Annotated in this window: 44 protein-coding genes; 39 read left to right on the forward strand and 5 right to left on the reverse strand. The window is 43.2% G+C overall.

Going from position 1 to position 54,799, the window contains the following annotated elements:
- The first annotated feature begins 16 nt into the window (after positions 1-16).
- The gene (locus HZC34_06945) at positions 17-271 is read left to right on the forward strand and encodes a hypothetical protein (protein MBI5701555.1); all 255 of its coding nucleotides are present in this window, start codon (positions 17-19) and stop codon (positions 269-271) included.
- 202 nt (positions 272-473) lie between these two features.
- On the opposite strand, the gene HZC34_06950 is transcribed toward HZC34_06945, so the two are convergent.
- From HZC34_06950 to HZC34_06960, 3 genes are read right to left on the reverse strand one after another with little or no spacing between them, the layout of a single operon-like run.
- Positions 474-800 carry a hypothetical protein gene (locus tag HZC34_06950; protein MBI5701556.1) on the reverse strand — a complete coding sequence of 109 codons (327 nt, stop codon included), beginning with the start codon at positions 798-800 and terminating at the stop codon, positions 474-476.
- 52 nt (positions 801-852) lie between these two features.
- Positions 853-1,404 (reverse strand): hypothetical protein, encoded by a 552-nt coding sequence (locus tag HZC34_06955; protein ID MBI5701557.1) that lies wholly within the window; start codon positions 1,402-1,404, stop codon positions 853-855.
- Between the two features lie 2 nt (positions 1,405-1,406).
- A complete protein-coding gene (locus HZC34_06960; GenBank protein ID MBI5701558.1) occupies positions 1,407-1,568 on the reverse strand; it encodes a hypothetical protein in 162 nt (53 codons plus the stop codon).
- Positions 1,569-1,829: 261 nt separating this feature from the next.
- Between HZC34_06960 and HZC34_06965 the strand changes: the two genes are divergently transcribed.
- Together HZC34_06965 and HZC34_06970 are read left to right on the forward strand one after the other, a co-directional pair.
- On the forward strand, positions 1,830-4,109 hold the full coding sequence (locus tag HZC34_06965) for a hypothetical protein (GenBank protein ID MBI5701559.1): 2,280 nt from the start codon (positions 1,830-1,832) through the stop codon (positions 4,107-4,109).
- Positions 4,110-4,294: 185 nt separating this feature from the next.
- Positions 4,295-19,651, forward strand: coding sequence for a hypothetical protein (locus tag HZC34_06970; GenBank protein ID MBI5701560.1), 15,357 nt, complete (start codon positions 4,295-4,297; stop codon positions 19,649-19,651).
- Between the two features lie 110 nt (positions 19,652-19,761).
- Here HZC34_06970 and HZC34_06975 read toward each other — a convergent pair whose 3' ends face one another.
- Positions 19,762-20,925 carry an ATP-binding protein gene (locus tag HZC34_06975; GenBank protein ID MBI5701561.1) on the reverse strand — a complete coding sequence of 388 codons (1,164 nt, stop codon included), beginning with the start codon at positions 20,923-20,925 and terminating at the stop codon, positions 19,762-19,764.
- 213 nt (positions 20,926-21,138) lie between these two features.
- Between HZC34_06975 and argF the strand changes: the two genes are divergently transcribed.
- The 36 genes from argF (at position 21,139) to HZC34_07155 (ending at position 53,620) form a co-directional block, all read left to right on the forward strand.
- A complete protein-coding gene (argF, locus tag HZC34_06980; protein ID MBI5701562.1) occupies positions 21,139-22,080 on the forward strand; it encodes an ornithine carbamoyltransferase in 942 nt (313 codons plus the stop codon).
- Positions 22,073-23,284, forward strand: a complete 1,212-nt coding sequence (locus HZC34_06985) for an argininosuccinate synthase (protein MBI5701563.1) — start codon at positions 22,073-22,075, stop codon at positions 23,282-23,284. The genes argF and HZC34_06985 overlap by 8 nt, the downstream gene beginning before the upstream one ends.
- Entirely contained in the window at positions 23,285-24,676 is a 1,392-nt protein-coding gene (argH, locus tag HZC34_06990) for an argininosuccinate lyase (GenBank protein MBI5701564.1), read from the forward strand.
- Complete coding sequence (locus tag HZC34_06995; protein MBI5701565.1) at positions 24,663-25,064, forward strand: nucleoside-diphosphate kinase; 402 nt, start codon at positions 24,663-24,665, stop codon at positions 25,062-25,064. Before argH ends, HZC34_06995 begins: the two co-directional genes overlap by 14 nt.
- The gene (locus HZC34_07000) at positions 25,039-25,914 is read left to right on the forward strand and encodes a TPM domain-containing protein (protein MBI5701566.1); all 876 of its coding nucleotides are present in this window, start codon (positions 25,039-25,041) and stop codon (positions 25,912-25,914) included. Before HZC34_06995 ends, HZC34_07000 begins: the two co-directional genes overlap by 26 nt.
- Complete coding sequence (locus HZC34_07005) at positions 25,914-26,285, forward strand: hypothetical protein (GenBank protein MBI5701567.1); 372 nt, start codon at positions 25,914-25,916, stop codon at positions 26,283-26,285. The genes HZC34_07000 and HZC34_07005 overlap by 1 nt, the downstream gene beginning before the upstream one ends.
- 30 nt (positions 26,286-26,315) lie before the next feature.
- Positions 26,316-26,882: a LemA family protein gene (locus tag HZC34_07010; protein MBI5701568.1), complete on the forward strand. Its 567-nt coding sequence runs from the start codon at positions 26,316-26,318 to the stop codon at positions 26,880-26,882.
- Positions 26,882-28,315, forward strand: coding sequence for a leucyl aminopeptidase (locus HZC34_07015; GenBank protein MBI5701569.1), 1,434 nt, complete (start codon positions 26,882-26,884; stop codon positions 28,313-28,315). The genes HZC34_07010 and HZC34_07015 overlap by 1 nt, the downstream gene beginning before the upstream one ends.
- Positions 28,300-28,974 (forward strand): response regulator, encoded by a 675-nt coding sequence (locus HZC34_07020; protein ID MBI5701570.1) that lies wholly within the window; start codon positions 28,300-28,302, stop codon positions 28,972-28,974. The genes HZC34_07015 and HZC34_07020 overlap by 16 nt, the downstream gene beginning before the upstream one ends.
- A complete protein-coding gene (locus tag HZC34_07025) occupies positions 28,967-30,109 on the forward strand; it encodes a PAS domain S-box protein (GenBank protein MBI5701571.1) in 1,143 nt (380 codons plus the stop codon). The genes HZC34_07020 and HZC34_07025 overlap by 8 nt, the downstream gene beginning before the upstream one ends.
- A gap of 87 nt (positions 30,110-30,196) precedes the next feature.
- Complete coding sequence (locus HZC34_07030; GenBank protein ID MBI5701572.1) at positions 30,197-31,009, forward strand: hypothetical protein; 813 nt, start codon at positions 30,197-30,199, stop codon at positions 31,007-31,009.
- 15 nt (positions 31,010-31,024) lie between these two features.
- Complete coding sequence (gene pstS / locus HZC34_07035) at positions 31,025-32,041, forward strand: phosphate ABC transporter substrate-binding protein PstS (protein MBI5701573.1); 1,017 nt, start codon at positions 31,025-31,027, stop codon at positions 32,039-32,041.
- Positions 32,042-32,962: a phosphate ABC transporter permease subunit PstC gene (gene pstC, locus HZC34_07040; protein MBI5701574.1), complete on the forward strand. Its 921-nt coding sequence runs from the start codon at positions 32,042-32,044 to the stop codon at positions 32,960-32,962.
- Positions 32,941-33,798 (forward strand): phosphate ABC transporter permease PstA, encoded by an 858-nt coding sequence (gene pstA / locus HZC34_07045; GenBank protein MBI5701575.1) that lies wholly within the window; start codon positions 32,941-32,943, stop codon positions 33,796-33,798. Before pstC (HZC34_07040) ends, pstA (HZC34_07045) begins: the two co-directional genes overlap by 22 nt.
- Positions 33,791-34,555: a phosphate ABC transporter ATP-binding protein gene (pstB, locus tag HZC34_07050; GenBank protein MBI5701576.1), complete on the forward strand. Its 765-nt coding sequence runs from the start codon at positions 33,791-33,793 to the stop codon at positions 34,553-34,555. Before pstA (HZC34_07045) ends, pstB (HZC34_07050) begins: the two co-directional genes overlap by 8 nt.
- Before the next feature lies 1 nt (position 34,556).
- Positions 34,557-35,225, forward strand: a complete 669-nt coding sequence (phoU, locus tag HZC34_07055) for a phosphate signaling complex protein PhoU (protein ID MBI5701577.1) — start codon at positions 34,557-34,559, stop codon at positions 35,223-35,225.
- Positions 35,226-35,356: 131 nt separating this feature from the next.
- Positions 35,357-36,235 carry a phosphate ABC transporter substrate-binding protein gene (locus tag HZC34_07060; GenBank protein MBI5701578.1) on the forward strand — a complete coding sequence of 293 codons (879 nt, stop codon included), beginning with the start codon at positions 35,357-35,359 and terminating at the stop codon, positions 36,233-36,235.
- Complete coding sequence (pstC, locus tag HZC34_07065; GenBank protein ID MBI5701579.1) at positions 36,235-37,101, forward strand: phosphate ABC transporter permease subunit PstC; 867 nt, start codon at positions 36,235-36,237, stop codon at positions 37,099-37,101. Before HZC34_07060 ends, pstC (HZC34_07065) begins: the two co-directional genes overlap by 1 nt.
- Entirely contained in the window at positions 37,098-37,946 is an 849-nt protein-coding gene (gene pstA / locus HZC34_07070; GenBank protein MBI5701580.1) for a phosphate ABC transporter permease PstA, read from the forward strand. Before pstC (HZC34_07065) ends, pstA (HZC34_07070) begins: the two co-directional genes overlap by 4 nt.
- On the forward strand, positions 37,940-38,686 hold the full coding sequence (pstB, locus tag HZC34_07075; protein ID MBI5701581.1) for a phosphate ABC transporter ATP-binding protein: 747 nt from the start codon (positions 37,940-37,942) through the stop codon (positions 38,684-38,686). Before pstA (HZC34_07070) ends, pstB (HZC34_07075) begins: the two co-directional genes overlap by 7 nt.
- The gene (pstB, locus tag HZC34_07080) at positions 38,686-39,438 is read left to right on the forward strand and encodes a phosphate ABC transporter ATP-binding protein (protein ID MBI5701582.1); all 753 of its coding nucleotides are present in this window, start codon (positions 38,686-38,688) and stop codon (positions 39,436-39,438) included. The genes pstB (HZC34_07075) and pstB (HZC34_07080) overlap by 1 nt, the downstream gene beginning before the upstream one ends.
- Positions 39,439-39,448: 10 nt before the next feature.
- The gene (gene phoU, locus HZC34_07085; protein MBI5701583.1) at positions 39,449-40,114 is read left to right on the forward strand and encodes a phosphate signaling complex protein PhoU; all 666 of its coding nucleotides are present in this window, start codon (positions 39,449-39,451) and stop codon (positions 40,112-40,114) included.
- The gene (locus HZC34_07090) at positions 40,114-41,226 is read left to right on the forward strand and encodes a hypothetical protein (GenBank protein MBI5701584.1); all 1,113 of its coding nucleotides are present in this window, start codon (positions 40,114-40,116) and stop codon (positions 41,224-41,226) included. Before phoU (HZC34_07085) ends, HZC34_07090 begins: the two co-directional genes overlap by 1 nt.
- 26 nt (positions 41,227-41,252) lie before the next feature.
- A complete protein-coding gene (gene metG, locus HZC34_07095; GenBank protein MBI5701585.1) occupies positions 41,253-42,791 on the forward strand; it encodes a methionine--tRNA ligase in 1,539 nt (512 codons plus the stop codon).
- Positions 42,792-43,016: 225 nt separating this feature from the next.
- Entirely contained in the window at positions 43,017-43,778 is a 762-nt protein-coding gene (locus tag HZC34_07100; GenBank protein ID MBI5701586.1) for a TatD family hydrolase, read from the forward strand.
- The gene (locus HZC34_07105; GenBank protein MBI5701587.1) at positions 43,775-44,758 is read left to right on the forward strand and encodes a type II secretion system F family protein; all 984 of its coding nucleotides are present in this window, start codon (positions 43,775-43,777) and stop codon (positions 44,756-44,758) included. Before HZC34_07100 ends, HZC34_07105 begins: the two co-directional genes overlap by 4 nt.
- Before the next feature lie 14 nt (positions 44,759-44,772).
- Positions 44,773-45,210: a prepilin-type N-terminal cleavage/methylation domain-containing protein gene (locus HZC34_07110; GenBank protein MBI5701588.1), complete on the forward strand. Its 438-nt coding sequence runs from the start codon at positions 44,773-44,775 to the stop codon at positions 45,208-45,210.
- 34 nt (positions 45,211-45,244) lie between these two features.
- Positions 45,245-46,285, forward strand: a complete 1,041-nt coding sequence (locus HZC34_07115) for a DUF1016 domain-containing protein (GenBank protein MBI5701589.1) — start codon at positions 45,245-45,247, stop codon at positions 46,283-46,285.
- A 16-nt stretch (positions 46,286-46,301) separates the two neighbouring features.
- Entirely contained in the window at positions 46,302-47,855 is a 1,554-nt protein-coding gene (locus HZC34_07120; protein ID MBI5701590.1) for a peptide-binding protein, read from the forward strand.
- Positions 47,852-48,769, forward strand: a complete 918-nt coding sequence (locus HZC34_07125) for an ABC transporter permease (protein MBI5701591.1) — start codon at positions 47,852-47,854, stop codon at positions 48,767-48,769. Before HZC34_07120 ends, HZC34_07125 begins: the two co-directional genes overlap by 4 nt.
- Positions 48,750-49,565: an ABC transporter permease gene (locus HZC34_07130; protein ID MBI5701592.1), complete on the forward strand. Its 816-nt coding sequence runs from the start codon at positions 48,750-48,752 to the stop codon at positions 49,563-49,565. Before HZC34_07125 ends, HZC34_07130 begins: the two co-directional genes overlap by 20 nt.
- Positions 49,552-50,340 carry an ABC transporter ATP-binding protein gene (locus HZC34_07135; protein MBI5701593.1) on the forward strand — a complete coding sequence of 263 codons (789 nt, stop codon included), beginning with the start codon at positions 49,552-49,554 and terminating at the stop codon, positions 50,338-50,340. The genes HZC34_07130 and HZC34_07135 overlap by 14 nt, the downstream gene beginning before the upstream one ends.
- Entirely contained in the window at positions 50,333-51,034 is a 702-nt protein-coding gene (locus tag HZC34_07140; GenBank protein MBI5701594.1) for an ABC transporter ATP-binding protein, read from the forward strand. Before HZC34_07135 ends, HZC34_07140 begins: the two co-directional genes overlap by 8 nt.
- Positions 50,994-52,217 (forward strand): hypothetical protein, encoded by a 1,224-nt coding sequence (locus HZC34_07145; protein ID MBI5701595.1) that lies wholly within the window; start codon positions 50,994-50,996, stop codon positions 52,215-52,217. The genes HZC34_07140 and HZC34_07145 overlap by 41 nt, the downstream gene beginning before the upstream one ends.
- Before the next feature lie 353 nt (positions 52,218-52,570).
- Positions 52,571-53,362, forward strand: coding sequence for a hypothetical protein (locus HZC34_07150; protein MBI5701596.1), 792 nt, complete (start codon positions 52,571-52,573; stop codon positions 53,360-53,362).
- Between the two features lie 54 nt (positions 53,363-53,416).
- Positions 53,417-53,620 (forward strand): Com family DNA-binding transcriptional regulator, encoded by a 204-nt coding sequence (locus HZC34_07155; GenBank protein ID MBI5701597.1) that lies wholly within the window; start codon positions 53,417-53,419, stop codon positions 53,618-53,620.
- A 219-nt stretch (positions 53,621-53,839) separates the two neighbouring features.
- Here the strand turns inward: HZC34_07155 and HZC34_07160 are convergent, their stop codons facing one another.
- Entirely contained in the window at positions 53,840-54,685 is an 846-nt protein-coding gene (locus HZC34_07160; GenBank protein MBI5701598.1) for a helix-turn-helix domain containing protein, read from the reverse strand.
- Positions 54,686-54,799 lie beyond the last annotated feature (114 nt).

Raw genomic sequence — 54,799 nt, forward strand, 5'->3', positions numbered from 1 at the left:
TTATAAATCTTTTTATTTGGCAAAGTGCCACGAAAAGCTCGCCGAAGCCGAAAGATCGAAAAAAGATAGGGATAAATTTGTTGAGATCGGGCATTTAAGATCGGCTCTTTCATCTTATACAGAAGCGGCCCAAAGGAACGGCCATAAGTTTATCGATGAAATCAAGGCTTTAAAAGAAAGAATTGTGGTTGTTCAAAAGGAAATAGATGATTCGGGCGACTTGGGAACAGAAAAAATTAAGGTTGATGTGCCCAGTGCGAAAAAGAAATAACTAGAGACCAGTTAGCAACTCGGAAACCAGCGACTAAATCCCGATGTGGGAATCGGGACAAGCGTCGCGGTTCCTAACTAGTCTCATATTTATTATCCGCCGAAGGCGTACATTGTTGGGATCCGGGATCTGGGGAATTGGGATCTAAAGAATTGTCCATATAATCAAATAAGCAATTATCATGCCAAAGTTTGCTACTAAACTAATCGACTAACTGATACACATCAAACGCCGGTTCTTCATAAGGATGGGCTTTCTTCATAGCGGCGATCGCTTTCTTGAGGTCTTTTTTGGGGACTATGGTTTCTAGCCTCGCTTCTCCGACTCTTTCGATTTGCCCGACCTTGCCGATGAATGGCTTAGCACCCTTTAGCGGCCTAAAAGTGCCTATCCCTGGAGACATGAAGGCACAGTTGTCGTAATTCTTGCCGATCTTGCCCGCGCCCGCAAAGCATACTGCAACTCTAACTTGCTCGACGTGGGTTGGGGGGACGAAGACGACGAGTTTGTAAAGGGTGTCTTTCTTCACATGGGAATTATATCATGGTAATCGCGAATGGGAGCGGCGTCGCTATAATCATCTACAGTGAGGAGAAAATATCGAAAATCTTTAATTTGATAGCCCATTTTTTTATATAATCAATATCCAGCTTGCCTTTCTGTATTTCCAATATTCCGCGAATGTCGGATAATTGTTTTAGGGATTCCGAAGCTTTGTACCAGATCAATTTGTTGAGCACCAAGTCCTCTGGTGAGAGAAAATAGAAAGATTTTCCGTCAAATTCTTCTTTTCTTCTTCTCTTGAATGATTCTCGGCTGAAAGCATCCTCTTTTAATATCCAGCAATCAATCTTTATCCCCGTATCATGGTTAATGAGATTAAACATTGTTTTGTGTGCGAGGGATTCTACTATGGCTTCTTCGCTCACATAATAGTCCTTAATGAAATTGTCATATATCTTTTTAACTTGTCCTTTGCCGGCAATAAGGTTGATGACGATGTCAAAATCATGCGTTGATCGCGGTTGTCCGTAGAAGCTAGATCCTAATGCACCGGTAATTGCATATGGGATTTCCAAGTCGTCAAGCTTTGACGTTACCTCTTTTAGGAGTTCCTGAAGGCCGATGTTCATTATTATGTCCTAATGGAAGAGTGTTTGTTCTTTTCGTTTTTTAGGTGGGTTAGGTGCAGTTTTGTTGTAAGCTCTGTTAGCGCAAACCCTAGCTTTAGCCTTTTGGAATTAGTGAAACCTCGAAGGATCTCTTTTTGTTTTTTTTCTGCTTCAGCTGGATTCATGGGCAAATAATACCATATAACGGGCTCGAATGGGAGCGGCGTCGCTAATTGATCGAATTTCCGGAGTTATCACGAATTACTCTAATATTTGAGCAATTTGAGACATTCCGAAATATTCGAAGAATTCGAGACGCAAGTCCCATTCGAATATTCGAGATATTTTATTTTTTGCATGCAAGTTCCATTGAAGTTGTAACGATATATTAAACGAGAGAGAAACCTGTCAGCGGACGGGTGTAAATTTTTGTAAGGGAGAAGAAAATGGCAGATGCGCCAGGAGTAGAAAAAACAGGGACTCCAACAGTAAGACCGCCGGTTATTGCACCGGGGCCTGCCTCTGCAGATACAACTACAAAACCTGCAGCTCCTAAGCCGGCTGCTGATATTCCAGCCAAACCATATACTGCACCCGAAGCAAACACATGGAGAGACGCGCTCAAGCTTTTAGGTATTAAAATTGTAAACGATGATGTCAACAAAGACGGCCAAATAAACGATGCCGATCTTGACAAACAATTTGAAAAAGACGGAATTAATGTCACTGTTGCGGACGGTCTAAAATGGGACGAAGTCCAGGCACTGGCCAAAAAATACGGCGTAACTATCACCCGAGTCGCTTTTAATTTCATTTCTGTCGGCGGAGCAGCAGGCTCCGTGAATACCGCGACCGGAGGAGCTTCCGGTGATGAACTCGTCACAAAAGAAGACATCCAGAAATTCCTAAAAGATGTCATAGGCAAGATCGCGGTTGGCGACGAAGATGCGGTTAAATTGGCCATAAGCCGGTATGTATCTGCCGAAAAGATGAAGCTTGTAGATGAAGCGCAAGCGGTCAAGATGTTCTCCGACAAGTATATAACTACCGGCAATACGATCTCATACCAAAACCTGAAACTTCATGCAAGCGATAAGCTAAAAGCGGTAGTCGATGCCGTGCTTACTAAAGTCATAGGGCGAACGCTTCAGGATACTGACGAAATAACCAAAGAACAGCTAGGCAAGCTGTTTGTGACTTTGAGCTTTTTGGGGCAGATCGATTCGCCTGAAAAAGTGTTCTCGCCGGCTAGCGGCATACCAAAGATCAACAAAGAAGGCGCCCAGAATTTCTTGGCTTGGTTTACGGGCGGGACAAAAGATCCTGTGAAGGCCGAAGAGAAGACGGCGGATGGGGCTAGCGCGGCGGGGGTAGCAAAAATAAAACATCAATTTACTAAATTTAAGGATGAATATTTTAATATTGTAAAAGACACCGATACAGGGGAAGCAAAAAGCTTAACATTAAAAGATCCTGATAAAAGAGGAGCCGCTCAATCTGCGCTTAGCGATTTGTTTGATGAATGTTTGCAATTTGTTGCTTCGGCCGCTGATGAAAACGACAGAGAAACTGCAAGCCAATATATGCAACTGCTGTATGGTTTAGTGCAAAACATAAACCAAGGAGAAAAAAGCGCTATTCAAGCTAAATTATTGGTAAAAACACAAGCAAAATGGGAGACAAATAAAGATAACACTGAATTAGGCAAGTTTATGTTGATTGCTTTATCCGGCCAATATCAGGACATACAAATCGCACTAAAATCCGCGGCAGATGCAATAAAAGCGCCACTGTGGATAAAACAAAAAGAAATAGGACAAAAAATAGCTGAACTTGGCAAATCACTGATCGAAGCGTATGGCAAAAAAGAGACTGCGGCCGGCACAGATGCTTCAAAATTGGCGGATATCGGATCAAAAAAACAAATAATATTTGACAGCGCAAAACAAATTCTCTTGAGCCTTATTGAAAGCGAAGCGGTAGACACAAAAACGGTCGAAGAAATAAAGCAAAAATTAAAAGAATTATCTCACCTTGCGTCAAAAGACAACAAAAAGAAACTTATATTAGATCTGTATGTATCCGCGACAAGGCTCAAAGAGCCCAAAGATGGGGAAGCTGTTTCTCGAGAAAAGCTTAGTAAGGCCATAATGCTTCTGGCTTTAGCAATTGATACATTTGAGGTTGGGAAAGAAGAAATAACAATAGAAACCGACCAAAAAGTCCCAAGTGACGTAAAGAAAGCGAAACCCGCAAAGAAGGGTAAGCGTGGTAAAGTGCCGGCGAAAGATGCTGAAGCTGAAGCGCCAAAAGGCCCAATCCAAAAGACTATAACCAAGGATGAAGTAAAAACGGCAAAAAAAGATGCGGAATTATTGGTACAACTTCTCGATAAAGGGAAAAAAGAAAAGAAAGCCGCTCCAAAAATAAAGGGCGGGAAAGGAACTCCTAAAACAGCGGCAAAGGAAGGCCTCAAAGTAGAAAATAAGCAGCAAGCAATGAACCTGGCGATAGCCAGAAGTAAAACAATAATTGATAGAGCTGCTGCAGAAATTAAAGAATATGAAGGCAACAGTTCGAAAAAAGGGAAATTTAAGAGGCAAATAATTTCTGCGCTATCTTCATTAAGTTCTGAAGACAAGAAAAAGGCAATAATTGCGATAAAAGCATACATGACGAAGAAGGGAGTCTCAGCCATACTCGCATCTTGGGTCCCTAACAGCTAAAAGATATTCCCGTTTTATCTAGTAATAAGCGCAAAAATCAATGCAAGATATTAGCTTGTAAACCCGATATATATAATGTAGACTGACCCTTATTTTGGATTGCCTGTTATCAAAGTAAAGGTTGTGGTAAGCATATTAGGCCGCGTAACAGGCGGCCTTTTTTATTGATGGCAGAGGAGAATAAAGTGGCAGAATCCGGAGTACCAAGAGTACAAATATCCATAAGTATTACCCCTCCACCAAAAAGGGCAGACCTTCCTGCACCCCCTCCATCCGTAGTTATTTTGAAACCTGAAGATTTTGACGCCACTATTAAAGAAATAACATCAAAACATGAGCTTGGCAAAGAAGAAAAGGAAGCTCTTATAGCCAAACTGCTTGAGCATTCAAGATCAGGGTTTAAAGTTGAGATCAAAGAATCGTTCTCTGGGCCGGAAGAATATTTAATATATTTATCATATGCCAAAATTCTGATATCACTTGGATATCAAGTTAAGCTTGACGGAAAAGACAAGGAATTGAGCGGGAGCCTCCTTTTGGCGATAAAGGCATATACAGCAAAGAAAATAGCTGAAGGTTTTGAGCTAAAAGACGGGGGAGGGTATTTAACAGGCACCCTTCTCCTTCTTTTGGCTCGAGACTACCAATTGAACTTTTATGGCGATACCTCAACTATTGCGTCGGCACAAAGCCAAGTTGTAACCGGAGAGGCAGATGTCAACGATAATGCCGCCATGATAAAAGAAGCATTAATAAAATTTAAATTTGAGAAAGGACTTTTGGGAAAGATAAAATCCCAAGCAGAAGAAAAGGGGTTTGAGCCTCCAAACGGGATAGGAGATGCTGATAATTATGAGATAATTAGGTTTTATTCGAATCTTCTTATTTCTGCAGGGTATCCTGTTGAATTAAAAGGAGAAGATTTAAAAGTATTAGCTTCACTAAAAGCAGCAATTGCAAAATTTAATTCCGCTACAAAGACAGCAACTCCCGGTCTTTCCTCAAAAGCGATAATAAAGCTCCTTGGCTTGTTTAGTAAAAAAATGGAAGCGGAAAAAAGAGAAGAATTGCAAGGCTACATAACAGAATGGGCCCCCGGCATTTCAAGCGCAATGAGCCAGTTCGAGGCCGTAACGCAGGGGAAAATAAAAATCGCCGTTATTTATGACGAGAAAACCAAAAAGATCGTGGTCGTTGAAATAAAAGGGCAGGAGCTTAGGGTTGTCCCATTGGAAGGACAAGCTGTCGTAAAAGTTTTATTGGGGCTGACGGGGAGCGATCCGAAAGAACTAGCTTTGCAGCTTGTTGCAACCGCCAAAAAAGATTTTAAACAATTCAATACAGCCTTTCAGGTGGCCGGCCAACTTTGCGCCCAAGCAAGCTTAGGGAAGATAAAGTTGGAGGCGATAGGGAAGGCCCAAGAGGTTTTGGGAAGCAGATTCTGGCCTTATTTAAAGAAACAAATAACTAAAAAAGACGGAGGGTCCGAACCTCTTCTTGCAAGGATAAATAAATCATCAACGTTGAGAAACATAATGTTTTCTCTGGGGATCAAGCAAGATAAGATAAATGAAGCATTGATGACGGCATCTGCGCTTGAAAAAGGGAGAGGGGCGGCCGCCTTAATTCCCAAGATCAAAAAAATACATGAAGAATTAGGCATTTCTTACCCAATAAAAATTGAAGGCAAAAAAGGGAAATTGAACGATGAAACTTATAATGTTTACCTGACGCGCCTTGCCTTTGAACTTCCAGAAGAGTTAGCAAAGGATTTTCTTTCCGGAAAAGAGAATGGGCGAACACTTGTGGCAATCATCGATTCTAAAGGGTTAAAAGGATTTTTCAGAGGCAGAGAGATAAATCAAAGGTTGTTTGACAATCCCGAAGCGATTTCTGAAGAGGACATCGAAGGGCTTGGGCTCAATAAACAGGTTATTCTTTGGCAGGCAAAAATACAGAAATTCTTGGAAGAAGATCGAGAACCCGAAGAAATCAATAATTTTATCAAGTTGGTATTTCAAGACAAAAAATTATGGGAAAAGAAAAAACTGATCGCAAAGTATTTCGTCCAAATATATATGCAAAAATATTCGTCCGATGAGGAGGCCGAATCGCCCGGGAAAATAAAAAAACTGGAAGAACTTATTGCCCATGTAAAGAGGAACAGCGATTTGAAAGACGATGACCGCAAAGATATGTTTCTTGTAATGTATGAGGCGATATTAGGAACGATCGAATCAGACATAAATAAAAAGGCAAGCAGTAAATTGCCTGATGATATGGAACCGAAAGAAAAGAGAAAACGCGCAAACGTTGAAGCCGGCAAAGCTGTTATTGATTATTTGAAAATTAATAAAGCGGCAATCATATCCGCTTTGGGCGCCAAGAACTATTTGGCGTTAAAAATTAACAGGGAAACAGCACTTATCAAGGAACAGGATGGAGTCGAGAAAGCGGCAGAATATATTAAGGCGAACATTAGTGAATATGCAGAAGCGATCAGAGCCGATTGCGCAAAAAAGCATTTATCCAGCAAACGAACATCCGAAATATTAACGAAAGCTATTAAAGAGCTTCAAGAGCTTTTGGACCCTCCTAAAACCCTTGCGAGGATAATAAAAGTGTTGAGAGAAGCCAGGACAAAGGCTTTGCCGGATAAAGGCCTTCCATCTTATGAATTCGCGCTTCCAAAATTCAAGCATTTAAAAATAGTCCTTAACGCCAAGAGAGGAGAAGTAGAGATAGCAAAAAAAAGATTGATCAGATTATTCGCAGAAGCTTCAAAGATCAAAGCTGATCTGGAGATGAAAGCCGGAAAAACAAAGACGGACCACGATAGGGATGCGGCCACGAGCGAACCTGACCTTGGCATAAAAATTTTCGGCGATACGATAGAAATTGCCGGATTGGGGCAAGTAGAAATTGTTGCCGAAGAGATATCAGACGGGAGCGATTGGGCAAAAGACACTCTCCACAGGAAATTGAATGAGCGGGAAACAAGAGCTCAAACCATGCTAAGGGAGCTAGGATACTTAAAAGAAAAAAGCGATATGGCGGGGATTTCTAGTATTGATTATGAAGGGAGTAATTTCTATTTTGTGGCCGTATCTGGGGTTGAGCGCGGGCGATACTGCTACGCGACGATGCAGGCAATGGGGCAATTTAATGCCACAGCTTTCAATAAGGGTGACAAGGAAAAAATTGACGCGAGACTCTCGCTGGAAAACTTGGATAAATTAGAAGAGATTTATAAAAGAATGCGGTCGAGCAAAGTGGTTGTCGGGGTCTTGTTCGAGCGTGATGCCCGGCATATTGACCCTAAAATGAACGTTGTTTCACATACCATTAATGGCATTAAAGGCGATAATCTTCTTGAGGATGCCGACCCGGACCTTCTTTTAGATATTGCCCGCAAACTTAGCATAGTTAGGACTGAAGGTCAGCCATATTTGAGCTTGTTAAACCCCGAAATAGCTTTGACAACAAGAGGAAGCCGCGCGCAATTAGCGAAAGCAATCGTCCTCTTTTATTCCCAAAATATCGAAAAGATCACTGGAAGGAAACCCGATGCGCCGAACGCCGTAAAAAATAAAGCCAAAGAAATTAGCAGGGATCCAAAAAGATTAAACGAACTCGCAGATATAGGAAGGAATATGTTTGAAAGCCAATCGGCGCAGCGGCTGATCCCAAACGAGGCTGACAGGATAAGAGCTGCGCAAGAACTTTCTTTTGTCTGCATAGATAAAAAGTTCTTGGAAGTATTAGATAAGGCATATAGCAGATATAATCCAAAAGAAGCGCCAAAAGGGATGGCAGCTCTAAATACAAGCACCCGCAGTTATAGCCCCTTAGATTCGGCTGATCTTGCAAGACACAAGCCTTTTGCCCGCCTAATGCTTAGGGTGCGGCAGGCTCAAGGGATACCGGAAGGAGGATATGGAACCGATTTCGTATCCGATGTTTTGACGATTGATGACCTAATAGTTATCCGGAACCTATTGAACCCTTATGAAAAAGATAAAGCCCTAAGGCCTTATATCCACATATTGTTGGATAATGACGAAAGAGAGACACTGCGAAGCAATCTTGACAAAATAAAAGACGAAGAACTGGCGCTCGCCTTAAGAAAACTGATCGTGCAATCAAAGCTTGATCCCACCAAGCAATGGAATATCGATGATCGCATTGAATTAAATTCTGAAGAGATCAAGCTTTTATACAAATTCATAAGTGAGATCAAAGCATCCGACTCAAAACTTCACATGCTCCTTTTGCATATTAAGAATTCCCATTATGCCGATGTGGTCGGGAAAACCGGCGATTATGAGGCGGTCTCCGGATTGATCGAATGGATGAAAGCTAATCCTGACGTCAAATATTTAGACCCAAAAATGGATTTTTCATCAACAAGGTCCGCTGACAAAGCTTATATGGATGGAATTAAAGCAATAAGAAGGCTCTCGGTAAATGCAATGGGGGCAGTTTCGTTTGGGGCGGGAGTTAAAGTCGTTCAAGGGCCGGATTCAGGATGGAAAAGCAGAATTTCTGATATTCCTAGTAGAATAGCCGCTTCAGCCGGACAGATCCTCCACGGAAGGATCGACCCAAATAAAGGGGCTTTGGGTGTTGGCGGCGTTGAAGAATGGAAGCTTGTAAAGATAAAGATCAGATATTTGAGGGAAATGGGCCTTGATGTTGTCTGGAAAGGAATGGTTAAAGAATTAAAGGATATCGAAGCCGAATTAGTGGAGATAAAGACAAACAAAGATAAATATCAAAGTTGGACGATGATGGAGCAATTCAAAAGGGCAAAGGAACTATTGGAAAGAAAAGAATTCCTTGAATCGCGGTTGAATTCTTTTATTTCAGGTTTGTCCCGTATCGACAGTAATTTTTTTGATTGGTTTTGCTCCAAATATGCGAAAGAATCTGCCGTGGAAAAAGGGTTAAACATCATATTGGATGTCGCAAATAGGAGATTTTTTGAAGCTAAAGGCTTTAAATCTCCATTTGGAGGTCAACAGATAACTCTGGCGATGTTAAAAAGAGCAATCCTTGCCGCTAAAAATGATCCCGAATTGATGGAAAAAGGATGGAGCGGATTAACCCCTATAAGCGAAGATAATCCAACCATAGCGGACGCAAAACAGGCGATGGCTTTGCTTATCACTTTGCTTCCGCAGGGAGATGATGGGAGCGTTGAAGCGGCAAATCCTGTTACGCGGGCGCTTAAAATTGCTTTTAATGCCATGTTGCATGATGAAACGCCGCCTTTTAACATCGGGGCCGACCTTAAAAGCCTTGCGATTATGCTGACGCAAAACATCGACGAACGAAACGACCTTCTGCTCCACAACATCGGGCTTAAACCTAATGAAGTTGACAAACGGTTTGCCCTAGCATTTGCAAAAGTATTTGAAGAGGTATGCACTATTTCCGGCACAACCGATTACAGCGCAACAATTGCGGAACTAAAAATTCTTGCCCAAAAAATGGGGGGAAGCGAAACGCTGTCTCCTGACAGTAATAATTTGAGAGACGACCAAAGATATAAGCTCCTGCTTGACGCTGTTTTTCTTATAAATATTATGCTTGGGAAAAAACAACTTGGAAAAGAAGGGCTAACAGTTGCCGATGGCGCGGTTGATAAGGACACGAAATTGGACAAAAAAAAAGAGAACATCCTAACAGCTTTGGGGCTTCAGGTCTTGACCAAAGATTTCTGGGAAGAAGTTTTTAGAAAAGGAAGCGATAAGGCGCAGGGACCGGACGGAGTATTTTTTAAAGAAGGAGCGTTAGGCTGGGCGGATTATATAGGATTGACCCCGGTGTCCGAATTAGTTGGAACTTTCGGAACATTCGGCGCGTTTATGGGTGCATATTTTGGAATAATTCTTCCATATAATTTGGTGCATTCCGGCGTCAGATGGATAAGAGGCGATGAAATAATCGATATTGACCCCAAAACCGGGCTGCCAAAAGTTGATGAAAAAGGCCACATAAAGACCAGGAAAATCGAACTCATCAGAGATGTTATAACAGATAAAGGATTGAATTTGGTCGTAACGCTCTTGATATTCAGATCATGGGCTCCGGCATTTTATAACATGCTCGGTGTTTGGGACGACCTTCGAGAAGGGCATTGGTATAGAGCTTACATAAAGATGAATATATGCAACTTCTTCCTTTTAATGCCTGGGAAGAACGGATTTGTTGACAGCGGCATCGGCCGCACGTTCACGATAGATAGGTACCTTTGGAAATCAATATTTGCCGTAAAAGATTGGCTGATGAGGATGGACAAGATCCACGGCTTGGGCAAAGGAAATGCGCTTGGCCGAGATTTTGGCGGTCTTGTTTCCGATGAAAAAATGGAAGCTTTTTATGATTATTTCAATAAGCATCCGGCGCTGAAAAAACTTATTATGGGATTGAAAGCCGGGGAAAGAGCCGACAATATTCTTGCCGATCTTCCGGACAAGGGACTGCTCGGTTCTATTTGCAGTGAATTCAGCAAAACTTCCCCGTTCAGATGGGTTATGGAAAAGCTGGGGACAGGGACGGTGGCAGGGAAAATTGCAACACTTGCGCATATGTCGCTGGACCCAATGGGAGTACTGTTAAAAATAAGCGCTGAAAATGCAAACGAAAGCAGGACGGCTGCTGGGATACAAAAAGCTTTAAATAAATTATTTGAGTATTCTTTTGAAAAAACCCGCGCAACTTATTGGGAAGGAAAAGCTGTTGTTTGGGTCGCGGACAAATGGAGGAAACGAAGCGCTTATAGGGCTGGCGGCAAGACTGAAGCTGGACGGGAAGGGGAATTGAGGGCGAGGAACCAAAGCGAAAATGCACTAGGAAACCTATTCGCCCAGTTATCTAATAGTAGGGAACTTATTGTTAGGGTTGAAGGCGATGGGATAAATGCGCGCCGGATCCCAGTGGTAGGGGATTTTTCTTCTGGTAACCAATGGATTATCGACGGAGTGCTTCGCAAAATCCCGGCTGTTCAAGTAAAGGGGATAGATAAGCTGCTTAAAGTAACAAGGGTTCACGTTGACAGCCCTGAAGCGCTTACTGCACAGCATTGGATATCTTATGCAATTGTCCGCCCAAGTTTGGCGACCCCGCTTGAAATGAGCGAAATTGAACTTCACATAAACAGCGGGTGTTTTACCGGAAATGTTGAGTATGACGAAAAGACGATCGAAGCGCATGCAAAAGAACTGACTGCCAGGGCAAGATATTTGGGAATAGACGACCCGCAGATGAAGAGGGATAAAGGGTTATTGAGATTTGAAGAAGTTAGGGAACAGCTTAACAAAGCCGGCATTGAAGTTGAAGCCAATATTGAAGTATCTGGCGTGTTGGATGGGTCGCTTAAAGAAGAAGGAGTTTCAAAATTAATTGAGTTTTGCAGTAAAAAAGGGATAAAAAAGGTCGATGACAGGTCATGGCTCGATATAAAAGCTGAATTAGCAAAAACTTTAATTGAAAAACCCGAAGTTATAGGCGCGGAAAAAAGCGCCCAAATGATTTTTGATGCCGCAGGCGAGCTTGTTGAAGGCGTTGATTATACGATTGAAGAAGCAAAAGAGGCGGCCGTTAGAAGAAGGATCGAACTTACCGAGGCAGGAAGAAATAAAATTGAAAGAATTGTTGGAGAGAATCAGGGGAAAGCCGATTTTGTCGTTTGCCGGTCGCTTGAGGATAAAGTTAAAGTATATTTGGAAGCAGAAAAATTCTCGGAAACGGTCATGGGCAAGGATGGCTTGGGGGATGGAGAAGTTGTACGCTTGCAAAAACTTACCAGAAAAGAATTTGCCGCCGAGATAGAACGATTTTATACAGAGGCCAAAGGCGGCAAGATGACATATTCCCAAAGCATTAGGGCGGCGCGATTTGCAGCGGCTGCGGTCTATATTGTAAAAAATGGCGCATGGACATTTAACAAGAGACAGCTTCAAGCGGGGTATTTGGCTTCATTGAATATTAAGGGCGGAGATAAGATAAGAAATGCGATCGACCTTGGGACGGGGGAAGGGAAAACGGTAACGCTTACACTTCCTGAATTTTTTAGGGCCCTTTGCGGGGACAAATTGGTTATTGCAACTTCAACAACGGAGACATATGCATCTGACGGGTACAGGTCGACAAAAGACATTTTAGCCCTTCTTGGGATTAGAGCGGAATTTGTTGCTTCAAAAAATGAAAGCGACCTATTAAAAGCCTTGAAAATGGCGGCGACCGGAAGGACGGTCGTTTACACGGCATTTGACCAGATCCGGTTCCAGGCGTTATTTGATTCTTTAAACGAAAGCGCCGGCCGCGGGATACTGCCGACCGACAAGAGGGCCGTAACAATATTATTGGATGAATCGGATTTTACGATCGGCGACAAAAGGACGGAACCTGCCACCGTTTCTTCAGGGGCGAATAAAAAAGCGGCAGATGCGGAACTTGTAAAACAAGCGAATATGATCATTAAAGAATTGGGATGGGTCGATCCTTTCGGCAATGTCGTTAAAGCGGCGGAGCAGTATTTAACAAATGCTAAAGATGAAGCAATGATCGGTATAAGCGAAAAAGGATTTGAGGAGATCGGGCGCAGGTTCTTTAGGGGAAAGGCTGCGGCTGTTCCCAAAAATCTGCATGAGCGTTTGCGGATAGCGCTTGTTGCCCATAAATTTTATATAAAATACAAGCATTATGAAATGTTTATGGGGGGATATATTTTCCGCGATCCTTCAAACGGTCGTTTATATCCGGGAATGCAGTTTGATTCAAAGCTCCACAAAGCTCTATTGGCAAAAGAGGGAAAAACGGTTACAGATCCTGGCTTAAGCTCCGTTTCGATCATGCCGCATGTTTTTCTGCAAAAATTCGAACACGTTGTTCTCTTTTCGGGGTCAAATTACCCGATGGCAAAGTATTTTGGCCAAGACGGATATTATTCGCTTCCGATCGAATCGAATTTCCCGAGGACAAGGGTTGATTTCCCTGCAGTAATGGTCGGAGGAGCAGGCGGCAGAAGCGCAAAGGATGTCCAATTGAAGATGGTCGTTGATTGGAATATTGAAAGGCTTCTGGAAGGAAGCTCAGTATTGACCCACGTCGCCCAAGTGGGAAAGATAAATAAAAAAACAGGAAAAGCCGAAGAGACCAAAGTCTTAACAATTAAAGAACTTAAAGTTGCCATTGAAGCAAGGCTCCAAGAAATACGGGATTACAAGGGCGAAGATAGAAAAATGCTTGAAATGCAGCAAAAACTGAAAGAAGCTGAAGAAGAAATTGGAAGGCGAAATCAAGATACGGAAAGAGCAAAATTATGGCCGAAAGGAGCCCGAAAAGATAGGATATTAATACAAGAGTTAACCGACCTGCGGGATGTTAAAGCCGAGGGACGGGTTGTTGCATTGGTCGGATATTATGGTGTAGCCACATTGTCTGATACAGCGAACAGGGCGGTTGACCCTGGACGAGAAGTCTTAGCGAGGCTAAAAGACGGGTTTCGTCAAGAAAAAGGAACAGGGCCGCTTGTTTCAATAATTACGGAAATAAAAACTTCCAACCGCCATTTTATACAAGAAGCTAACAGGATCTGCCGGCCGGTAGCCGGGGTGGGGCGCGCGGAGGGGGACATGATAGCCATCTACCAAACAGGCGACCCGAATTTCAAAGATGAGCAAGCGCAGGCATTCATGGAAAAAGCTATTCTTTCTAAACGGGCAGGAACTCTGGTAAGGGCGGAAGTATTCCCAAGAGGCCATGATGCGCAAAAGGTTAAAGATCAAAGAATAAGGTTTGCGGAATTTATGGTTGGTCATAACATCTTTTCTAAAGAAGAAAGAGATGCTTACATAAAAGATGGGACTGTTTCAAGCCAAAATAAAGAATCGATCAACTTGATGGAAGCATATTTTGCCGCAAGCGACGAAAAATTAAGTGAAAATTTATGGAAAGGTTCGAAAGCAAACGAAGCTGAAGAGCTATTGACCAAGCTTGATGCCGATATTAAGGATATTGCCGAAAATTCTAAAAGGTCTTTTGCGGAATTGTTGGAGCCGCAAATGATCAAAGCGGCAGAAAATGCTACGGCAAGATGCGGGATATCTGATACCGCAAATTGGGGAAAGAGGAATGTTTTATTATTCTTGAAAATAATGAAGAGACGGTATGGCTTATCAATAAAAATAGACGGCAATTTTACAACTGCATTCCAGCTTAAAGAAGCGGTTGAATCAGCGATTAAGGCCAAATTTAAACCTTGGCGGGATAAACCTGAAACAGGTAACCAAAAAAGGGCGATAGCGGCCAAATTAATGCCGAAGGTCACAAAAATGAGAACATGGCTCATCTCCGTCCAGGACGAACTGAAAAATCCGGCAGAGTTTGTTGTTGCCGAACGCGGCTCAAAAAGCGATATATTATCCCGCGCCCTGCCGGATGCCATGGAAAACTTAATATCCGAACAAGTTGCAGGCGGCCCCGACACCGCTATGCCAAAGCTTGAAAGGGAATTGGTCAATGGAGAGCTTAAATTGAAGGTGAAAATGAACGCTCCGAGGGCGTTTAACAAAGGCCCTTATTATTTGGGCGTTACTGGAATAAGAATTAAAGCTCCTGTCGCGGCCAAGCCAGGAACACCGGAACATTTGAAATATGTTGAAGGGCTATTAAAGTCTAAGTTCAAAAAGATAGTGAAAAATTCAGGAAATATAAATCCAGATTATGAATTGATCGAGATCGAAAGAGTTAAATATCAGCTTAATGCCGAAGGGATAAAAGCCTTGAATGCATGGCTTGCGGCTAAAGGTTCCATAAAAAGAGTACATATTGAAGTAAATGGCGGGAAAGTCATCCTGATAATTTTCGGCGATACCATCCCAGTCGAAGAAGTCAAGGGCTATCGCATAATAACATTCACATCCGAAGATGCCGCGACAGCGGAAGATATGCTTGGCTTTATCGGGCATGAGAAGAGAACCGCTTATGGCGATGTTCCCAAACATGAAATTATCATAAGAAGAAAAGTCATTGCCACAGTTTATGATTCTCTTGCCGAAGCAAACTTTGGCGCCGGTTACCGAGATGCAAACCCTGTCCCAGCGGCTTATGCGGAGCTGTTATTTAACCTTTTCCCTGAAATTAAAGATGCGGAAACCGCCGCAAAAGAACCTGTGAAAGCAAAAATCGTCAAGCTATTGGAGCAAGGGACGGTAAGCCACGAAAAAGGGCATCAAGGAGCTTTTGTTGATCCGCTCCCCGAGCGACCGTCGCAATACAAATATTTGAGCAATGGATTTGTTGATTCCCTTTATGAAGTGATAGCAGAGTTCCATCCGAACGGTCGGCTTGGGGAAATATTCGGGTTAATGGGATTGGCAAGCACACCAGAAGCAAGCTTACAGGCGAAAGTTATGCTTTATGAATATTTGTTCACACAATGCCAAACAAGCAACCCAATAAAAAAGAAAATATATGAAGCGCTTTACAGGAACGTTGTGAGCGCAGGGAAAGGGGTCGATCTCTCCCGCTTAGAACAGTTCAGAAGGATGGTCTACACATTAGTCAAAGAAACTTTTAGTGCGACCGTGAAAGAATTGGAAATCTATGATACAAAATTGCAGGCCCGAAAAGCCGGCGGGATGGATGTTGCGCAAAAAATTATTGGTATCATTTTAGACCGCCAAGCGGATGTAAGGCGAGCCGAATTTTCCGAGGCCATTGACAGTATGACCCTTGATGCTCAACCCGCGGTAAAACCTGCACAGTTTAGGCCGCCTTTACATGATAGTAAGCCGGAATTAAAGATAGCTGCCCAATCTGTTAGTGATGGACCTGAAATGCGGAAGCCGAGAGGAGACGGTTCAAGTGAGCTGGAAGATGCTGTTGCTAGGGTTTTTGCCGAGATGTCGGTTCCTGAAAAACAAGCATTTAGCATGGCAAAAACCTTATCCAATGCCAAGATTGGGGTTATTGGTCTAGAAAACGGCGTGTTTGACGGAGTTGAAGAAGGGCGGCAAGAAAGTTTTGTTAAGAGGTTGACTGAACTAGGAATAACCGAAGTTGAATTTGGGCGCGGCGTAAGGTTTGCAAACGGCGGAGAAAAAGCGCTTGATGCGTTCTTAACCGCAAATGCTGAAAGATGGCCGAAACAGAAGATCGTTTTTACTGTTGAAACAGGGAGCAACGGCAGGCCAATTATCGTTATAAAATATTCTCTGTTGGCGTTTAATGGTTGGAATCTTGACGGAGTAATCGATCCTTTAAGGCTTAATTCTAACCCATTGCCAATTCCTGAACGCAAGGTTTATAAATTGGGTGAAAACGGCATTAAACCTAAATTTACAGTTATTGAAGGCGGGAAAGGAAGAGAAATAATTGTTTCAATTAAAGATTCAAAAATTATAAGGCAAGCTCTTGCATCCGCGCCAAGCGATAAGCTGATCACTTTTAGGAGCGCCGAAACGTTGAAAGTCAGGGCCGATGCCGGATTGGTCAGGGCTTGGGTCGCATCCGAAGCAGTTCTTCGCGAAATATTGGTCCAGATTGGCATGGTAAGCAAAACAGGTGAAATGATCCACCCTGATGCGGCTGTAAATTTATTTGACGTCTTAAGCAGGCTGCCGGAATCAATTAAGATATTTGCAAAAAAACCGATATTGTTCAAAACATTATCGGGAGGGAAAGGAAGAATATCCTTTGTTAAAGGTGAAGTAGTATTAGAAATAACAACATCAAGAGATAGCGCCTTTGCACCGTTAAAGATCAAAATAAGCGTCGCGACATACAAAAAGATCATTTCCGGCAAGGTCGCTTTAAGGAAAATAATTGGCAACACTGTCCCTTCAGACAGGAATATAAACAAAGCGGAGGTAAGGGCGTTGATCATCGATTCGATTAAAAAATTCGAAATGGCATTGGAAGCATTAGAGGGAGGTTATCCGGTTGTGTCAGTCGATATCCCTCTTATCGAAATAACAGGAACAAGGGCGGAATTGGAATCAGAGCTTCTAAAATCGGACGTTGAAGTTGAGATCGAGCCGAAAAGAAAGGTTAAAGCGGAATTGTTCAATGACGACATTCATGCATTGGCGCTAAGCGTCCCAGGATCAAAAGAATATGAGGCCGCGTTATCAAATATTAAAAAATCTTTGGTCGAACAAGGCTTGAGCGAAAGCGATGCAAAAATATTCATCAATAAAGTCATCCGTTCATCGAAATTGGCGCTGATTTCTTCTTCGGCATCGAAACATTTTCAGGGTATTGCAGAAATTGAATCATTGAAAGTATTGAATAGGGAACTTGCAAAGATCGATTCGGAAAAAATGTCGCCAAAAACCGTTGAAAAGGCGAAGCAAATGGCAATAGCCAGGGCCCAAAAAGCGTTTACGGTCGCGTTAAGCATCGCGCAGGCAAGACTGTCGGAAAGGGCGCAAGAACTTGATATGGCGACGCTTTCTGAAGCAGAGGTCAAGGATGTTTATTATGATGTTGCAGCTAAAGTTAGGGCGGAAGCTGATAAAATCCCTGGAGATAGGTTTGATGCGGAAGTAAAAGCAATAGCCGGAAAATTCAATTTGGACCCGACTGGCAAAGGGTTTAAGGCCCGCATGGATTTTTATTCTTTAAACGCGCCTGGCGGGACCATCAAAATAAAGGCCGCAGCTTTGAGAGCCAATATAGGGAAAATGGCATTGATGGGCTTTGTCCTTGAGGCTCCATTCGCGATCTATAGGGACTGGAACAAAAAAAATCCAGCCTTAAGCATAATTAAAGAGATGGCACATGGGGGATATGGTTGGGCAAAATTTGAAACTTTAAACCGTGCAGCCCAGATGTCCATGGGCCTAAAAGCCGGGAGAGCAACAGCGGTGGCAATGACGCTCCAAACCCTTTGGGATGTTTCAAGTGCTAAGAAAGGCGAATGCGGAGCGGTTATGGTTAACGGAGCAGTCGGACTTGGGGGATTCTTGGGCCTTTCGCACTTAGCCGGATTCGGGCTTAAATTTGTGCCGGGGATCCCATCATTAGCAAAAGAAATGCTTAGTTCTGGGTTAGGAATTTTAGGCGCAACATTAGCTTCGACTGGATTTGAAAAAGCCATGGATAATTTTGAATGGTTAAACAAAGCTGTAAACAGCAAAGAAATATCAATTGCAGGCGATGCAGGAAAATTTATATCTCCTTCTCTTACAGCAATTTATATAGGGCGAGTAGGAACTTATCTTCTTCCAAGGATCGGATTGGGCCGCCTTGTCGGATTATTAAAAGGAGGACTGGTTGCGTCTGCAGCTTGGAAGGCATTTACATATGGAACAAATGACGCCTCTGAAGCCGCAAGCGTCCCAAGAAAATTCAGTGGAGATATATTCGCTTTTGCAAATAGTGGCAAGCATTCATTTGTCCACCCAAGAGAAGAGATGCCTGCGGAATATCCCGCGATCGATTACAAATTTTATCCTGAAGACTTTTTAAGGTTCCAAATAGCAGTAATGCTTCATAAACAAGGGCGGCTATTTATTGAAGAGTCACCGTATTTTTCAGAAATGGTTGATGTGCTACATAAAGTTGATTTTTCTAATGGCGGCAGTAATGACGAGGCTAAAAAAATTCGTGAAGCTTTTGCCGAATACAGAACTTTATTGAAAAAGGATTCTCATTATTGTGAGCTATTCGCCAATAGGCAGCAAACGATGATGAGGCGCTTTATAAACGATGCTTGGCTTAAAGGATTTGTGGATTATAAAATGCCTGCGGATGTTCAGGCGCATCTTGCGGCCGACTATGGCCGCTTTGTTGATGTTTTTATTGCTAAAGAAACTAAAAAGATTGAAGCCGCAAAGGCCGCTGCAATAAAATCCACAGAAGAAGCGGCTGTAAACATTGATAAAGCAATTGCGCAAACAAAAGATATCTTTGCAGGATATGATAAGAACCTTCTTGCAGCGATTAAGAAAATTTTTGCGGCTGATAATAGGACAGCTTTAAAGATATTTGGAATAATTGTAAATGGCCAAATGCTAAGCGCTGCCGCAGAGCAAATAAAAGCCTTGCTTAAAAAAGAAATTCCGGCTGAACAATTGAAAATATTCGTTGAAAAGACAAGATTGCAAAGGTCGGCTTTTAAAAAGACCGTAGAGATTAAAAGAAAGCAAGTTTACGCAAGCATTGTCGAGCAATTACAGAAAATAGGATATATCGATTATCTTTCGAATACATTGCATATTAAGAAGGAAGATATTAGCAAATGCGTTTCAGGAAAATATTTTCAAGAAGCCTTCTTTAAATTTCTAACCCAGAAATTGGAAGCTGCGGAAGAATCTCTTTCGAAAACACGAGAAAAGCTAGATGAGATCGGGCAATCCGCGATGATCAATGGAAAAATGTTGGTAATGCTCATGCCTAAAGAAATCAGGGCTAAATTTATTGGATTTTTAAGAGAGAATCATCCTGGAGCTCAAATTAATGGAGCAGACAGCAGGTATTTCTCTCAAGGGATGGCTTTGCTGCTGATCTCAGGCAAGCTTGCAAAATAACCGAAAGAGCTTCGGCCCTCCAAAGGCGGGTAAACGGGCAGGCAGGCTCCCTGGCTTTTTTGTTGCCCCGCAGATTTAACTTGGCAATGCAGGATCGTAGAAATAGATATCTAAAACTTATTTGGAGAGAGCTTGGTTCGGGACAATTCTTGGATGAAATCTATTAAATTGGTTACTTTGACAGAAAAACCGTCAATTGTTCTGACCTGCGGCCGATCAGCGTCCCTGGCTATGACAAAGTTTTTCCCTTCCGGATATTGATCGCGAAAAATGGCGATGTTTTTTAAGCTGATATTTTGAGCCGACCATTTGCATTCGATAGCGATCGGCTGACCAGTTCGCTCCGCAAGAATAAAATCAATTTCGTTGCCTTGCTTGTTCCTCCAATAGCCGATATTTCTGGTTTGAAGGACGCCCTGAATTTCATTTAGGACAAAATGCTCCCAAAGCAATCCCAAATCTTCATCCCTTAAGCTATACCAGCCTTTATAATAACAAATAAACCCTGTGTCAAAAGCATAGACTTTGGGCATGGAAATAATTTCCGTTGTTTTATGGCGGCTGAAAGGCCTAACAATATGAGCGACATAAGTTGCTTCGAGCACCTTCAAATAATTTGCGATGGTTGTCCGGCTGACCTCGCAGGGTTTTGAATAACTGGTCGCCTCGAATAAGCCCCCGCTTCTGGCAAGCACTAGTTCGACGAATTTTTGGAACGAAGCTTTTCGTTCCAAACGGAATAATTCTTGAATATCTTTGGCCCAATAATCGTCCAGCCATTCCTGAAAATCCTTTTCCGGCAGGGCTGACGAATTGAAAAAAGGAGGCAGGCCGCCAAAAAGAAAGCGATGCTTCATATTTGGATTTTTAAAATCTGATAGGTCAGCGCTGACCATAGGAGTGAGCCATAGATTTCTCTTGCGTCCGGAAAGAGTATCCTTAAACTTTTTGGAAGCTCCAAGCGTGGATGATCCTGTCGCAATGATCTTTGTATCCGGATAATGGTCAGCGGCAATTTTTAATAATTCCGAAGGATTGTCCAGTCGGTGAATTTCATCCAGGACGATCCTCCCCCTGACGCTGTTTAAGAAGTCTTGCGGCTCGGCCATCTGTCTTCTAATTCTGGGAAGCTCACAGTCGAAATATTCAATGTCGGGAATTGATTGGCAAAGAAAGGTCTTTCCAATCCGCCTGACGCCAGCCAGCCAAAGGACGCCTTTTTCCCGCCAGCTTTTATTGATCAATTTTAGCCAGTACTTCCTTTTTGTTATCATATGCGGTGATTATGGCATAAAGTAATACTAAAAGCAAGTATAGTTGTATATAGAATATTGGCAATCGCCTATTATTCGCCCATGTGTTAAGGGTGATCATTCGAGGTAAAACAGGCTCCCCGGCCTTTATTATTTAATGACCAAATCCCAATTACCAATTAGCTGTTTATAATTGTTTTACCCCTACATATATGGTATATTTGATATACAGTTATGAAGGACTTCATATCTATCCACGATCTTAAAACATCAGAAATCAATGAAATTCTGGCGCTTGCATCCGACCTCAAAGACAAGCAAAAACAAAAAGTTAAACACGAATATCTCTGGGCAAAGTCCCTCGCAATGATCTTCGAAAAACCATCGACCCGTACGAGAGTGTCATTTGAAATAGGCATGTGGCAGTTAGGAGGGCTTGCGATAAATCTTGACCAGGAAGCAATTGGGCTTGGGATCCGCGAATCGATATCCGACGTCGCAAAGACCCTTTCGCGTTTCGCCGACGGCATCTTAATTAGAACATTTGAACATTCCAAGGTAATAGAACTCGCAGCCGCGGCCGATGTGCCAATTATCAATGGTTTATCCGACCTTTTGCATCCATGCCAGGCCTTAGCCGATATCATGACTATCAGGGAGAAAAAAACCCTCGACTTCGCTCGGGGTAAAGGATTGAAAATTGCTTATATAGGTGATGGCAATAATGTTTGTCATTCTCTTATGCAAGTGGCCGCTAAAGTTGGTGTTAATATGACAGTCGCGACACCTAAAGGATTTGAGCCAAACGCAGAAATAGCAAAACTCGCTTTTGCAGACGCCAAAGCTAATAGTGTTGAACTTGATATCGTGAACGATCCAGTCATCGCCGCGTCAAATGCCGATGTCATTTACACCGATGTTTGGGCATCGATGGGGCAGGAAAAGGAAAAAGGGGCAAGGGTCAAGGCTTTTAATAAATTCCAAGTGAACGAACAGCTTGTCAAAGTTGCGAAACCCGACTATATCTTTATGCACTGCCTACCGGCTCATCGCGGAGATGAAGTGACGGCAGGAGTTATTGATTCCAAGAATTCTGTAGTATTTGATCAGGCCGAGAATAGGCTTCATGCCCAAAAGGCAATACTCGTTAAATTGTTGGGAGGGGAAAATGTCTGAAGTAAAAAAAGTTGTCCTTGCTTACTCTGGCGGATTGGATACATCCGTCATGATCCCTTGGATCAAAGAACATTATAACTGCGAAGTAATAGCTTACGCCGCCGATGTCGGCCAGGAATCGGAGCTCAAAGGCTTAAAAGAAAAAGCGATCAAAACAGGAGCTTCAAAAGTCTATATCGAAGACCTAAAAGATAAATTCGCGAAAGACTTCATACTCCCAATGTTAAAATCCGGCGCTATATATGAAGGACAATATCTCTTAGGGACATCAATTGCCCGCCCATTGATCGCAAAACGCCAGATCGAGATCGCGTATAAAGAAAAAGCCGATGCAGTGGCTCACGGAGCGACAGGAAAAGGAAACGATCAGGTCCGTTTCGAGCTGGCTTTTAAAGCCCTTAACCCAAATATCAAGATAATAGCCCCTTGGAGAGAATGGGAAATAAAAGGCCGCGAAGAAGCGATCGATTACGCAAGGCTTCATGGAATCCCGATCCCTGTGACGAAGAAAAAACCATATTCATCCGACCGCAACCTTTGGCACATAAGCTATGAAGGCGGAGCGCTCGAAGATCCATTCTATGAACCGAAAGAAGATATGTTTTTATTATCCGTTGACCCATCAAAAGCGCCAAATAAGCCGGAATATGTAGAAATTGAGTTCATTAAAGGCGAGCCGGTTTCTTTGAACGGCAAAAAGATGCCGCTTGTAAAGCTCATTCAATCATTGAATATTTTGGGCGGCAAGCATGGGGTGGGCCGCACGGATATTGTTGAGAACCGATTGGTTGGCATGAAATCCCGCGGAGTTTATGAAACACCGGGTGGCACGATACTCTTCGCCGCCCATCAAGCTCTCGAATCGATAACCTTGGATCGAGATACAACGCATTTGAAGCAAGTCATAGCGATCAAATACGCGGAACTTATTTATAACGGACAATGGTATACGCCGATAAGAAAAGCATTGGACGCTTTTGTTAATGAAACGCAGAAAAATGTCACCGGTCTTGTCCGTCTTAAGCTATTTAAAGGCAATTGCATGGTAACAGGGCGCCGTGCCAAAAAGTCTCTATATGATCCAAAGATAGCTTCATTTGAAAAAGAAAATGTATACAACCAAAAAGACGCGGAAGGATTTATCAATCTTTTTGGCTTGCCGATCAAGATCCAAGCGATGATGGGAAAATCAGGGAGTAAATAAATGGCGTCAAAGAAAGCATGGGGCGGTAGGTTCAATCTTCCACTGGCCAAAGCCGCCGAACAGTTTTCGTCTTCTATCCAGTACGATGTTAGGCTTTATAAGCAGGATATCGTCCAAAGCATCGCGTATGCAGAGACGCTTCAGCGCGCGAAAGTATTGACCGGCGCCGAATGCAAGAAAATAATCCGCGGCCTTGAAGAAATAATGCGCAACATCAACAGCGGGAAAGCAAAACTTACCCGCGAGAACGAAGATATCCATATGAATATCGAAATGCTCCTGATCGATAAGATCGGTGATGTCGGAAAGAAGCTCCATACCGGGCGTTCGCGAAATGACCAGGTCGCAACAGACCTTCGCATGTATCTTAAATGGGAAATAACTGAAACTATCTTGCAAATTAGCCGCTTGCAGGCAGCATTGGTGGATCTTGCCGAAGAGAATATCTCTGTCATTATGCCGGGATATACGCATCTGCAAAGAGCCCAACCGGTCCTGTTCTCCCATCATATGCTGGCTTATTTTGAAATGTTCAGGCGAGACAAAGACCGTCTCCGCGATGCTCACCGCAGGTGCGATGTCCTGCCTCTGGGCAGCGGAGCGTTATCGGGAACTAATTTCGACCTTGACAGGAGTTTCCTGGCAAAACAGCTTGGATTTTCAAAAATATCGGATAATAGCATGGATGCGATATCCGACCGCGATTTCGTTATTGATTTTCTTTCGGCTGCATCGCTTTGCAGTATGCATCTGTCAAGATTGTCGGAAGAAATAATAATTTGGTCAAGCTTTGAATTTAATTTTATTGAACTATCGGATGCATATTCAACGGGATCGTCCCTTATGCCTCAAAAGAAAAATCCCGATATGGCGGAACTAACGAGAGGCAAGGCCGGAAGAATATATGGCAATTTAATGTCCGTTTTAACTCTTATGAAGGGCCTGCCCCTTACATACAACAGGGACATGCAGGAAGACAAAGAGGCCTTATTTGACTCGATTGATACCATAAAAGCCTGCCTCTCTGTCATGACCGAAATGTTAAAGACTATGAAGATCAATAAAGAGCTTATGGTTAAAGCGGTTAAAAAAGGGTTTTTAACGGCAACCGACCTCGTATATTATTTGGTAAGACATGATGTCCCGTTCAGGGCGGCCCATGATATTGTCGGCAAGATCATTAATTATTGCATCGAATCGAATATGGACCTGGAATATGTTTCATTGTCGGAGCTTAAGAAATTTTCAGACAGGTTCAGCTACGATGTTACCAGATATTTATCGGCTGAAAGCAGTACCGAATCCAAAGATGTTCACGGAGGCACCGCTCCCAAACAGGTGAAAGAGGCGATCAAGCGTGCTAGAAACGACCTTTTGCATGGTAAAGCCTGACGCAGTATCCCGCGGGCTTGTTCCAGAAGTCGAAAAAAGAATATCAGTTTCCGGCCTTCATATAATTGAAGGCAAGCAGGTTAATATCTCATTAGAAAAGGCTAAAACGCTTTATGCCGTTCATGTCGGCAAAAGTTTTTATGACGGGCTTCTAAAGTTCATCACATCAGGCCCGGCTTATGTTATGAAGATCCAAGGCGAGAACGCGGTCCTTCATCTTAGATCTATCATGGGAGCAACTGACCCTCGATCGGCCGAGTCAGGCACAATTCGAGGCGATCTAAAAGAAGAGAATATTTTTACGGAATACGGCACAATGAAAAATATAATTCACGGTTCCGATTCAGTTGGAAACGCAAAATATGAGCTCTCGATCTTTTTTAGCTAGCATATTTCTATTTGCCGCTTTAGTATCTTTTTCAAACGCGGCTGAACCCGTATATCCAAATTATGTCGGCTACGTGAACGACTTTGCGAATGTTCTTGATTCTTCGACAAAAAATCAGATAAATGAAATTTGCGTGAGTCTGGAAGCTATTACAAAGTCCGAACTTGCTGTTGTCACCGTTAAAACCACGGCTCCTCTCGACTCAAAAAGCTACGTTGTTAAATTATTCGAGAAATGGAAAGTCGGAAAGAAGGGGTTGGATAATGGCGTTATCTTTCTTTTAGCTTCAGACGACAGAAGAGTGGAGATCGAGGTTGGTTACGGGCTTGAAGGCGTTATAAACGACGCAAAGGCAGGAGAAATTCTTGACCAATTCGTCGTCCTAAGCTTTAAAAAAGGGGATTTTTCCGAAGGAATGCTTTTGGGGTCCAAAGCTCTCTCCCAAAGGATCATTGAAAAATACGACAAGCCCCAAGTCGTTGAGGAAAAAGAAGATTGGGTGGCGATAATTATAGGGCTTGTGGTTATAATTATTTTGCCTTTGGCTCTCCTCATCTACGTGATAATTAAAAAACAATTTGTCTATTTATTCATTGTCGCCTTTGCGGCTATTGTCGGATATTTTATCGAAGGGCCATTTGGCGCATTATTGGGATTTATTGCAGGACTTATTATGGTATTATTCGATGCGATGGGTTGGGGCGGCAAGGGGGGCAGCGGATCGTTATCTGGCTCATCCGGGCGCTTATTTGGCGGAGGTTCTTCAAGTTTCGGAGGCGGAAGCGGCGGCGGATTCTCTGGTTTTGGCGGCGGGCGCAGCAGCGGCGGCGGTACAGGGAGGAGCTTTTAATGTGGGATGACCCGGTTTTTGCGACGGTATTCACTATTGCAGTTGGCGGCGGTTCAATTGCTATCCTCCTGTTAATAGTTTTTTTCCCCGGCGCGATGTTTGGTGCGGCTATTGGTTCGATCCTTTTTTCTTTTGCTGGCAATTTTTTGTTTTCGCAAATTGGCGCGATTGTTGGCGCAATTGCGGGAGCGCTGTCAGGTTTTCTGTTTGGCTTAAAATATCTTAAATGGAAAATACAAGAAAGCCATGATTTAGGATTAGTAGAAATTAAGAACAAAAAGGAAAGAAGTTCTTCGCTCGGCTCCAGCGGCGGGTTTTCCGGTTTTGGCGGCGGGAAGTCTGGCGGCGGCGGCGCGGGCAGAAGTTTCTGATTAATGCTATAATATTTTAGGAGGCGAATTATGAACAAAAAATTGGCTTGGATAATTGGGATAGTTGCGTTGGTCTTGTTGTGCATAATGTGGGTGACCGGAGTTTATAATAATTTGGTTGGGCTGGACCAAAGCGTCAAAGAAAGCTGGGCGCAGGTGGAAAACCAGCTCCAACGAAGGTACGATTTGATACCAAATTTAGTTGAAACCGTCAAAGGTTATGCAAAGCACGAAAAGTCCACATTTGAAGAAATAACAAAAGCCCGTTCCGCATGGGCAAACGCGCAGAACATGAACCAGAAAGTCGTTGCCGCAAATGGAATAGAAAGCACAATAGCAAAACTCTTTATGGTCGTTGAAAATTATCCCCTATTACAGGCGGCTCCAAACTTCAGGGCTCTCCAAGATGAGCTTGCCGGCACCGAAAATAGGATCGCAGTCGAGAGAATGAGATATAACGAAAAAGTCCAAATATACAATACGATCGCAAAGAGATTGCCCACAGTATTTTTCGTGAGAATGTTCGGGTTTGACGGTGAAAAGATATTCTTCAAATCAGCCGAACCTGCAAAAGAGGCTCCTAAGGTCAAGTTTTAATGATCATAAAAGCCGGAAATATTTTTGGCAGCAAGATCGCGTGCGATATGCTGATTGTTCTCTCTTACGAGGGGCAAAAGCCAGCGTATGATGCTTTTTTGCGCAACGAGAGTTTCTCCGGAAAGATCGATGAAGCAGTAATAATCAATACCCAGGGCAAAATACCCGCCATCAGGATCTGCTTTGTAGGGCTTGGCAAACAAAAAGATGTCACTTTGGACTTGATCCGCAGCGCCGCGGCAATTGGCTCAAGGCATGCTGTAAAAGCCAAGGCAAAACATATAGCACTAGACCCTGTCGAATCCGTTTTTCCGTTGGCCCAAGCCGCCCAAGCGCTCACCGAAGGCCTTATCCTTGCAAGCTATAAATTTGCGGGGTACCACAAAAAGCATGAGGACTCTTTCAAGCCGAGCCATGCCACCATACTCGTTTCAAATAAGAACCAGCTGAAAGACGCGATTGAAGGCATTAGGATCGGCAAGGCTGGGGCTGACGCCGAAAACCGAGCGCGCGATCTTGTAAATGCCCCGTCAAATGTTGTCACCCCCGAATATCTCGCGCAATATGCCAAAACTTTGGCCAAAAGATCAAAATTAAAGATCGATATCTTGGATCCAAAAAAAGAGGGGATGGAATGCATTTGGGGAGTCGCTAAAGGGAGCAAATTTCCTCCGAAAGTTGTTGTAATTAATTACAAAGGGTCAAGTAGCAAGGGTCAAGAGATAGCATTGATTGGAAAGGGCATTACTTTTGATTCGGGCGGTATCTCACTTAAGCCTTCATCGAAAATGTGGGAGATGAAAACCGATATGGCGGGAGCCGCGGCCGTTATCGAGGCAATGGGAGTGATCGCCGAGCTTAAGATCAAGAAAAATATTATTGCGGTTATTCCTATCGCCGAAAATATGCCGGATGGTGGGGCGCTAAAACCTGGGGACGTTATCGGCAGCCTTGACGGGACAACTGTCGAAATAATTTCAACCGATGCCGAAGGCCGTTTGATCCTGGCTGACGCGATAACGTACGTCAAAAAACTTGGCGCCGTAAAAATATTCGATTGTGCGACGCTTACAGGGGGATGCGTAACGGCTTTAGGCGATGTGGCTTCAGGGCTTTTAGGCAACAACCAAGAATTGATCGATGAAATATTGGAAGCTGCGGATCGATCAGGCCAAAAAATGTGGCATCTTCCTTTGTATAAAGAATATGAAGAATATTTAAAGAGCTCGGTCTCCGATATAAAAAATTGCATGGATCGCGGCATGGCGTCTCCTTCAACGGGTGCAACTTTCCTCCATAAGTTTGTAGGCGACACCCCTTGGGTACATTTGGATATAGCCGGAACAGCCTATATGCATAAGACCAGAGGATGTTATTCCGAAGGTGCTACCGGCGTCCCTCTGCGCACAATTATCGAATGGCTAAGATCTTAATAATTGAAGACGAAAAAGATATTGTCCAGACATTGGAATATAATTTAAAAAAAGAAGGCTTCAGCGTAAGCAAGGCTTTCGACGGCACACAAGGATTGAAGCTAGCTATGGATGCCCTTCCCGATCTTATCCTCCTCGATCTAATGCTTCCCGGCATTGACGGTCTTGAACTGTGCAGGCGGCTTAAAAAAGATAAAAAAACCGAAAATATCCCGATCATCATGCTTACCGCGAAAAGCGCGGAAACCGATAAAGTTGTCGGGCTCGAGATGGGCGCCGACGATTATATCACAAAGCCTTTCAGCATTAGGGAATTGATAGCCCGGGTCAAAGCGATCCTAAAAAGATATGGCGTGGAAAAGAGCGCTCCTCGAGCATTGAGCTTCCAAAATATTGAAATTGACCCTGACAAGCATGAAGTCCGTGTTCTAGGAAAACAGGTCGAGCTAACCGCCAAAGAATTTGCCCTTCTTGCATTCCTTGCGGAAAATATAGGCAGGATATGGAGCCGTGAGAGGCTTTTAGACCAGGTTTGGGGGATCGATGTTGCGATCGAGACTCGAACGGTTGATGTCCATGTTAGGCGCCTGCGCGAAAAATTGGGAAAAGCATCGGACCATATCAAAACATTGCGCGGGGTAGGTTACAAGTTTGTTTAATTTTCCATTAAGGATCATTACAACCTCTCGGCTTAAACGCCTCGAAAACGCTAAGAAGGAAGCCGAATATAAAATAACGGAGATATTAACCTCTCTTGCATCACAAAGAGGGCTTGCGGTTGCTGTGCTTCGAAGCATGAGGGATGGGGTTCTGGCGGTTGACGGGTCGGGCTCGATCGTTCTTGCCAATTTTGCGATAGAGAAAATGTTCGGCGTGCTAGAGCCCGAATTGCTCGGGAAATCGGTAAGAGCGGGCATCCGCAACAACGAGATCGCAGACCTTATCGATCAAACAATAAAAACCAACACGATGATGGAAAAAGAGATCAACACTCTTTTTCCGATAGAAGGCAATTTTTTGGTTTTTGTGACCCCTATGGTAATAGGCGATAATAAGCCGACGGGCGCGGTTTGTGTATTGCACAATATAACGGATATAAAAAAACTTGAGACCTATAGGTCGGAATTCGTAGCTAATGTTTCTCATGAGCTTAAAACGCCGCTCACTTCAATTCGCAATTACTTAGAAACTCTTTTAAACGGCGCGATCAAAGACAATGAGCATAATATGGAATTTTTGAGGAAGGCCGACAAGAATGCGATAAATCTTTCGGCTTTGATCGATGACCTGCTTGAAATATCGCGGCTTGAGTCCAAGAAAGAATTGGGACCATATATAAAATTAGATACCAATAAGATAATGGCAAGGGCGATCGAAAATATTTCGGATAAGGCTAAAAAGAAAAACATTTCTATTAATAAGAATTGCGACGACAAAGAACATAATATAATAGGGATCGAGGACCATATATACAGGGCATTTCTGAATTTGCTCGATAACGCGGTCAATTACACGCCTGAAGGCGGATCAATTGATATCTCCTGCTTTATAAATGGCGATAAGCTTGAAATTTCGGTATCGGATACGGGGATCGGCATCCCGGAAGAACATTTGCCGAGGATATTTGAGCGCTTCTATCGTGTCGATAAAGCGCGATCCCGCGATCTGGGGGGCACGGGGCTTGGTCTCGCCATAGTTAAGCATGTGGCAAATATCCATAATGGATCGGTTTCCGTTTCGAGCCGCGAAGGCCAAGGTTCCAAGTTCACACTCGTGTTCCCGTCCGCCAAATAACCCCAAAATAAGTTTACATCGAATTAACGTATTCTTCATAACCCCTTAATCATCAAAATATATAATTAATCCATAAGGGGGGATCAGATGAAAATAAAGATTGTTAGTTTGAGCCTACTGTTGATGTTTGTTCTTGTTGTTTCGTCTTACGCGGCGGTGCCTAAGAAGAAAACGGTGGCAATAAAAAAGACACCGGTTAAAAAAGAGGCAATAAAAAAAGAATCTGTAAAAGTCGAAGTCCCCGAAGAGGATAAGCTTGCCGACCTGAAAGACGACATGAACACCGCGATAGCCGATCTGAAAGGACAGATTGATAAAGTGAAACAAGACAATTCCGACATGAAAGTTAGCTCAACACTTTTTTTCCGATTCCAGAAATATCTTTCGAACGGCGCATCGACAACCCCGAATAATTTTGATGTAGAAAGGGCTTATCTTGATTTCAAGAAAAAGCTCGATTGGGGCGCGTCCGCTCGGGTTACATTGGACATATCTAGGCTCGATACGGCAAAGGTTGATACCGATAAAAAGAGCCAACATCTTTTTGATTATTTGAAATATGCTTATGTCGAAATGCCGATAAACATTCCAAGCTATCTTCAGGTCGTGCCTGTAACCCTCACGGCCAAACTCGGGCTGCAGCACACCGTTTGGATCGATTGGATGGATAAGGTTATGGAATTGCGTTATATAGCAAAAACAATTGTCGACAATGAAGGCATTATGTCATCGGCCGATTTCGGGATCGGTGCTACAGGGAAAGTTGCTGTCTTAGGCGTCCCCGAAGTCGAATATCATGCGACATTAATCAATGGTTCAGGGTACAAGGCCGCGGCTGATATCCAGAATCTCACAGGCGGGTCGAGCGTGTTATATCTGCACTTGTTTGCGGCCATATAAAAAAGGAGTAGAGAAATGATAAAAAAATTGCCAGTTATGTTATTAGGCCTAATTCTTTTAGCTTCGGCCGGTTTTGCCGACGTCATGTTGACAGGCGCGGGAGCTACTTTCCCATATCCGATCTATTCAAAATGGTTCCATGAATACAATAAACAGAATCCCGATATCAAGATAAATTACCAGTCAATAGGATCAGGCGGCGGCGTGCGCCAGATAATTGCAGGAACGGTTGATTTCGGCGCGTCTGACGCCCCAATGACAAAATCCGAAATGAATTCCGCGGATTCGCCAATCCTACATATCCCAACCGTGATCGGTCCAGTCGCGGTCGCGTATAATTTGAAAGGAATTGGCGAACTTAAGCTTAATTCTGATGTCCTTGCCGAAATATTTTTAGGGAAGATCAATAAATGGGACGATGAGAAGATCGAAGCCCTAAATCCGGGCGTTAAACTTCCAGGCAAGGAGATTATGGTTGTTCACCGCTCCGATGGAAGCGGTACTACGAATATTTTCACCGATTATCTTGCCAAGGTCAATACACAATGGGCGACGCAAGTTGGCGTCGGCAAATCGGTGACCTGGCCGGTTGGTATCGGGGCAAAAGGGAATGAAGGCGTTTCGGGGGCTGTGAAGCAAAATGACGGCGCCATTTCGTATACCGAGCTTTCATATGTCGAATTAAACCATCTTTCATCTGTAGCATTGAAGAACAAATCCGGGAAATTCGTCAAACCGTCGCTTGACGCAACGAGTGCCGCAGCGTCCGGGGCGATCGCAAAGATTCCTGCGGATTACAGGGTTTCAATAACGAATGCGGCGGGTGCAAAGTCTTATCCGATATCGGGGTTTACATGGCTTCTAGTTCACAAAGACCAGAAGGATCCGGAAAAAGGGAAAGCGCTTGCCGATTTCCTTAAATGGTCAATGTCCCAAAAAGCACAAGGCCTCGCGCAAACACTTTCTTATGCGCCATTGCCCGATGTTTTGACAGCAAAAGTATTAAGGACGATCAACACGATCAAGTATTAAGTGGGAATAGCCATTAATAAAGCAGGGAACGGGGATAAAATATTTTCATATATCACTCTGATATTCGCTTGGAGCATTCCCGCCCTGCTTTTTTCGCTCTTTTTGAGCCTTATGGTTTCGGGCTGGCCGGCAATATTAAATAATGGGCCAGGATTTTTTGTAAGATCCGTATGGGACCCGGTCGCCGAGAATTTTGGAGTGCTGCCTTTTATCTATGGCACAATTATTTCTTCGCTTATTGCCCTTGTAATTGCTGTCCCTTTGGGTCTTGGGACAGCTATTTACCTTACCGAGATCTCTCGCGGCAAAACAGGCGATTGGATAGCGCAAATGGTCGAGCTTTTGGCGGCAATTCCTTCTGTTGTGTACGGATTATGGGGGATATTTGTCTTAGGGCCGATCGTTGCGAATATTATTGGGCCAATGTTTAGCGGAACCCTTGGATTCATTCCCATATTTTCTGGCCCGGTTTATGGTTTGGGAATGTTTTCGGGCGGCGTGATCCTTGCAATAATGATCCTTCCGACATTGGTCGCTGTTTCTAGGGAAGTTTTAATGACAGTGCCCAATAATTTGCGCGAATCCGCTATGGCGCTTGGTACGACAAAAATGGAAACAGTCACGCTTGCTGTATTAAAGCCCGCGTGGCCGGGAATAATGGGGGCAATTATTTTAGGCTTGGGAAGGGCGCTTGGCGAGACGATGGCCGTAACTATGGTAATCGGCAATCGCCCGCAAATATCTCCTTCGATTTTTGCGCCGGCTTATACGCTGGCATCGGTCATCGCGAACGAATTTACAGAGGCATCTTCCCATGTTTATCTATCGACACTGATCGAGGTCGGGCTTGTATTATTGTTGATCACAGTCATAGTAAATGGAATAGCCAGGATGTTAGTATGGAAAATGAAGCAAATATAAAAATATTTAAACTTAGAAAATTGAAAGAAAAACTATTCCTTTATGGGGTTTTTTCAGCCGCGTTGATCGCTGTCGTTCCTTTGATCTCGATCTTGGCTTATGTTTTTTTTCAAGGGATATCCTCTTTGAACTTGGATTTTTTTACTTCGCTTCCGGTGCCCGCGGGAGAAGCGGGCGGAGGGATAGCCAATGCGATTGCCGGCACATTTATCATTGTGTTGTTGGCTTGTGTTGTCGGATTGCCGGTAGGTATTTTATCGGGCATATGGCTTGCGGAATATGGGGAAGGAAAAAGAGGGTTTGTAATAAGATATACAAACGATGTGCTTGCAGGAATCCCATCCATTGTGATAGGTATTTTTATTTATGCTATCTTTGTATTAGCCATGCGGAGATTTTCAGCGATCGCCGGCGGCGTTTCGCTGGCAATAATTATGATCCCAACCATTACAAAAACAACCGAGGAGCTTATTAGGATGGTCCCTATAAGTTTATGGGAGTCGGCGCTTGCTCTTGGAATTTCCCAATGGAGGGTTACTTGGTACGTGGTTTTTAGGACAGCATGGAGCGGGATCTTCACGGGCATCATGCTTGCCGTTGCAAGAGTATCCGGTGAAACAGCGCCGTTATTATTCACATCATTTAATAACCAATTCTGGAATTTTGCGGTCGACCAGCCAATGGCTTCGATGACTGTCCAGATATTCAATTATTCTATCTCTCCCTTCAATGATTGGCATTCAAAATCTTGGGGAGCATCGCTGGTCCTGGTCGCGATAATTTTGATGATAACGTTAACGGTGAGGAGGTTCTCAAAAAGAATATATTATGGATAAAAATAAAAAAATTATAATAGAAGAGATAAATGCATGGTTCAGCGAAAAGCAGGCCATTAAGAATATTTCGATGTACGTCCAGAAAAATAAAGTTACGGCTATTATAGGCCCGTCAGGCTGCGGGAAATCCACCTTTATCCGGTGTTTGAACCGTATACATGAAACTGTCCCGGGCGCAAAAGTTTCGGGAAAAGTCTTGCTCGACGGCAAGAATATTTATGGTTCGGATATCGATCCAGTCCTTATCCGAAGGCAGATCGGTATGGTATTCCAAAAGCCGACCCCTTTTCCAACAATGACAATTTATGAAAATGTCGCGGCGGGATTGAAATTAAGCGGTATCAAGAACGGGCATAAGCTTGACCAAGCGGTCGAAACAAGCTTAAAACAAGCGGCGCTCTGGAACGAGGTTAAAGATATCTTAGATAAACCAGGCATCGGCCTTTCGGGCGGGCAACAGCAGAGGTTATGCATTGCAAGGGCGCTAGCGGTAAAACCTGAAATATTATTGCTCGATGAGCCATGTTCGGCTCTTGATCCGATATCGACTAGTAAGATCGAAGAGCTCATGCATGATCTTAAAAAAGAATTTACGATCGTTATAGTCACCCACAATATGCAGCAGGCGGCAAGGGTCGCCGATTTTACAGGCTTTTTCCTGCTGGGCGAACTGATCGAGTTTGATATAACAACTAAAATGTTCACAGCCCCAACGAACAAAAAAACAGAAGAATATATTACAGGGAGGTTTGGATAAAATGGACCACCAAATAACGCTGGACCAGGAACTCAACGACCTAAAAGAAACGATACTAAAGATGGGGATCCTTGTACAAGAGCTTATTCACAAATCTGTTGACGCGCTAAAAGATAGAGATAGGGATTTGGCAAAGACAGTAATAAAACAGGATATCCAAGTTGATAAGCTTGAACTGGAAATTAACGAGAAGAGCATCAACTTGATCGCGATCCGCCAGCCAAAGGCGATAGATCTTAGATTTATAACGACCGCTATGCGAATTGCAACCGATCTTGAGCGAATTGGCGACCTATCGGAAGACATAGCGGAAAGAGCCATCGAGCTTGCCGACCAGCCTCTATTAAAACCACTTATCGATATTCCCAAAATGGCCAAATTCGTGCAAGACTCCGTTTCATTGGTATTGGACGCGTTTGTAAGTAAAGATGCAGAAAAAGCAAAATCGGTATGGATCAAAGAAAAGGAAGTCGATAAATTACGCGATCAAGTCCATGACGAATTGATCGGGATCATGTCAAATGATGAGAAAACCGTTCCTCGCGCGATCCCTCTGTTGCTGGTTTCTCGCCATTTGGAACGTATAGTTGACCATGCGACCAATATTGCGGAAGATGTGGTTTATTTGGTCGAGGCAAAAGTAGTAAAACATGGCGGTGAAAAAAGTTGATCCATGACCGCATAATTATTTAACATCCCCTTAATATTGAGTTAACATTCCTGTAACATTTGGGGTGCATACTTGCTTCAGCTTTTATCTGCACAGCGTTATCACTTTATAAAATAAAAAGGAGAAAAAATATGTTTAAAAATTGGAATTTGAAAATTGTAAATTGTTTTGTTGTTGGGATTTTGATGTTGGGATTTGCCACGTTAGTGGTCGGTTGCGGCGGCGGTAAAAAAGCTATTCAAATAAAAGGCTCCGATACAATGGTTAATTTGGGCCAGGCATGGTCGGAAGCGTTCATGGCAAAAAATCCCGAGATCGCAATTGCGATCACTGGCGGGGGATCGGGTACCGGCATCGCCGCTTTGCTTTCGGGCACAACCGATATCGCGCAAGCATCCAGGAACATTGAGAAAAAGGAGATAGCCCTTGCCAATAAAAAAGGCATAAACCCCAAAGAGATCCATGTGGCAAACGACGGAATAACTTTGGTCGTCCATCCGTCAAATCCTGTAAGCAAGCTTACTATCAAGCAGTTGTCCGATATTTATACGGGAAAAGTAAAAAATTGGAAAGAGGTCGGAGGGGCAGACCAGAAGATAGTAGCCCTTTCGCGCGAAAGGAATTCGGGCACCCATGTATTCTTCGTTGAGCATGTAGTGAAACTTGGCGACAAGAAAAATCCGAACGAATTCGCCCCTGCGATATTAATGATGCCTTCTTCGCAAGCGATCGTGGAAGAAGTAACATCGAATCCACAGGCAGTAGGTTATGTAGGTTTGGGTTATCTTACAAAGAAGGAAAAAGCACTGGCTATCGCAACAAGCAATAATTCGTCTTACGTTCAACCCAGCGTTTCAACTGTAACATCCGGTTCATATCCTATATCGAGATCTCTTTTATTCTATACTAATGGCGAGCCGACCGATGAGGTCAAATCTTTCATCGATTATGTCCTAAGCCCGGAAGGCCAGAAGATAGTCCTTAAAATGGATTTCGTGCCGATCAAGTAATGAAAAAGTACGCCGAATTATTGATCGAAAAAGCCATCTTTCTGTCGGGGATGGCCTCGATTTTATTTGTCGTATTGATCTTTATATTTCTTCTAAAAGAGGGCTTATCTCTTTTCTCCGACACCAAACTATTGTCGTTCATATTCGGCAGGAACTGGTATCCTATCTCCGATCCACCTCAATTTGGGATATTACCGCTTATACTAGGGTCGTTCTTTGTAACTCTAGGTGCGATTGTTATCGCGGTACCGCTCGGCATAGCGTCAGCGGTTTATATCGCGGAAGTGGCTCCCGTGTGGCTTAGGGAGATATTAAAATCGGGGATCGAACTTTTGGCCGCGATCCCAAGCATAGTCCTTGGTTTTATCGGTATCGTGACCCTTGCCCCGTGGCTAAAAAATATTTTTCATTTGTCGTCCGGCCTTACGGCCCTCGCCGGATCGATAATGCTCGCGTTCATGGCTATGCCAACCATAGTTTCAATTGTTGAAGATGCCATCGTTTCGGTCCCAAAAAGCTACAAAGAAGGATCGGTGGCGCTTGGGGCTACCCGCTGGCAGACGATCTATAGGGTCATTCTTCCTGCGGCGTCGTCGGGAATTTTGGCCGCGGTGATGCTGGGCATTGGTCGCGTTATCGGGGAAACCATGGCGGTCCTTATGATAACCGGAAATGCCGCGGTAATGCCGACCACTTTCCTCCAGCCGGTAAGGACCTTGACCGCGACTGTTGCGGCCGAAATGGGCGAAGCGGTGTCGGGCAGTTCCCATTATTATGCCCTGTTCGCCATTGGTATCGTTCTTTTTGTCATAAGTTTTATAATTAATATATTAGCCGACGCGTTCCTGCATAGGAAAACAAAATGATGGGCGTAAAAAAGATAGAAAAAATAGCGTTCTCAATATTATTTGTATCGACCATTTTTGTCATAACGCCGGTCATGCTTATTGCGGCCGTAATATTATTCAGGGGTGTTCCTGCTGTAAGCTTGGAATTCCTTTTCTCAATGCCAAGCAATGGCATGCGAGCCGGCGGCATATTTCCTGCTATTGTGGGTACGATATATCTCACGCTTGGCACCGCATTATTCTCCATACCTCTTGGGATTTTAGCAGCGGTTTATTTAAACGAGTACGCGCAGAAAAATTGGCTGACCCGCGTTATTGAGATAGCGATCATTAATCTCGCGGGGGTCCCGTCGATCGTCTACGGACTATTCGGCTTGGGGCTTTTTGTGACATTCCTTGGATTTGGAGCGTCGATACTTGCGGGATCCATGACTCTTGCGATCATGACGCTCCCTGTTATTATTACCGCAACCCGCGAATCGTTGAGCACGATCCCAAATTCGTTCCGAGAAGTTAGTTTTTCACTTGGGGCATCTCGTTGGCAGACTGTTAGATATGTGGTGCTGCCAAACGCAATTCCAGGCATTTTAACGGGGACGATCTTGGGTCTTTCTCGCGCCGCCGGGGAAACCGCCCCGATCCTATTCACGGTTGCGGCATTTTATCTTCCGCGCCTTCCCCAGTCGATGTATGACCAAGCAATGGTATTACCGTATCATATTTATATTCTTTCGACCCAAGTGCCAAATGTCAGCCCAAAGATCCAGTATGGAACGGTACTGACGTTGGTATCGATCGTGTTTATCCTTAATATAACAGCGTCCGTAATCAGGTCGCGATTCAGGAAGCGCAAAACATGGTAAAACTTCAAGCTTCAAATCTAAATGTTTGGTATGGAGGGTTCCACGCCGTCAAGGAATTGAACCTCGAAGTCCATGAAAATGAGATCCTCGGGATCATAGGCCCGTCGAATAGCGGGAAGACATCTTTTTTAAAAACCCTTAATCGATTGAATGAGCTATATCCGACCTCGAAAACTTCGGGAGATGTTATTTTGGACAATGAGAGCATTTTTAAGGTGAACATCCAACAATTGAGGAAGAGAGTGGGCATAGTTTTTGCCCTTCCGCTTCCTCTTCCGCTTTCGATATTCGACAACATAGCATACGGACCAAGACTCCACGGCGTAAAAAATATGAAACAGCTCTCGGAAATAGTCGAAAAATCACTAACCGCTTCCGCCTTGTGGGACGAAGTAAAAGACAGGCTGAAGGCCAACGCTTTCAAGCTATCCGGCGGCCAGCAGCAGAGGCTTTGTATAGCAAGGACCTTGGCTGTTGAACCAGAAGTTGTATTATACGACGAGCCTTGCTCGGGACTAGATCCTATTTCAACGCTAAAAGTCGAAGAAGCGATGCAGGAGCTTAAAAAGAGCTACACTCAAATTCTTGTGACAAACAATGTCAAACAATCCGCCCGCGTATCCGACAGGACAGCTTTCTTTTTGATGGGTGAGATGGTGGAGATAGGCGCTACGGCCCAAATGTTCACATCGCCAAAGGACAAGAGAACGGACGATTATATATCGGGGAGATTTGGATAATGGCAAAGATCGATATTTGCAACCTTAATATGTATTATGGGGCATTCCATGCGTTAAAGAACGTTAATGTTTCTATTTTGGAGAATGTTATTACATCAATAATCGGGCCGTCGGGGTGCGGGAAATCAACTCTACTTCGCGTATTGAATAGGATGAACGATCTTGTTGAAGGCGTTAAAATAAACGGCAGCGTTAAGATAGACGGCGAGGATATATACTCTCCCGCAACAGACTTGATCGCTTTGCGAATAAAAGTCGGGATGGTATTCCAGAGGCCTAACCCTTTTCCTCTTTCAATTTACGAGAATGTAGCCTATGGGTTAAGGCTCCATGGTGAAGGGCGAAAAAGCGTAATTTCTGAAGCTGTGGAAAAAAGCCTCGATTCAGTCCTATTGTTCTCCGAACTTAAGGACCGGTTGAAGGATCCGGCATTAAGCTTATCGCTCGAGCAGCAGCAAAGGCTTTGCATCGCGCGTTTGCTTGCCGTTAAACCTGAAATAATTCTGCTCGATGAGCCTTGTTCCGCGCTTGATCCGTACTCGACCCTAAAAATTGAGGAGTTGCTACAAGCGCTCAAAAAGGATTATACTATCCTAATTGTAACTCACAATATGCAGCAGGCGGCTCGCGCCTCGGATTATACTTTTTATATGCTTCTTGGCGAGATGATAGAATTCGGAAAAACAAATGATGTATTTACGACACCTACAGACAAGAGGACCGAGGAATATATTACAGGCAGGTTCGGCTAAGGAGGGAACTATGGACAGGATAAGGGAAACATTCGAAAGAGAATTAAAAGAAGTCGAAGATATGGTGATGGCTATGGGGCTAACCGTCATGGAAATGCTCAAAAAATCCATGATAGCCTATAAGAAAGAAGATAATAAACTTGTTGACGATGTTATAAAAATGGACGACATCGTTGATAAGTATAATATCGATATTGAGCGCAGGTGCCTTGAGCTTATCGCGACGCAGCAGCCAATGGCTCGCGACTTGAGATTTATAGCGTCTACTATGAGGATAATATCCGATATCGAGAGAATGGGGGATTATACGGTCGACGTCGTAAAATTTGCGCGCAGGCTTTTTGGGTTTCCAAAAGTCTCGGCTCAAGCAACCGTCCACCATATGGCCGAGCTTACAGGCATGATGCTGCAGGAAGCGCTGGACGCGATATCCCGCAAGGACTTGAACCTTATAGCCAAGATGATAGAAGACGACGACAAAGTCGATTCGGCGCTCAAAAAAGTATTCGATGAAGTTCTTTCTGATATAGAAAAAGATCCCAAAACGGCTCGGGGCGGGATATATCTGATCCTTATGGCAAGGTATATCGAGCGAATAGCGGACCACATAACCAATGTCGGCGAAAGGACGCATTACATGGAAACCGGCGAAATGAAGGAACTGCACATTTCATAATGCCATTTTCGCGTCGGATCATTTTGATCTTTGCATTCCTGATTTTTTTGTTCAATCTATGTTTTGCCGAAACGACAACGGAAGCCTCCTCAAAAGAAGCGGCATTGGATTTTAAAGAAGATTTTACGATAGAACTTAAAAATTCCAATAATGGCGAAATAAAAGTTATCCATAAAGACAACGGCGCAACGGAAGTCGTTGGCCATGTTCTTTTTTCTACGACTAACGTCAATCCAAACGGTTATACCGCATCGCAATGGATCCTGTCATCAGAAGTAGCCGCGACATCCGTTAACGCCATACATATTAAGGTTGCCGACCCCAAAACTATTTTTTCTCTTTTGCCGGTTGAGTTTGCCGATGAGCTCAAAAATTATAGGTCGTATTTCAGCCCCGATTCATCAATTTATACGGACATTCATGCGGGGGAAGATATTTTCGGGGGAGGAGCCGCGCCTTACATCGGGAACAAAGTATTGGTCAACGGAAAAGATATTTCAGGCCCCTTAAAAGAAAATGATGTATTGTCAATTATTGTTTCGCATCCCATTCCCTGGCCAAAGTCCATTGTTTTTGAGAATAGAAAGGGCGGTAATATCTATATTTCTTATCCAAACGAAGAAAGCAAACAGATAGGAGAGGTATTAAAGCCGATCGCGGGCGTTGGCCGGTTCGAGGGGACATATTACTTGCCTCCCGGACGGATAAGGGCAAACCATGCCGGGGTCATAGATGTTTCCGTATCCCCAAGATGGCAAGTTGGAGGGTTCCAAATAATCCCCGAAAAACATTCCAAAAGCCCGGAAATGAGCGGCGCTCTTGTCAGCACGCAGTGGATGATAGTCAGGCTAAAAGATGATACCGGCGAGGGCAAGCCTCCTCTTTTCAAATATTTTTTGAGGCCGCAATATAATGAACAGGATATTTATTCGAAGGATTGGGAAGCTAAATTTTTAAAACGGTTCCTTGTCGAGGCAAAACTCAAAGACGGGAATGGCTGGAGCGCTTTGCCTGTATTCGGGCTTAGGCGAGACGAGGACCTGCCGAAAGACGCCTATAATTACCTCAAGGATGTCGAGCAAATAAGAATTCTTTTTCCCGATGTTCCCTGATATAATTGGTATTAAGATATCCAATTATGAAGCCTAAATTTTATCTTACAACGCCTCTATATTATGTAAACGATGTGCCCCATATCGGGCACGCATATACGACAATTGCCGCCGATGTTCTTGCCCGATATAAAAGGACAAAAGGATTTGAGGTCTTTTTCCTGACAGGCACCGATGAGCATGGACAAAAAGTTTTCCGTACTGCCGAAAAAGAAGGCCGTAACCCGCACGAATTTGTAGATGAAATTGTTGTAAGATTTAAGAATGCTTGGGACAAATTGAATATCTCATATTCCGATTTTATCCGAACAACGGATATCGACCACACGTATGTGGTCCAAGCGGTCTTTGAAAAACTTCTGGCAAAAGGTTTGATCTATAAGGGAGAATATCAAGGCCTATACTGCGTTCATGATGAGGCTTACTGGAGCGAGAACCAGATGCCCCAAGACCTTGAAGGCCGATTTCTTTGTCCTGATTGCGGCAGACCGGTCGATCTATTAAAAGAAGATACTTACTTTTTTAAGCTCTCGGCTTTTCAAGAGAAGCTTCTTAAATATTACAAAGAAAACCCAAAATTCATCCAGCCATCTTCGCGCCATAACGAGACAGTTAATTTTGTGAAACAGGGATTAAGGGACCTTTCTATTACAAGGACGGCTTTCCCATGGGGAATACCGGTTCCGTCCGATCTTAGGCATGTAGTATATGTATGGTTCGACGCGCTATTGAATTATATTTCGGCCCTGGATTATCCTGATGGCGAATTGTTTAAAAAATATTGGCCAGCCGACGTCCACATCATGGGAAAAGAGATAGTCAGGTTCCACGCGGTAATATGGCCGGCTATTCTTATGGCTTTGGAAATTGATATGCCAAAAAAAGTCTTTGGGCATGGGTGGTGGACGGTTGACGGCAAGAAAATGAGTAAAAGTGTGGGTAATGTTGTCGACCCGATCGCATTATCCGAACAATACGGGGTTGATGCTTTTAGATATTTTATTTTAAGGGAAGTTCCATTTGGGATCGATGGCGATTTTTCTATGCAATCTTTTATCAATCGATTTAACGCCGATCTAGCCAATGATCTTGGCAACTTATTAAGCAGATCTTTGACTATGATCGAAAAATATTTCGGAGGCGTTGTCCCCGAAAAACCTATATCAGAAGAAGATGAATTGAGCAAAGAATTGGTCTCATTGATCAAAGCCACTCCTCAAAAAGTTGACGAAAGCCTAAACAATCTTGCATTTTCAGATGCTCTTGAGAACATTTGGAGCCTTGTTATTACTTCTAATGCTTATATAGAAAAACAAACCCCATGGGCATTGGCCAAACAAAATAACACCGAACAACTTGCTTATGTATTGAATAATTTGTACGAAGTCCTAAAAGTTGCAGCGATTCTCGTCAATCCATTTATGCCTGATACGGCGCAAAATATATGGCGCCAGCTTAACCTGCCTCATGATCCCGCCCAAAATACCGACGAATTGCTTGGCATAAAAATTGCTGGGACAATAGTGAAGAAGGGCGGATCATTGTTCCCTCGTCTAGCGAAGTAGTGGAACCTGAGACTAAAGTCTCGGTTCCAATGAAATGGGGCCCGCGAAAATAAATTTTCGCACCCATGAAAAGGAAAAAATGGTATATCATTATATTTTAAATCAAAGAAATGGACAGAATATCGATAAAAGATATTATATGGGGTCCGAGAATTTATTCTCGGGGGCCCCAGTTAAGGAACCGCGAATTTATTCGCAGGTTCAAACAAACTGCGAGGAGTCCCCATGTTCATAGATACCCATGCTCACCTGACGATGCCGGAATACTCGGATCTATCCGAAGTTATCGACCGCGCAAAAGCCGCGAAGGTCGAAGCGATAATCAATGCTTCTTTCGATATTGATTCATCTAACGCAAGCATGACCCTGGCCAATAATTATGACCTCATTTATGCGGCGGTAGGCATCCATCCAAACGACGCCCAGCTTGTGAACGACGAAGCGATCAAACACATAAGCTCTTTAGCTTCAAATAAGAAAGTCGTGGCTATCGGTGAAACCGGTTTGGATTATTATCATACGATCGTTGAAAAAGAAGTTCAGCAGAAAGCATTTAGAATATTTTTAAACCTTGCCCAAAAATTGGATCTTCCAGTAATTGTTCATTGCAGGCAGGCCGATAACGATGTTATCCGGATAATGCGCGAAGAAAATAAGGGGAAGCTTCAGGCAGTCTTCCATTGTTTCGCAGGCGACCCTAATTTGCGCGTTTTTGCCGAAGAGATGGGGTTCATGGTCTCATTTACGGGAAATATCACTTTTAAGAAAGCCGGCCTTTTAAGGGAACAGGCAAAGATCGTTCCTATGAATAAACTAATGATCGAAACCGATAGCCCGTATTTAGCGCCCGATCCATTGCGCGGGAGCCGAAACGAACCGGCTAATGTAGCTATTATCGCAAAAAAAATAGCGGCTATAAAAGGCCTTTCGGTCGAAGATGTCGCGATCGAGACCACAAAAAACGCAAGGGAATTCTTTAGAATATGAAATCCTCCGATCTTTTAAAGCAATTATCAAAACTTATAAAGTCCGGGATGCCGCTCAATAAGGCTTTAAAGATCTTAGCGGTGCAAACCGATAAAATATCATCTCAAAAGATCTTAAAAACCTCCTCAATGCTTGAGAAAGGGACAAGTTTTTCCGAAGCGATGCTTTATTCAAAGCTGATCTCAAAAGAGGTCAAGTGCGCGCTGAAAATTGCCGAAGAGAATTCGTTTTTGGATGAGGCAATGCTCAAAGCCTCGCTCCTGCAAGAGAAAAAAGAGAAGATATTGAACGATTTCATCAAAGCCATAAGTTATCCTTCGATCGTATTTTGTGTTTCGATCGTATGCATATTATTTTTGATCATTTTTGTAATGCCCGCTTATTCCAAAATATTCAATGATTTCGGTTGTGCGTTGCCGCTTGTAACCCAGATCGTAGTTTCTATCCCAAAATACAATTATCTGATCTGGCCGATAGGCGCAATATTGGCTTTATTGATCTTTCGATCAGTTAGAGATCCCGATCTTAGACTTAGACTGCCGTATTTCGGCAAGATCTATTCGATGTCCATTTTGTCCGATCTCTGTTATTCTTTAAGCTACCAGTTGAAGAGCGGGGTTCCTTTTACACAAGCTTTACGGGACCTGTCGGATGGGATAGAAAGCAAAACGATTCGCGCTTCCATTTTAAAAATTATTACCGATATCGAATGCGGAAAAAGCATATCATCTTCGTTTTCGGAACATAAAATATTCAGCGGGACTTTGTCGCAATTTTTATCCGTAGGCGAGGAGTCGGGAGACGTAGCACAAATGATATATGAGGCAGGCGAACAATTTTCAAGTATGACGGAAGAAAAATTGAAAATGCTTTCCATATATGTCGAGCCTGCCGCGACGCTTTTTGTGGGAGGAATAGTTGGATTTGTGGCTTTAGCCATGCTATTGCCTTTATTTTCTATAGTAAATTCGCTATTATAACAGGAGGAGTAAATATGAAAAATAATAAAAAAGGCCGTGCCTGCCGGCAGGCAGGTTTCACTTTGATCGAGATATTAGTCGTGTTGGGGATCATAGGTTTGCTGATAGCATTTCTTGTCCCAAATATATTGGGGGCGCAGGATAAATCAAAAGAAACGGCGGTCAAGGCCGTTATCCACTCGGTTCAATTAGCTGTTGAAGCATATAATATGGAAAACCTTACATATCCGGTGGGCAAAAATATCACGGTATACAGCTTATGCACAAATTATCTAATAGGCGGGAATTTTATATCAAAAGTGCCGACAAATCCGTACACGGGGCAAGAATATAAGGATTCGGACACTGCGGGCAAAATAATTTATAATTATAACGAGATCGACAATAATTATACTTTAACGGGATACAAACGGAATGGATTTTCGAAGATATTAGAACTCACAAATATGTAGCTAGAGATTGTGAAATTGGATATTGGAATTTAAGATGAAGATATCAAATAATGAATATAGTGAATTTTTAATAGAAATCAAGTCGCGCATCGTTTCGGCTCGGATTAAGGCTGTCCGCTCGGTTAACCATGAGCTTATGAGCCTTTATTGGGATATTGGGAAAAGCATTGTTGAGAGGCAGGAAAAATTCGGATGGGGGAAGGGGGTTGTCGAACAATTATCTTATGACCTAATCCGTGAATCTGAAAATTACAAAGGGTATTCCCGAGAGAATCTCTGGCGCATGAGAATGTTTTACCTTAAATACAAAGAGAATACAAAACTGGCACAGCTTGTGCCAGAATTACCCTGGGGACATAATATTCTCATCATGCAGAAGGCCAAAAGCGAAAAAGAGCGTGAATTCTATATAAAAGCCAGCATCAAATTTGGCTGGTCAAGAAATGTTCTACTCAATCAGATCAAAGCGGACACTTATGCGTTAAACCTTAAAAAGAAAACCCACAACTTTTCTCAAGCCTTACCCGCACATCTTAGCGAGCAAGCTGATGAGGCGATAAAAAGTGTTTATAATCTTGATTTTCTAGGCATTGCCAAACCGGTTTTGGAGCGAGAGCTGGAAAAGCGCCTTGTTGAAAAAATTAAGCAGTTTGTATTGGAACTTGGATTTGGCTTTTCGTTTATTGGCAATCAATATCGTTTAACTTTGGGCGATAATGAATTCTTTGTTGATCTTTTGTTTTACAACCGAGAAATCAAATGTCTTGTGGCGCTTGAACTCAAAACTGGTAAGTTTGAACCGGAATACGCCGGCAAAATGGACTTTTATTTACATCTTTTAGACGAAAAGGTAAAGTTGAAAGATGAGAATCCCTCTATTGGCATCATTTTATGCGCTGATAAGGACCACGTTGTAGTGGAATATGCTCTACGCGGCGTCAAGAAACCGGTCGGAGTGGCTGAATACTATCTGACCAAAAAACTGCCTAAGGCATTAAAAGGGAAATTGCCGGACGCGGAATCTTTAAAGCTGCCGATACAGCAGGAATTTCAGTCTAAAAAGGCAAAGGCCTGATCATGACCCAACTTCTGTGAAAAGAGTGATAATATTACTATCTTTGCTCCTGCTCCTCCCTGCTCATCCCTCTCTATCCCTCCCAATCCCTGCAGTCGATCCAAATGGCAAGTTAATCTTTTCCCTCGGTGGCGAGGTTTCTGTCCTAAATCCGATTCTATCGACCGATAGTGCTTCTTCATCAGTTGAAGATGTCATATTCTCCGGACTCACGCGAATAAATGAAAAGCTAGAAGTCATCCCCGACATGGCTGAATCATGGTCAACATCAAAAGACGGTAAAGTCTGGACAATTAAACTTAAAAAAAATATAAAGTGGCATGATGGGAAAGAATTTTCAGCCGATGATGTCAAATTTACTTTTGATTCGATCCTAAATCCCAAAGTTAACTCAATTAGACGATCCGATTATATAATAGACGGCCAGCAGATCAAATTCGTCATCATAAATAAATACACCGTGCAAGCAATCCTCCCAAAACCGTTCGCGCCGTTTTTATCCAGGCTCGGGATTGGGATCATTCCAAAGCACCTGCTCCAAAATAAAGATATAAATACCGCCGCTTTTAACAGGCATCCTATAGGTACCGGCCCATTCAAATTTTCCGAATGGAAAACAGGGGATTTTGTAAAAGTTGTCAGAAATGATAAGTTCTTTCGGGGGAGGCCTCTTCTTTCATCGATCATATTTAGGATCATTCCCGACGAGAACGCCACCTTGGCAGCCCTCGAAGCAGGCGAGATCGATTCCGCAGGGATCCCCCCAAAAGATTATACAAGAATGAAGTCAGTCAAAGGCATTAACGTATTCGAATACGATACGCTTCTATATACATATCTTGGACTGAACAATGACAGTCCGATATTTTCAAATAAAAAGGTCCGGCAAGCGATGGCTTATGCCGTCAACAAAAAGCAGCTGATATCTTTGGCGTTAAAAAAGCAGGGAACTCCGGCTTATGCCCCAGCTTCACCCGTTTCATGGTCATATTCGGATGATGTTTTTAAGTACGAATACGATCCCGCTAAATCCAAGGCAATGCTTGATAGCCTTGGATACAAAAATGATCCAAGATTTGAGTTTACCTGCATAATTAACCAAGGAAATAAAGAAAGAGAAAAGGCCGCGGTCATATTACAGCAGCAATTCAAAAAAATCGGGATCAAAATGGACATCAAGATATTGGAATGGGCGGCATTGCTTCGAATTGTAAACAGTCCCAAACAGCATAAAGATTTTGATGCCGTAATAATTGGCTGGTCGCTGGGGCTTGACCCGGATAGCCATTCAATTTGGCATTCGACCCAGTATCCAAAAGGCTTTAATTTTATAAAATATGTGAACCCTAAAGTTGATAGGCTTTTGGAGCAGGGGCGAGTTGAGATGAACAAAAATAAACGCAAGAAAATATATGGCGAATTGAATAAATTGATTTCCGAGGACCAGCCGTATATCTTTTTATGGTTTCCTCATAGCGTAATAGGCGTTAGGGACAGAGTCGGCGGATTGTCAAAACCGGGACCGGCGGGAATATTTCTAAATATCGAAAAGGTCTTTATAAAAAAATGATAAAATATATTATTAAACGATTATTTCAGCTTATCCCTTTATTGATCGGCATATCTTTTGTTTCTTTCTTCGTAATGCATTTAGCTCCCGGAGACCCGACATCGCTTTTTGTCGATCCAAATATTAATCCTCAAGAGCTTGCAAGGATCAGGGCGAATTTCGGATTGGACCAGCCGATCCATGTCCAATATATGAAATGGCTTTGGAATGCTCTTCATTTGAACTTCGGGACAAGCTACCTGACCGGCCAACCGGTAATTAACGAGATAGCGGAACGATTGCCGAACACTTTAATATTGATGAGCTTGTCGTTTTTATTGACATTATTGATCACGATCCCGATCGGCGTGATCTCCGCCGTAAAAAAAGGATCCGCATTCGATAATTTTTTCACAATATTTTCATTCGCCGGGATGGCGATACCGTCTTTCTGGCTTGGGCTCGTTCTAATGCTTATTTTCTCGGTAAAACTGCACATTCTTCCCGCGGTCGGGAATATTGTTCTCCCGTTAATAACTATGACGATAGGAAGCCTTGCAGGCCTAACCAGATATCAAAGGGCTTCAATGCTTGAAGTCCTGAACCAGGATTTTGTGAGAACCGCGCGCGCGAAAGGGCTGCCCGAAAGAGTCGTAATTTTCAAACATGCGCTTCGCAATGCGTTAATACCTATTGTAACTATCTTGGGATTATCGCTGCCCGATCTTTTTTCGGGTGCATTTATTATAGAAACAATTTTCGCGTGGCCCGGCATGGGAAGGCTAGGCGTTGCGGCGATATTTTCGAGAAATTATCCTCTAATAATGGGGATAGTTATGTTTTCGGCTCTACTTATAGTGCTAGGAAATCTTTTGGCGGATGTTGGGTATGCATTAGTTGATCCGAGGATAAGATATGATAAAAATGACAAATGACAAATTAAAAATGTCAAATGTTGGAATATTTATTTTATTAATACTGGTGATCTTTGCAGTATTTGCGCCTGTTATAGCGCCATATAGCCCTGAAGAAATTGTTGCCGACGATACTCTTTCGCCATCGATCACGCATATTTTTGGCACCGATGATCTTGGGCGCGATATCTTTAGCCGAGCGATGTATGGGGCAAGGATCTCGTTGTCGGTCGGATTTATTGCAGTAATTATCTCGATAATTGTCGGGACGATATTCGGTGCGGTTTCGGGATACTATGGTGGATTCTTGGATTCAGCGATCATGCGTTTTGTCGATGTGATGCTCGCATTCCCGTCGATATTCTTATTATTGGCTATCCAAGTTATGCTTAAACCCAGCATCTTCAATGTGATGGTCGTGATCGGATTGACTTCATGGATGGGAGTTGCACGCCTTGTTCGAGGTGAATTTTTGAAAATAAGGGAGCTGTCGTATGTTGAAGCGGCAAAAGCTATTGGATGTTCGGATATTAGGATTATTTTTCGACATATTTTGCCGAACGCGCTCAATCCGATAATTGTAGCCGGAACTCTTGGGATGGCTGGAGCAGTTTTAACCGAATCCGCACTTTCTTTTTTAGGTTTAGGGGTACAGCCGCCCGTGCCTTCATGGGGAAATATGCTTACAAATTCACAAGCGTATCTTTTTGACGCGCCATGGATGGCGATAATTCCAGGGCTTTTAATATTTTTTACAGTGTTATCTTTATACTTTGTTGGCGAAGGATTAAGGGAGAAATTTGATGTTAGAGGGTGAGGAAATGTTAGAAGTTAAAAATCTGTCAACATATTTTTATTCGCAGGATTCGGCAATTAAAGCAGTTGATGATGTTTCATTCTCTGTAAATCGCGGAGAGACATTAGGGCTTCTTGGGGAATCAGGATCGGGAAAATCCACCGTCGCGCTTTCAATAATGAGGCTGATATATCCTCCCGGAAAAATCATTAAAGGGTCCATTTTTCTCGATGAAAAAGATTTGTTCAGCGCAAGCGAAGCGGAAATGATAGATATCCGCGGGGCAAAGATCTCTATGATCTTTCAGGATCCGTTCTCTTCTTTAAATCCAGTATTTACTGTCGGCGACCAGATCTCCGAAGCAATAAGCCTCCACCAAAGGCTTAAAGGCGCTAAAGCACAGGATAAAACCCAAAAAATGCTCGAACTTGTTAAGATCGACAAAAGCAGGATAAACGATTATCCCCACCAATTTTCCGGAGGCATGAGGCAGAGGGTCATGATCGCGATGGCGCTTGCATGCGAGCCGGAATTTTTGATAGCCGATGAACCAACAACAGCTCTTGATGTGACGATCCAAGCGGAAATCTTGCAATTGATCAAAGACCTTCAAAAACAATTGGGTTTCGGTATGATATTTATAACGCATAATTTTAAGATCGCAAAACATGTTTGCGACAGGTTTGCCGTGATGCAAAACGGGAAGATAGTTGAGGCCGGACCTGATATTTTTCAGGACCCAAAACACGTTTATACGAAAAAGCTTGTAGATTGCATGAGGGTGTTATATGGCTGAAAAGCTGATCGATATAATTGATCTGCATAAGAACTTCGCCGGGCGCAAAGTTATTGATGGGCTATCGCTTTCGATAAACTTTGGGGATTCTTTGGGCCTGGTCGGGGAATCGGGGTCGGGCAAAACCACATTGGCGCGGATGATCCTAAAACTAATAAATTACGACGCAGGAAGCATTATATATAATGTAAGCAATATTCGGAGGGATTGCGGTATCGTTTTCCAGGATCCGCAAACATCGCTTAACCCCAAGATCAAACTGGGGGACGCAATTGCGGAGCCTTCGAAAATCCACGGCCTTCCGCCGCGCGTAGGCGAACTACTCAAGATGGTTAATCTTCCGGAGTCATATGCGGATAGATGGCCGCACGAACTATCCGGAGGCGAGAGGCAGAGAGTCGGCATTGCGCGCGCAATTTCGACAAATCCAAAATTCCTTATTTTGGACGAACCCGTATCATCGCTTGATCTTAGCATCTCATTGCAGATATTGGACCTGCTTAAAGAGCTGAAAGAAAAGCTAGGGATGACCTACATTTTTATTGCGCATGACTTAGCGGTAATAAAATATATAGCAACTTGTATTTGTGTTATGCAGGGTGGTAGAATTATCGAAACGGGAGACGCCGGGCAAATATTAAATGGGCCCAAAAATGAATATACTCAAAAACTTATTAAATCAAGCATTCTTTAAATATTCATTATTCTTTTTTGTTTTTATTTTGCTTTGCGGGTATATTGCGGGCTGCGGCTTAGGGATAATAGATGATACAAGGGCACCTGCTTTTAACGGCATTGTTACCGCGTCAACATCCAGTACGTATGAAGTAGTTGTTACATGGAATTCGGCTACCGATGACGCGTCAGCCGCAAGCAAAGTGAACTATCTGGTATTTAAGGCCTCATCTTCATCGGAAATGAGCAGTTACTTTTTGAGCAAATCATTCGACAAAATGGTTACGGGCGTTACATCGACGACAGTTTCAAGTCTTACCCCGAATACGGCATATTATTTTGCTGTAAGATCAAGCGATGAGGCTGGGAATATAGATACGAATACGACAACAAAAGTTGCAACGACTTACGCGAACGTTCCTTCAACCTTTACGCTCCTTCCAAGCGGGACAACAAATGACATGTACGGGGTAACTTTTGTTACGGTGGGCAGCTCCTTTAGCGGACATGGCTGGGCTGTAGGCAAAGCTGGGACGATAATCCATTCTACGAATTCTGGAGAAACATGGGCCGCGCAGACAAGTAGTACCACAAAAGAATTACATGTTGTTTATGCTGTCTCGTCCGTTGAAGCCCTTGCTCTGGGATTGGACAGAGCGTATGTTACGCTCGAAGTCAATGTTTGGCGCGCTTCGACGGCATTCAATTTTGATATGCGGTCGTTTTCGTATAATATTAGTAATGCCGGGAAATACGATTTTAGCGTTGGAACCGATGGAGTGCTCCGAAAATCACTTAATTCATTGTCTCTTTCATCCAAAACATTTGAAGCGATCTCAACTACCGGCTTTTCAGGCATCAGGGCCTGTGATTTTTATGATGACGCCCACGGCGTAATTGTCGGCGAAAACGGGCTGGTCGCTGCTACAAGCAACACCGGAGAAAGCTGGACGACTCTTGCAAATATCCCGACCGCTAAAAATTTAAATGGGGTTTACTATAGGAGAGTGCTCACGACATTATATTTTATAATTTCAGGAGACCAGGGATTTATTGCCAAATCAGTCGACAATGGAAGCAATTGGACGGTCCTTTCGTCAAATTTCCCAACGGATTTTCACGGGATAGCCATAATCTCTATTTCGCCGTATACATTTATTTCTTCAGGGAGCGGCGGCAAAATGTACAAGTTCACATATTAATTTAAGCCCCCCCAAAAAAATAATTTTTTAAAAGTGAAATTCTCGGGGGGGGCTGTCGATATATATGTGAATCCCAAAAACCCGCCAGATGCGGGTAAACTTGACACCGCGATTTTGACGGGTCAATTTTTCATAGATCTCATAGTGAGACTGGTTAGCAACTCAAAAACCAGCGACTAAATTCATCCTTCGCAGTAGCACTGCTACGGAGAATGGACGTCGCGGTTTCCTCGTAGTTTTTAGGAACCGCGAGCCGTGCCTGCCGGCAGGCAGGGTTCACTCGCAGGTTCCTAACTAGTCTCATAGTAATTGCTTCGAGCAATATCTAATTATTATTTTTTTAAGGAGGAAATATGATATCAACGGCATGTACCTATGAAAGAGGACTTCATCCTCTGGATACATTGCATCCTTTTATGAAGCATAGCAGGCTGAGGCGTGGCATAGGAGCCGTAACTACGGGAGCGAATGAAGTGCTTGCAAATGCCGGAAGGGTGCATGCCGAGAATTTGGCTTCAACTTTGTCGCATCAGGCGCTTGTTTGCGGTACGATCGTTTTTCCCGAAATCGTATTAGAGCATGAATTGCAAATATTAAGATTTGACAATACTAGGCTTTCTCTAGTGCAAAAACCCGATGAAATGCCTATACATGAAATCCAGGGTCTATTGGCGGCGTTAAAATCCGATCTGTTGCAAAAGATAAATATGGGCGAAGCCTCTGCTCAGCTTGCCGAGCAAGTGGCCAAGTTATCACTTTTCCAAAAGGATGATGCCGACGCGAAGTTGCTTGCCGACCTTGCTAATAGAAAAGATATCGATGTAATGCCCAGATGGGTTGCCGCTCTGATCCATGATAGTCGAGGCGGAGATCCGGAACTATTATCCACTTTGATCACGGAAGAAACTGTTGAGGAGCCAAAAACAATCGCCCTTGCAGATGAGGCTGATTATATTCGAAAAGGCGTTGTCAGACTTTCGGTCACGCCGGTCGGGATATCCGACCTTTCTCCTATCGTTCAAACTTTTGATATTAAAGATAGGGACAAGGCGCAAGCGAGATCGGAAGCGAGGCGATTTCTAAGTGAATTGCCGTATTTGATAGTCGATAATCACTTTTATTTATTTTGTAAAAATTTCTTTTAAAGGTCGACAATAAAATATATAGAGAAACTTTGATATACTATAAGGAGCTAAGACATGAAAGAATTTAGATGTAATTTTTGCCATAGATTATTAGCCAAGGTCGCGGAGGGCAGCAAAGTCGAAGTCAAATGCCCAAAATGCAAAACACTGAACCTCTACCAGGAAGAAACAGTCATAGTATACGAAATCCCCGAAAATAACGTCACCAAAAAGATCATCGAACGCGGATATGTTAAGTACGACCTTTTGACGAACTAGTTTTTTAACACAAATCATGCCTGATTTTTACAACCATAAACTGCCATCATAATTTGACTAGCCTGAAAACTATTCCAAAAATATATTTTAAATATATTTTAACTAGGCAATCTGGGGACATGGTGGCCCCTCTCACAATTCTTTACCCCATTAATAGTATTTAAATATATATGGAAGTTGTCGTCAAGGATAATTGGAGGCAGAGTTAATAGGTCGACATCAACTTTTCCATGTTCTTCCGCAATGATCCTTAATGGTGTTTTGTAAAACATCGGAATTGTACGTTGGAGAAGATGGAGGGATTCTTAAATGTTCAGCCTCAAATATCTTTTCAATAATATATGTAAATGTTGAATTTGACCCTGGTCTCCAATTGCCTACGAAAGCACCATCATTGTCTGTTTGTATGCCGATCTCATTAACATTTATGCCCAATCGTTTCAGATGGGCTAATAGGTAGGCGCAAAATGTTGAAGCATTGCCCAAATCCTTGTTCTTGGCGTATGCTATAAACATAGCGCCGGATTTAACGTCCCTGGCTGTAAATTGATATCTAGGAAGCCTTGTATGCAGAGACTGTTCAAAGTAATTCGGTATGTCGCTCAAATCTTTGATATCAACCTGTATCTTTTCAAATACTTTAAGTTTTTTCTTCATTTCCCTCAAATCCTGTTTCTTCCTGTGTTTCTTCCATTTGATCTTCGTAACCTCATTGTCGGAATAGATTCGGTAAATAGTTGATGGGGCCAAGGGGATGCTAAATTCCATCCTCATTCGTTTGCCGCTGATCTTTTTAAGCTCATTTCTCAATTCCATAACTTTGTCCTCCATTTCTTTTGGCGTCTTGTTTGGTGAATGCTTTGGCTTTCTCGATTTATTACGCAATCCTTTTGGCCCTTCCTCTTTCCAACGCCGCAGCCATTTGCGAACGGTATTCCTTGAACAACAGAAATATTTTGACGCCGCTTTGATCCCGTACTTGACTGCATATTCCACTAACTTTACCCGGAAATGATATGGATCCTTGCTATCCTTTAAAACCTCACAATATGATAAACTTACCACTGGTGGCCTCCTTCTCGTGTGTGATGACACGACTTTTGAGTATTTGCTGTATCTTTTTAGCATATTCTTCGCTGATATACCCTATTTTAATAAACTGAGGGGGGTCACCATGTC

The sequence above is a fragment of the Candidatus Saganbacteria bacterium genome (assembly GCA_016223245.1).
In the GTDB taxonomy this organism is placed as follows: domain Bacteria; phylum Margulisbacteria; class WOR-1; order XYC2-FULL-46-14; family XYC2-FULL-37-10; genus JACRPL01.

Bases quoted from the DNA above. Each gene is read 5' to 3' on its own strand.
- HZC34_06955 (MBI5701557.1), bottom strand. From the start codon at position 1,404: ATGAACATCGGCCTTCAGGAACTCCTAAAAGAGGTAACGTCAAAGCTT.
- HZC34_06960 (MBI5701558.1), bottom strand. From the start codon at position 1,568: ATGAATCCAGCTGAAGCAGAAAAAAAACAAAAAGAGATCCTTCGAGGT.
- HZC34_06965 (MBI5701559.1), top strand. From the start codon at position 1,830: ATGGCAGATGCGCCAGGAGTAGAAAAAACAGGGACTCCAACAGTAAGA.
- HZC34_06975 (MBI5701561.1), bottom strand. From the start codon at position 20,925: ATGATAACAAAAAGGAAGTACTGGCTAAAATTGATCAATAAAAGCTGG.
- argF (MBI5701562.1), top strand. From the start codon at position 21,139: ATGAAGGACTTCATATCTATCCACGATCTTAAAACATCAGAAATCAAT.
- HZC34_06985 (MBI5701563.1), top strand. From the start codon at position 22,073: ATGTCTGAAGTAAAAAAAGTTGTCCTTGCTTACTCTGGCGGATTGGAT.
- argH (MBI5701564.1), top strand. From the start codon at position 23,285: ATGGCGTCAAAGAAAGCATGGGGCGGTAGGTTCAATCTTCCACTGGCC.
- HZC34_06995 (MBI5701565.1), top strand. From the start codon at position 24,663: ATGGTAAAGCCTGACGCAGTATCCCGCGGGCTTGTTCCAGAAGTCGAA.
- HZC34_07000 (MBI5701566.1), top strand. From the start codon at position 25,039: ATGAGCTCTCGATCTTTTTTAGCTAGCATATTTCTATTTGCCGCTTTA.
- HZC34_07005 (MBI5701567.1), top strand. From the start codon at position 25,914: ATGTGGGATGACCCGGTTTTTGCGACGGTATTCACTATTGCAGTTGGC.
- HZC34_07010 (MBI5701568.1), top strand. From the start codon at position 26,316: ATGAACAAAAAATTGGCTTGGATAATTGGGATAGTTGCGTTGGTCTTG.
- HZC34_07015 (MBI5701569.1), top strand. From the start codon at position 26,882: ATGATCATAAAAGCCGGAAATATTTTTGGCAGCAAGATCGCGTGCGAT.
- HZC34_07020 (MBI5701570.1), top strand. From the start codon at position 28,300: ATGGCTAAGATCTTAATAATTGAAGACGAAAAAGATATTGTCCAGACA.
- HZC34_07030 (MBI5701572.1), top strand. From the start codon at position 30,197: ATGAAAATAAAGATTGTTAGTTTGAGCCTACTGTTGATGTTTGTTCTT.
- pstS (MBI5701573.1), top strand. From the start codon at position 31,025: ATGATAAAAAAATTGCCAGTTATGTTATTAGGCCTAATTCTTTTAGCT.
- pstA (MBI5701575.1), top strand. From the start codon at position 32,941: ATGGAAAATGAAGCAAATATAAAAATATTTAAACTTAGAAAATTGAAA.
- pstB (MBI5701576.1), top strand. From the start codon at position 33,791: ATGGATAAAAATAAAAAAATTATAATAGAAGAGATAAATGCATGGTTC.
- phoU (MBI5701577.1), top strand. From the start codon at position 34,557: ATGGACCACCAAATAACGCTGGACCAGGAACTCAACGACCTAAAAGAA.
- HZC34_07060 (MBI5701578.1), top strand. From the start codon at position 35,357: ATGTTTAAAAATTGGAATTTGAAAATTGTAAATTGTTTTGTTGTTGGG.
- pstC (MBI5701579.1), top strand. From the start codon at position 36,235: ATGAAAAAGTACGCCGAATTATTGATCGAAAAAGCCATCTTTCTGTCG.
- pstA (MBI5701580.1), top strand. From the start codon at position 37,098: ATGATGGGCGTAAAAAAGATAGAAAAAATAGCGTTCTCAATATTATTT.
- pstB (MBI5701581.1), top strand. From the start codon at position 37,940: ATGGTAAAACTTCAAGCTTCAAATCTAAATGTTTGGTATGGAGGGTTC.
- pstB (MBI5701582.1), top strand. From the start codon at position 38,686: ATGGCAAAGATCGATATTTGCAACCTTAATATGTATTATGGGGCATTC.
- phoU (MBI5701583.1), top strand. From the start codon at position 39,449: ATGGACAGGATAAGGGAAACATTCGAAAGAGAATTAAAAGAAGTCGAA.
- HZC34_07090 (MBI5701584.1), top strand. From the start codon at position 40,114: ATGCCATTTTCGCGTCGGATCATTTTGATCTTTGCATTCCTGATTTTT.
- metG (MBI5701585.1), top strand. From the start codon at position 41,253: ATGAAGCCTAAATTTTATCTTACAACGCCTCTATATTATGTAAACGAT.
- HZC34_07100 (MBI5701586.1), top strand. From the start codon at position 43,017: ATGTTCATAGATACCCATGCTCACCTGACGATGCCGGAATACTCGGAT.
- HZC34_07105 (MBI5701587.1), top strand. From the start codon at position 43,775: ATGAAATCCTCCGATCTTTTAAAGCAATTATCAAAACTTATAAAGTCC.
- HZC34_07110 (MBI5701588.1), top strand. From the start codon at position 44,773: ATGAAAAATAATAAAAAAGGCCGTGCCTGCCGGCAGGCAGGTTTCACT.
- HZC34_07115 (MBI5701589.1), top strand. From the start codon at position 45,245: ATGAAGATATCAAATAATGAATATAGTGAATTTTTAATAGAAATCAAG.
- HZC34_07125 (MBI5701591.1), top strand. From the start codon at position 47,852: ATGATAAAATATATTATTAAACGATTATTTCAGCTTATCCCTTTATTG.
- HZC34_07130 (MBI5701592.1), top strand. From the start codon at position 48,750: ATGATAAAAATGACAAATGACAAATTAAAAATGTCAAATGTTGGAATA.
- HZC34_07135 (MBI5701593.1), top strand. From the start codon at position 49,552: ATGTTAGAGGGTGAGGAAATGTTAGAAGTTAAAAATCTGTCAACATAT.
- HZC34_07140 (MBI5701594.1), top strand. From the start codon at position 50,333: ATGGCTGAAAAGCTGATCGATATAATTGATCTGCATAAGAACTTCGCC.
- HZC34_07145 (MBI5701595.1), top strand. From the start codon at position 50,994: ATGAATATACTCAAAAACTTATTAAATCAAGCATTCTTTAAATATTCA.
- HZC34_07150 (MBI5701596.1), top strand. From the start codon at position 52,571: ATGATATCAACGGCATGTACCTATGAAAGAGGACTTCATCCTCTGGAT.
- HZC34_07155 (MBI5701597.1), top strand. From the start codon at position 53,417: ATGAAAGAATTTAGATGTAATTTTTGCCATAGATTATTAGCCAAGGTC.